The organism is Mediterraneibacter sp. 210702-DFI.5.30 (assembly GCF_020560115.1).
Lineage (GTDB): Bacteria > Bacillota > Clostridia > Lachnospirales > Lachnospiraceae > Mediterraneibacter > Mediterraneibacter faecis.
Genome location: NZ_JAJCME010000010.1, coordinates 1 through 57,671 on the forward strand (window position 1 = coordinate 1; position 57,671 = coordinate 57,671).

Sequence of the window (57,671 nt, forward strand, 5' to 3'; positions counted from 1 at the left end):
CAGCTCAATCATTATCATAGAAGATTTTTATTTACAGACTTTTCTTCATAGTCTCATTGCTTCTGCTGTGATAAACCTGCCCATCGGGAATGTAACATTTCCTGATGGGCAGGTTTTTTAATCTTCTTTCTCTTTTCTTTCATCTGATAATTTAACTTTTTTGCCGGCAATGAGTTTCTGTTTCTCTTTTCTCCCTAACTGCTTAATTGCATATTCCCGTTTCATTGCCTGTTCTTTTGTCTCAAATTCCTCATAATAAGCCAATTCAACTGGCCTCCGTGCCTTCGTATATTTTGCGCCTTTCCCTGAATTGTGCGCCTCCACACGTTTTTCCAGATCATTTGTCCAGCCCGTGTATAACGTTCCGTCACTACATTTTAGCATATATGTATAATTCAAAAACTCACCTCTGCTATCTCCCGCATTACTCTTTCGATGCATGTTATTTACTATATCATGAATCCCTTATCCAAGACCAATACTATATTATCAGGAAAACTTTTCTTAAACTTTTTCCTGTATCCGATACAATATAGTATTGATCCTGCACCCGTAATCAAACTTTTGATTCCTTCATTTTATCCAAACAAATACAACTTTACTCCATAAAATTCATTGGGTCAACCGGCGCCCCGTCTTTCATAATTTCAAAATATAAATTTGGTCCTTCGACACTATAATATTTCGTCGGTGAATTCAGTGTTCCCACTTCCTCTCCGGCTGCAATATAATCTCCAACTGCTGCCGCCACTTCATCCAGCTGGCCATAAACCGCAGTATACCCATTTCCCATATCAAGTGTCACGGTAGTTCCTGTCTGGGCAGTCTGTTCAATACTCTCTACAACTCCTGCTGCCGCTGCGTGGATCACTTCTCCCTGCGTTCCACCAATAATCAGTGCAGGATTATATTTATACTGCTCCAATGTTGGAAAATATACTGTATGATCCATACTAAAACTCAAAAGTGTTGCTCCGCTTGCCGGCCAGGCAAGTGTGCTTTCCTGAGTAAACCACACATTCTGTGTATTTGAAGATGCCGTGCTTTGAATTTCCTCTGTGGATGTATTTCCATTCTCCATACTGTTTTCATTCTCTTGCTGAACATCCTTTTGGGATTCCTGGTTTTCTGCATTATCCTCTTCTGAATCTGTGTCTGTAGGAAGAATATCATCTGTATTCGCCAATGTACTATCATCTTCTGTAAGCTGTTCTGCTGTTGTTTGCACATCTTTGATCTCCTGCTCCATATCTTTTTTGTAATGATTGTATGTGTAGCTCCCAACCATTGTAATTACCGCAACAAAACAAAGTACTGCGCCAACTGCAGCTCCCTTTCCTTTCAAAAAGGCCGGTCTTTCATTTTTATTCATAATCATCACCTCTGGCTATAGCATTGCCTGAAATGATCGATCTTATTCATCTATGTGGTGTAGTTCTGTTCCTTCATAAAAATATTGCAGGATCTCTTCATAATTTTTCCCATCCTTTGCCATTTCCTGTGCAGTCCACTGACTCATTCCGAATCCGTGCCCTTTTCCAACAGTTGCAATCTTCAACCCGTGTGGACTTTCATAAAAAGAAAATGAACTCGAAGGAAGTTTCAGTGCATCACGGAACTGATCTCCTGTACATATCGTCTCTCCAATCCTCATTTTTCTGACATAACCGGAAGAATCCCATTCCTGAATTTCAAAATCTTCGTATCCATACCCATTTTCTGCTTTTTTCTGTTCCTCTGCCACAAGGAATTCTCTGCATCTCTTTTGTATCTCTTTATATTCTATCAAATGTACCTGAATTTCATCTTCTGCCGCCTTGTCAAGCGGACATTCTTTTGCTGTGATGTACGGATAATCTGCATTCCCAAGTACCTCCTGCACGTCTCTGATCTTTCCATTACTGGATTGATGAAACGGTGCCCATGCAAAGGTCTCATGATACCACAGTACAATTCCTTTTGTTTCCTGTGCTGCCTGTTGACATTTTTTCAAATTCTCTTCGTATTTTGTCCCCCACTTTTTCTTCATCTGAGTCTGCGTCAGACATTTATCGAAAAGAGTCTGCTTTTCTTTCTCTGTTCTGTACAACTCTGTACGTAGAACAACCGCCTGTGCCTTCAATGCTTCTATTTCATATCCACCATCTGTTTCTCCTGCGAGCATTTCTGCGAGATACACAGATGCATTATCGCTGTCAGCTCCCTGCACCGCATTTTTTCCGTTTATAAAAACAGAAATGATATAAGGAAGTAAAAACAGTATGATAAGAAATGCAAAAAATGACTTTATTTTATTTCTAATTGTATCATGCATAAAAACAGCCCTCCATACTCTATTGTATGGAAGGCTGTCCTATTTTAGAACTTATCTGGTTCATTCTCCGTGTAATTGCTTATTCGAAAAGGTCCTGTCCTGATGGAACTTCAACCTTCTCTAGATGCCAGATATCACGCACATACTCCTCGATTGTTCTGTCAGATGTGAACTTACCGCTGCATGCTGTGTTCATCATTGCCATCTTAGACCATCTCTGCTGATCTCTGTAAGCTTCTTCTACTCTCTTCTGTGCATCTGCATAAGAACGGAAGTCTTTCAGAATGAAGTAAGTATCCGCTTTGTCTGTACACTGTGTATTCAGCAGTGAGTTATACAGATTGATATACATGTTGTGATCACCGTTAGAATATGTTCCATCCATCAGCTGATCTACGACACGTTTGATCTCCCAATCATTAAAGTAAACATCTGTTGGGTTGTAACCGCCATTGTTCTCGTAATTGATTACTTCCTGTGAACTCAGACCGAAGATAAATGCATTCTCTTCTCCAACTTCATGAACGATCTCTACATTTGCTCCGTCCATTGTTCCGAGTGTCGGTGCACCGTTCAACATGAACTTCATGTTACCTGTACCGGATGCCTCTTTGGAAGCTGTTGAGATCTGTTCGCTGACATCTGCTGCTGCGAAAAGAATCTCTGCATTGGATACTCTGTAGTCTTCGATAAATACAACTTTCAGCTTTCCGTTGATGCTTCTGTCGTTATTTACAACATCTGCTACGGAGTTGATCAGTTTGATTGTCTCTTTCGCACGAAGGTATCCTGCTGCCGCCTTTGCTCCGAAGATAAATGTTCTTGGGTAGAAGGACATCTCCGGATGCTCTTTGATCTGATTGTACAGATACATGATATGCAGGATATTTAACAGCTGACGTTTGTACTCATGCAGACGTTTTACCTGAATGTCAAAGATAGAGCGAGGATCTACATCGATTCCGTTATGCTCTTTGATATATTTCGCAAGGCGAACTTTATTCTGGTATTTAATTTCCATAAATTCACGTCTTGCGTCTTCGTCTTCAACAAGTGGTTTCAGCTTTGCAATCTGAGACAGATCTGTGATCCATCCGTCACCGATCTTATCTGTGATCCAATCAGCAAGAAGTGGGTTTCCATGTGCGAGGAAACGTCTCTGTGTGATTCCGTTTGTCTTATTGTTGAATTTCTCAGGCATCATCTGATAGAAATCTTTCAGTTCCTGTTTCTCAAGGATCTCTGTATGAAGCTGTGCAACACCATTTACAGAGAATCCTGCAACGATTGCCATGTTAGCCATACGAACCTGTCCGTTCATAAGGATTGCCATTTTGCGGACTTTCTCTTCATTTCCCGGATACATTTCGCGAACTTTGATCAGGAAACGACGATCGATCTCCTGGACAATCTGGTAAATACGTGGAAGCAATTTAGAGAACAGGTCGATTGGCCATTTCTCAAGTGCCTCTGCCATGATTGTATGGTTTGTATAAGCACAGGTCTTGCTTGTAACTTCCCATGCATCTTCCCAGCTTAATCCTTCTACGTCGATCAAAAGACGCATCAGTTCCGGAACTGCAACTGTCGGATGTGTATCGTTCATCTGAATAACAACTTTCTCGTACAGTTTTCTAATGTCTCCATGTTTTTTCTTATATTTCTCAATCAGAGCCTGAAGACTTGCAGAAATAAAGAAATACTGCTGTTTCAAACGAAGCTCTTTTCCTGAATAATGGTTATCGTTTGGATAAAGGACATCAACGATCAATTTCGCAAGGTTCTCCTGCTCTACTGCTTTGTGATAATTACCTCTGTCAAACTCATCAAGTTTGAAGTCTGTAATCGGTTTTGCATCCCATACACGCAGTGTATTTACTACATGATTACCATATCCTACGATTGGCATATCATACGGAACAGCCATAACAGACTCATAATTTTCCTGGATAAATTTATCTTTTCCTGTTACAGGATCTTTCTCGAAACGGATATTTCCGCCAAAGCGTACTTCTTTTGCGTATTCTTCACGGCGAATTTCAAATGGATTTCCTTCTTTCAGCCAGTTGTCCGGAACCTCCACCTGATATCCATCTTTGATTTTCTGTTTGAACATTCCATAACGGTAACGGATTCCACATCCATATGCAGGATAGTTCAATGTTGCAAGAGAATCAAGGAAACATGCTGCAAGACGTCCAAGACCACCATTTCCAAGAGCCGCATCCGGCTCCTGGTCTTCAATCACGTTCAGATCAATATTCATCTCTTCCAGTGCTTCTTTTACATCTTTATATGCTGTCATATTGATGAGGTTGTTACCAAGTGCACGTCCCATAAGGAACTCCATTGACATGTAGTATACTGTCTTGGCGTCTGTCTCATCATATCTTTTCTGTGTCTCAATCCAATCATCGATAATAACATCTTTGACTGCATAGGATACTGCCTGGAATAGCTGCTGCGGTGTAGCTTCATCGATTGTTTTTCTATAAAGTGTCTTAACGTTATCCTTTACTGCCGCTTTAAAAGCCTTTTTCTCGAATCTTTTACTGAACATGTTTATTACTCTCCTTTTTTCTCAACACCCATTGTAACTGCTTCGCCGTTGATCTTCCATTCTTTCACGTAACCAGCCGGCTGTGCTTTTACAACTTCATCCGCAAGTACCTCACCTGCGATCAGTGTATTGTTCTTTTCGAAGACAGCTTCTGCCTTTTCACTACCCTCGTATGTAACTTTGATTCTGTCCATAACTTCGAAATCAGCTTCTTTTCTCATTGTCTGGATCTTGCTGATGATCTCACGTACAAATCCCTCTTCCAGCAGCTCTGGTGACAGGTTTGTATCGAGAACAACTGTAATTCCGTTGTCATTTACAGATTCATATCCTTCAATCTGTGCTGTATCGATCAGAAGATCTTCCTTGAAAAGTTCAATTTCCTGTCCGTTTACATCCAGTTTGAGTGCACCTGTAGCGTTGAGCTCATCCATTGCTGCATTTCCATCGATGTCGTTAAGCGCCGCTTTGATACCACCTAACATCTTACCATATTTCGGTCCGACTGTCTTTAATTGTGGTTTAAAACTATAAGAAGTAAAGTCTCTTACATCATCTGTAAATTTAACATTTTTAACATTCAGCTCGTCTGCAACGATCTCCTGATAGAATTCCGGAAGATCAAAGTCTGCTTTCACAAACATCTTTCCGATCGGCTGACGGTTCTTGATGTTGGATGCATTACGGCATGCACGTCCCATAACAACAAGGTCAAGAACATGTTCCATGTTATTTTCAAGTTCTTTGTCAATCTGATCTTCATGAACTTCTGGGAAGTCACAAAGGTGAATACTTTCCGGAGCATCCTTATCAATGCTGCGAACCAGGTTCTGATAAATCTCTTCTGTCATGAACGGGATCATCGGAGCTGCTGCCTTAGATACTGTAACAAGAGCTGTGTACAGAGTCATGTAAGCATTGATCTTATCCTGCTCCATTCCCTTTGCCCAGAAACGCTCACGGCTTCTTCTTACATACCAGTTACTCAGATCATCTACGAAATCCTGAAGCACACGTGCTGCCTCTGGGATTCTGTAATTGCCAAGATTATAATCTACATCTTTTACCATTGTGTTCATCTTGGAGAGGATCCACTTATCCATAACCGGAAGTTTATCATATTCCAGAGTATATTTTGTTGCATCAAAATTATCAATGTTCGCATAAAGCACGAAGAATGCATAAGTATTCCAAAGTGTTCCCATGAACTTACGCTGTCCTTCCTGAACGGCTTTTCCGTGGAAACGGTTCGGAAGCCACGGAGCACTGTTGATGTAGAAATACCAGCGGATTGCATCTGCTCCGTATTTCTCAAGTGCATCAAACGGATCGACCGCATTTCCTTTAGACTTACTCATCTTCTGTCCATTTTCATCCTGAACATGTCCAAGAACGATAACATTCTTATATGGAGCCTTGTTGAACAGCAGTGTTGAAATAGCAAGCAGTGAGTAGAACCATCCTCTTGTCTGGTCTACAGCCTCAGAAATAAAGTCTGCCGGGAACTGTCTCTCAAACAGATCCTGATTTTCAAATGGATAATGATGCTGTGCAAATGGCATGGATCCACTGTCGAACCAGCAGTCGATAACTTCCGGTACTCTGTGCATCTCTTTACCACACTCCGGACACTTGATTGTTACAGCATCGATGTATGGGCGGTGAAGCTCAATATCATCCGGGCAGTTATCAGACATTGATTTCAGTTCTTCAATGCTTCCGATAGAGTGCATATGTCCACACTCACACTGCCAGATATTCAGTGGTGTTCCCCAGTAACGGTTACGGCTGATTCCCCAGTCCTGAACGTTCTCGATCCAGTCACCGAAACGTCCTTTACCGATACTTTCCGGAATCCAGTTAATTGTGTTATTATTTCTGATCAGATCTTCGCGAACTGCTGTCATCTTGATGAACCAGGACTCACGAGCGTAGTAGATCAGCGGAGTATCACATCTCCAGCAGTGAGGATAGCTATGCTCGAACTTCGGTGCATCATAGAGAAGTCCTCTTGCATCCAGATCTTTTAATACTTCCGGATCAGCCTTCTTCACAAACAGACCGGCGAACGGTGTAGATTCTGCCATATCACCCTTCTCATCTACAAGCTGTACGAATGGAAGATCATATTTTCTTCCTACATTCGCATCATCTTCACCAAATGCTGGTGCGATATGAACGACTCCTGTACCATCTGTCAGAGTTACATATTCATCACATACAACATAGAATGCTTTCTTGTGCTGTTTTGCAGCCTCGTCTGCTGCACACTGATACAACGGCTCATACTCTTTTCCTTCCAGATCAGTTCCCTTGTAAGTCTCAAGAATTTCATAAGCATCTTTGCCTTCTTCTGCAAGTCTTCCAAGAACTGTATCAAGCAGTGCGCAAGCCATATAATATACATGTCCGTCTGCTGCCTTAACCTTTGCGTAATCTTCTTTCGGATTTACACAAAGTGCAAGGTTGGATGGAAGTGTCCAAGGTGTTGTTGTCCATGCAAGAATATATGCATCTTCATCTTTTACTTTAAAACGAACGATTGCTGAACGCTCCTTAACATCCTTGTATCCCTGTGCAACTTCCTGTGCGGAAAGCGGTGTTCCACAACGCGGGCAGTAAGGAACGATCTTAAATCCTTTGTAAAGGAGTCCCTTATCCCAGATCTGCTTCAGAGCCCACCATTCAGACTCAATAAAGTTGTTATCATAAGTTACATATGGGTGCTCCATGTCAGCCCAGAATCCAACTGTACCGGAGAAATTCTCCCACATTCCTTTGTATTTCCATACACTCTCTTTACATTTCTTGATAAATGGTTCAAGACCATATTTCTCAATCTGATCTTTTCCATCAAGACCAAGAAGCTTCTCAACTTCAAGCTCTACCGGAAGACCATGTGTATCCCATCCGGCCTTTCTTGGAACCATATATCCTTTCATTGTACGGTATCTCGGGATCATATCCTTAATAACACGAGTTAAAACGTGTCCGATATGCGGTTTACCATTTGCTGTCGGAGGTCCGTCATAGAAAATATAATCCGGACATCCTTCTTTTTCATCCATACTTTTCTGGAAGATTTCATTATCATCCCAGAACTTTTCAACTTCTTTTTCACGGCTGACAAAATTCATGTCAGTTGAAACTTTCTTATACATGTTCTTATCCTTTCCTGAGTTTATTTTATGATTCTTAAAAAAAGAAAGGCTTCCGTCCTGTAATAGGACGAAAGCCTGAACTTCTCTCGTTAAACCACCTGTTACATCATACTTAGGTCTGATTTCTGACCTGCATATGGTATCCTTTAACGCCGGACACGCGTCAGTCCTTACTCTCTCTTTCTGCAGAAACCTCTTTTCTGCATCTGTTTCAGGAACTGCTGCTCTGGAGTGATCTTCAAAAATCTCTTACTTGCACCGGACTCCCACCATCTCCGGCTCGCTGTAACGTTCGGATAAATCCTACTGTCTCCGTCATCGCTTTACCTGTGAACTTCTACACACGGCTTATTATAAAGAGATTCTTGGCTCTAGTCAAGGTTTATTATGATAAAAAAAGTGCGAAAAAACGTTGTTTTCAGCGTTCTTTCGCAAATTTCTGTTTTCTTATCTGCGGCGTTTCTTCTTTCTTTTCACATTACCACTCTTTGCATTTCTTCTTTTTCCTTTTTTTCTTCTGCGACGTCTTATCTGCTTCCGGTAATTCGCAAGTACAACAATGATGATCAATAAAATCACAACTGCAATTACAACTCCGATCACAATTTTCATAAACTTTGAAATCCCGGTTACGACAGTTGAAGTTGTCTTATCTTTCTTTTTTTCCAAAACAGCTGCACTGCTTTCCTCTGTTTTTTCTATCGCAGCTTTCACACTGCCTACTTCCTGCCCTTTATAAGTAAATGTTACTATTCCGGATCCATCCTTGTTGCTGTCTTCCTTCACTTCTGCTTTCACATCAGAAAATTGTGCACTCTTCGGAAGTACAATATAAGCATCTTCGTCTTCATAAGACTTCACACCTTCCGGAAGCTTCTGATCCTTCAAAGATATTTTTGAAAAATTACTGTAAGCATAATCAAACATGGCACGAGTATCTATATAAGCATCATTTCCAAAATCATAAAGTACCACCGCAACAAGCTGCATATCTCCGTTATCTGCCATTGTCACAAGCGTTGTTCTTGCCTGATCTGTGTAGCCGGTCTTACCGCCCTTGCAGTATTCATAATAATTATCATTCTGTGGCCAGAGCATCTTGTGCTTCTGCTGAAAAGTACGTTCTTCATTCACCAGATTCGTTGCCGGAATCGTATGGCTTAACGATTGGGAAATTGTCCGGAACGCTTCCTTCTGATAAACTGCTGCACCAATTCTTGCCATATCATGCGCCGTTGTATAATGTTGTTCATCATGAAGTCCGTTCGCATTCGTCCAGTGTGAACCTGTACATCCAAGTTTTTCTGACTCATCATTCATCGCCTGAATAAATGTGTCATAACCCCCACCCATCTTCTTGCCAACACTCTCAGCTACTGCATAAGAGACCTCATTTGCCGATGCCAGAAGAACGGCATAGAGCGCATCTTCCATACTGATCTGCTCCCCCGGCGTCATGCCGATATGGGCATCGCCATATTCCAGAAAGGAGATGCTGTCCTGGGAAAATTCTACCGTATCTGTAAGCTCTGCATTGTCCAACGCAACCAATGTTGTCAGAAGTTTTGTAATACTCGCCGGATAATGCTTCTTTTCAATCTGCTTGCTATATAAAACCGCCCCACTATTCATATCCATAACGATTGCGGAATCCGCATAAGTTGCCGGTCCCTGTGGCCAGTTCTCCACACTGTTTGAATCTGGTGCGATCGCATAACATTTCTGACGCTGTGTCTCCCTGTCTTCTTCCTCTGTCTGAGTTGAATCTGTTGTGGCTGCCGCCGTTTCTTCCTCAGCAAATGTCTGTACTGCCGGCATTAATATCATAGATGCCGCCAGAAAAAGAGACAGACAGCGCTTTCCGTATTTCTTAAAATTTATCATAAAGGAAATCCTCCGGTTGTTTGAATTCATAACGCAAAAATCCCCACAGACCTTTCATCTGTGGGGAATCTGTGACTATTATTATAATTCTACTAAAAGTTTTTTTCAATAGTCCGGAGGCTATTTTCTTTCAACTATCGAATCTCTTCCATCATGATTTCTGCTCCCGCAGCCTCTACCGCAAGACTGTCTTTCTGTGGATAGAACCGTGTGGTGAATACATACTCTCCATTATTTACAAATACTTCCACAGAGGATTTATCCACAAGAATTTCAACACTTGAAATTTTATCTACATCAACATAACGCATTCCTCTTCCTGCAGATACAGAATTTTTTTCCTGACTTGTGAAATGCATCTCAAATCTTCCATTTTTGTACTCAAGAATCAATTCTTCATCAATCACTGTCCTGAATTCATTGTTCTGAATGCCCAAGATATTCACATCATAGACTTTATATCCATCTTTTTTCAACATTCCGGCTGACTTATCCACAAAAGTTTTCCTCTTCTGTAATTCTCTGACAGGTCTCTGACGAACTTTACCGTCTTCTACAAACACTTCTCTCGGGAAAGTGAAACAATGCTGCCACCCTTCTGCGATCGTCAGATTAGTATATTCTTCACAATCCGGCATTCCCATCCAGCTGATGTGAACCCTTCTTCCATCTTCATTCTCAAAACTCTGCGGTGCATAGAAATCAAATCCGTAATCCCAAAGCATGTATTCTGAAAGTTTATAATCATCTAAAATATTTCCATCAACCATGAAATATCCTGACTGATAAACATTTCTGTCATCCCATACTCCGCCTTCAAGTCCCTGCACAGAAGCAGAAAGAATTTTTGTTCCATCTACCTCAAAGTAATCCGGGCATTCCCACATATAACCAAACGGTTTCTTTGATTCCACACGGCTTCTGAACTTCCAGTTAATCTTATCTTTTGACTCGAAGATCAATGCCTGTCCGACATCTTCTTTTGTACGTGCACCCTGAATCATGTAGTAAGTATCTCCGTCTTTCCACACCTTCGGATCGCGCACATGGCAAGTCAGATCTGACGGGTAATCCACATTTCTCATCAGTTCTTTTTTTGATCCAAATGTCTTTCCATCCTCACTGACAACAAGAACCGTATTTGACTCGCGTCCTGTGTTGATATAGTCAAAATCTCCGTCTTCCAGCTTTACATTGCCTGTATAGTAAACATACATTTTGTCATCTTCGATAAATGCTGATCCGGAGTATACACCATGACAGTCAAATGGCTGATCCGGATATAACTTTACTCCCTGGTATTCCCAGTCGATCATATCTTTGCTTGTATAGTGCCCCCACATCTTCACGCCGCCTTCGGCATTAAATGGAGAATACTGAAAAAATGCATGATAGATCCCATTCAACTGGCACAATCCGTTCGGATCATTGAGCCAGCCAACAGGAGGCATCAGATGCAACTTCTCACGATAATCCGCTCCTTCTTTCTGCTCTTTTTCTTTCATCATCTCTTCCGTCATATCTACCAGTTTGATCAGATCCCTTGTTAATGCATTCATGCTCTTGTCTCCCTTTTTCCATTTACAGCCGTTCTATTCTGCAAGAATTCTTCTTTGAATAAAACGGCTGTATCTTTTTAATCACTGTTCAATTTATTTCTCAATCTTCATTGCGAGATCAGCTGTTGTAACTGTTCCCGCTGCTGTCTTCTCTACTTTGCTGAAGTCATCTGCATTCGTCAGTATCATCATCGTAGTTGTCGGATGTCCTGCTGCTTTGATAGCATCCAGATCTGCTTCGATCAGCACATCGCCCTTACGAACCTTTGCTCCGTCTGCTACCTTCTTTACAAATCCTTTTCCATCCATGGAAACTGTATCAATTCCAATGTGGATCAGAAGCTCTGCTCCTGCTTCCGTTGCGATGCATACTGCATGCCCTGTATCGAAGATATTCATTACTTCACCGTCACATGGTGCCACAATCTTTCCATCTGTTGGCTCAACTGCAACAGTTGTTCCAAGCATCTCTGATGCAAATGTCTCATCTGCTACTTCTGCTGTCGCAACAACATTTCCGTTTACCGGGCTTGTAATTTCTTCTGCTGAAACATTTTCTGCTTCTACTACATTCTCTGTCTCTTCTGTTTTCTCAACTGTTGTCTCTGTTGCAGCTGTCTTAACTACCGGCTCTTTATCTTTGTAAATCATGAAGGAGATCACAAATGCTACTCCTACTGAAATTGCCATCTCGATAATGTACTGAAGCGGCTGATTCAGGCAAAGCAGGATACCGAAGATACCTGTTACTCCAGTTCCTTTTGCTCCAAGATGTACAAGTGATGCATACAATGCTCCGCATCCTCCACCAATACATCCCGCGATAAATGGTTTGAAGAATCTTAAGTTTACACCAAAGATTGCCGGCTCTGTGATTCCCATGAATGCACTCAGTGATGACGGAAGTGCAAGGGATTTAATCTTCTGATCTTTTGACTTAACGCCAACTGCCAATGCTGCTGCACCCTGTGCTACATTCGCTGCACTTGCAAGTGGAAGCCAATAAGTTACTCCATATTTTGCCAACTGACCAATATCAATGGCTGTGTACATCTGATGAATACCTGTTACTACTGTCGGTGCATACAAACCTCCCATGATCAGACTTCCAAGTCCGAGCGGAAGTGTCAGCATCCACTGGATTGCTCCGAGGATCGCATTCTCACCCCATACAAAGATCGGTCCTACAATGGAAAGTGTAAGATATCCTGTCACGAATACGCTGACAAGTGGTGTTACAAACAGGTCAAGTGCTGCCGGAACTACCTTGTGCAGCTTCTTCTCTAATACAGAAAGGATCCATACTGCAATAATGATCGGGATTACATGTCCCTGGTATCCAACCATATCGATGTGATACAGTCCGAAGAATACGCTCTGTGTCTGCTGTACACCTTCCGTTGCAACCGTATAAGCGTTCTGCAATGACGGATGAATCATAATCATACCGATAACGGCTCCAAGATACTGGTTTGCACCAAATGCTTTCGCAGCTGAAAATGCAATCAGAATCTGCAGAAATGTATAAGCGATATTACTGAACAGATTCGCAAACACATAAATAGAACTGCTTGTATCAATTGCTAAAAATCCATTTGCATTCATGAAATCTAGCGCATTCATGATTCCCATCAGGAAACCACTTGCTACGATGGCCGGAATGATCGGTACAAAAATATCACCTAACAGCTTGATGGCCTTCATAAACCAGTTCTGCTTCTCTGCCGCTGCTTCCTTTGCCTCAGCTTTTGTGCTTGCTGTAATACCTGCGATCGCGATAAATTCATCAAACACCTTATTCACTGTTCCTGTTCCAAGAATAATCTGAAGCTGTCCAGATGCCTCAAATACTCCCTTTACTCCATCCACATTCTCTATTGCCTCTTTATCTGCCTTACTATTATCTGCGATAACAAGACGAAGACGCGTTGCGCAGTGCGCTGCGGATACAATATTCTTACTTCCACCTACATATCCCAGAATCTCCTGGGCTGTTTTCCTGTAATCCATGATTACTCTCCCTTCCTTCTATGTTTTATGTGTAATCGTTTTCACATCTTATGATTTTATATTAAATAAAAAAATGCCATTTGTAAAGATGGCATTTTTACTAATTCTGATTCTTCTGTTTTGTTTAACTTGCACTATACTCTTAGTTACATTCATTCAAATCTATTCACGATCTGGAATCCCAGCTTCATATGCACCGGCACCGGATTTTTCTCTTCAATCTGTTCAAGTAAGAGCTCTGCCCCCTTGATTCCACTCGTTTTATACCCAAAATGAACCGTTGGAATACCGCCTGTCACAGCCCTTAACATCTGATTATCACCAAATCCTGTGACACAGATACCAGACTGTTCCAAAATGTGTAGCATCCTTGCACCAGAATTCTGAACCGATTCCGGAACCGCCTTTTTACTCTGTGCGATCAATGCCTCAATTGCTCCTGCTGCAATCGTATCTGTTGCGCACGATATGATATCGATTCCATTTTCTTTACTCAACAAATCCACTGCTGCTTCATATCCGCCGCTCATTGTAAATTCTGATTCGCGTCTGTACCGATGGTCATCGAAAGTAATCCCTGCTTCCTGAAGTCCTTTGCGGAACCCGTCTTCTCTGGCAGCACCTGCTGCCTTATCTTCACGAGTAACACCAATATATGCAATCTTGCAATCTTCAGGTCTTCCACCATTCCGCTTCAGTGCTTTCACCGCAACTTCTTGTCCCATTGCTCTTCCCGCACCAAAATCATCATGATAGATACAGCTTGCCATTTCTGTCTCCTGTCCCACAATCACAACCGGAACCTTTGATTCTTTTAAAAATCTCCGATGCTCATCTGTAAGCACTGTACCGATCAGTACAATTCCATCTACCGGATAACTTTCAAAGATTCTCAGATAAGTCAGCTCATTCTTTGGCTGATTATCCGTGCTTGCAAGAAGCATCTGGTACCCTCTTGCCGAAAGAACCTGTTCAATTCCCGCTGTGATCCGGCTGATTGATTCTGAATTGATCTTCGGAGCCACCACACCAACCAGATGTGCGCGTCCGGTTCTTAGGATTCTTGCCTGAGTAGACGGCTGATATCCCGTCTTCTCAATCACTTTACGGATCTGCTCCTTTTTCTGTTCACTCACATATCCGCCATTCAAATATCTTGATACTGCTGCGCTGGACACCCCGGCCATCTGCGCAATCTCTTTTATCGTCATTGTATACTGCCTGCCTTTATTTCCCTGATTTTCGAAATTATCCAGATCCATTTTCGCTCTTTTTCTAGCTTTGACCTGAACCTGAATGACATTCACATTTTAACATTCAACAGACAAATATGCAACGACGTTGCGCTACATCATTCTTTATCTACCTGTTACTGTTCACACGATGTGCGACCAGCAACGCATCTCGCCATTTTAAATCGCCTTTGGCGATGGGGCGAGATGCATTCAAGTCAAAACACGCATCCTCCGTGTCAATCAGCGGAGTGATTGACACGGGAGTGAACAGTAATATCATATAAAAATCCATAAAGTATTACTCTTCCATTCGTCTGATCGTTAGAACAAGTAGATAAGCCAATGATCCTGTTCCACCCCTCTTTTCCTTTTTTCTCAGGAAGACGATACTGCACGGCATGTGCCTTTATATATTCCATCAGTTCTTCCAGATTCTCTTTCTTATAATCTTGTGGATTATAAATAACTTCATCATACGCATCCGTCTCCACACAGGCGAACCACTGGATTTTTTCTGACTGTTCATTCAAATATAGCGTACCTGTTTTGTGCGATTCAAAATACTCCTTTTCTTTATAATTCATCACATCCCCAAACATTGCGCCATTATCCATATGGTGACCATATAATAAACTGTAACTGTCAATAAATTTTCTGTCATTTCTGCTATCCAGAAAAATACTTCCTGAAAGAGCAAACTCTCCATAAATATCCTGATTGATATATTCCAGATTTGTTTCTCCCTGCACAACCGGGTAATCAATCTTTGTTCCGTCTACCGTCAGCCAGGCACACACATCCGGATTGATTTTCTGAAGTTCCTGCAGGGACGGACTTTCATCCGTTTTCCCTGCAGGTTTATATTTCATCAATTCTCCACTGATAAACGCACGTCGGTTGATCTGGCAGGTATCCCATAATGAATATGCACCATAAAGAAGCATAAGAATAATAAAGAGCGCTGCCAGAATTTCCAATATCTTATTTCCCGCTTCTATAACTTTAAAAAACAGCTCTTCCCTCTGCTCCCCTGCCTCCTGACCTTCTGTCGTTTCGTTTATCATGCTCTTTTTCTACGAAAGAAAACTGATCCAAATGCGCCTGCCGCACCCACAAGTAGTACGTATGGTGTGTATTTCTTTGCAACGCCTGTTACTACAGCCGCATCTTTCTCATTCACATACTGAACTACTGTACCTTCTTCTTTTGTAGTTCCTGTCTTTGTTCCGGTCGCAGTTGTTTCTCCATCAATCGTAGTAGTATATCCATCTTTATTCGCATCGGTCTCTGTTACCGTGTATTTATCAGATTCTGTCAATCCATAAATTGTAATTGAACCTGTATCAGAAATCTGATAAGAAGTTTCTGCTTCATTGCTTGTGATGTATTCTGTAAGTGCCTGTGCATTTGCATTTTTCTTCACTACAACTTTGTAGAGTTCTCCCTGTCCACCATTCACCGCAACCTTGAATTCGAAGGATTTATTTTTAACTCCCTGATTACCTGTGATCGTTTTTTTGATCGTCACATCATGCGTTGTATCATTTTCTGCACCATAATCATTGATAAATTCAAGATCACCTTTTTCACCATTATTTTCTGTAATTACATTTCCAACATAAAGTGCTCCATCTGCTCCGTTATATACAAAAAGATAAACATCTCTGCCTGCTGTATCATAATCGATTCCTTCATAAGAGCCTGCATCTTCAGTCACAACATAATGATAAACACCAGCATGTTCAAATACCCCTGCATTAATTTCCAATGTTGCATTCTTGCTGTAAGCTGCTGCCAGTGTATCTTCTCCTGATGGCTGGAATCCGATTGTCTGAGAGGCCGTGATTCCACCTGTCACTCCGGCATATACTACATTATCTCTCCAATTTTCTGCTGCTTCACCATTCTCCACATGAAACGAAAATGAAGTGTTTGGCTGGTATGTATTTCCATCCGTTGTCACCGTTTTCTTCAAATTCAGCTGTGTGATCGGTTCATTTTCCTCGGCTGACGCATTTACCACACAAACTGACATCATCATCATACTCGCCATTGCCATTGCTGAAATACGTCCTGCTGTTTTCTTATTCATAATCTCTACCTCACTTTTTACTCTGATTTCCGGGTTTCAGATATCTGACCGGCGGAGCACCGTAATTACTCTGCCTTTTATCTCCTTGTCCTTCACAGCTCCAAAATACCGACTGTCTTTTGCATTTCCCCGTTGATCTCCCAGAATAAAATATTCTCCGCTATTCAGCGTCAGTGGATAGACCGTGTCACTTTCGTATTGCGGTGTATTATAGAAAATATCATTTTCCACAATCTTACTTCCATTGATCTTTACCTTTTCGTCCTCTGTAATCTCTACTGTATCGCCGCCGGCTGCGATCACTCTGCCCACATATTTCTCTCCTGCTTTCTGAAGAACCACCACATCCCCGCTTTTCGGTTTTTCCAGTCGATAATAAAAGAGCAGATCTCCCGCACTGATGCGTGGCGACATGTCATTGTTTTTCATGGTTGTAATCCCAAACAACAGCCCGAATAAAACCCACAGAAACACCAGAAGAAATGCAAGACGAATCAGAAAAAGATGAATCTCTCCTTTTAATTTCATGAATCTGTTTCTTTCCTCTTTCTTCGAAGAAACAGAAAAACTGCTCCTCCTGTTATGCCTATTGTTTCTATCAGGATTGTAGGAAGCACCCTGTTCTCTACTCCTGTCGGAACAACCATAAGCGGTTGATACTGATTCGTATAAGTTACTGTTGCCGTCTGCTCCTTCGTTATATCAATTCGTGCTGTCATCCCCTCTGCCTGACTTTCCTGTCCCACGAGATAAAAGGTATGCTCCAGCCTATAGTTATTCTGTTCCTGAGCAATCTCCGTCACTGTATATTCCCCAGGTTCAACCGCCTGGAGCGATGCACTCCACTGACCATTTTGCGGAAGCTTCACTTCTTCGATCACTTCTTCTCCCCGTTTTATCTGAAATGTAAAGGACTCGTCCGGAATCTGACTTGCTGCAATTCCTTCCACCTGCTTTGTGATTATCAGATTACCTGTTTTGGCCGGTGGGTTTGGGAGATCCTTTCCAAAAGAAATGTTATCGAGCAGGTTTCCATTTGACAGATTTCCATTTGCTGCCGCTACTGCCACAAAATAAAATCGAGTAACATATTGCCCTGCCGGAACTGTATAATCTCCATAGTGATAAGTCCATTTCCCAGTTTTATCTGACAATACCGCCTGCACATCAGGATTACTCTGATCAAATCCAGATCCTGCCGGATTCCAATCAGAACTCATTGATTTCGTATCACTGATGATAACCGCCATCGTGTCTGTTCCCCAGCGTCCGGCATGTTCCAATCCCCAGTGAAGAACTGTCCCCGGTTCTGTCAAAACATCCTGATAAAGAGCCCCTGGTTCCTCACAGTTTAATTCTGCGAACTGATTTCCCTGTGCCGCACTGCTGATGTTATAAACCGGTTTTGGATCATTAACCGTATTTCCATAATAACTTCGGCTTCCATCTGCAATCTCGATATAATAATCTCTCTGAGTTCCAGAGCCAAAATATGCACCTTTCGCTGTTGTTTTCCAATATAAATCATTCGTTCCATTTGCTACCTGGATAAAATGTGCATTCTTATAAGTCAGTGTTCCTGTATCAGATACTTTTGGCGTCTCAAAACTTCCATTCTGAAGCTTGTCATAATAATTCACCTTGTATTCGGAAGAATAAACTGTCACCGCCTCATTTACTGTCACTTTCACACGAAATGTCTTCTGTGCACCATCTCTTGCAACTTCATAGGATTGCTTTCTACTATCCACAGTCGCTGTATCCTCAATGTCTTTCCATTGACCGTTTTCACTTACCTGCCACTGATAAGCAATCTGATCTGATTCTGTTGTTCCACTAACATCTGCTGTCAGAGAACCTTTTGTAAGAATCTCATCTTTAAGAGCAACTGAAATTTTCTCTGAATCGGTACTTTTCCCTTCCTCTGTTACTACTCCAGACTCAGGGGGAGATTCTTTTGCGTCTGGTTTCTGCATTTCTGATCGGGAAGTCTCTTCCGCATCTGTTTCTTCCGGGAGCACGGTACAATCTGTTCCCTCTGTAGTTTGTACAGCCTCAACTTGTACACCTTCTGCCAGTACCTGAACCCCCATCAACGACAGCATCATCAGTACCGCCATCAGAAATGCAAAATGTCTTCTCAGCTTTCTTCGCATTTTGCCCTCTCCTGTCTTAAATTGAATTGTTACCTTTCAGGAAGTACTGTCGATATATTTTATATCTGCCCTCCTGTCTAATATATGTATGACGCTGGATTTCTGATTATGACTTGAAAGAGATAAAATTAGATTTCTTTAAGATTTTTTACATTTTTTAAAATTTTCTCTTGCAAAGACCATTTAAATATGATAATATATTTTTCGTCGATAAGACAAGGAAATATTCCTCCTTAGCTCAGTCGGTAGAGCATTCGGCTGTTAACCGAAGTGTCGTTGGTTCAAGTCCAACAGGGGGAGCTATGAAGAACATCTCACAGATTTCGCGCTGTGGGATGTTTTTTTGTTGCGTATCCGCCACATAATTAAAGACAGACTGTAGTACTTTCGTGCAAGCACGAGGTAGCACAGTTTGTCTTTAATTGCCTGGCTCTGTACGTATAACAAAGAATGTGCCTTGCACATTCTTGCGCCTGCGGCGGTCGCTTGCGACATCTACATTGTACGCCGCAGTGCGCATCCTTAGCGGAGCGTTTTTAATATATTAGGAAAGTACTTTCCTAATATATTAAAAAACGGACTGTGCAACGCACAATCCGTAATCCTAGTGGAGAATACGAGAGTCGAACTCGTGACCTCCTGCTTGCAAGGCAGGCGCTCTCCCAACTGAGCTAATCCCCCATATGTATGTCCTCAACAGAACTTCTATATGATATCATGGCTTATTGAGAGTGTCAACCCTATTTTTAATATTTTTCTTTTATTTTTCCTACCGGAATCCAAGTAACCAGATCAACAGCGGATTATGGTTGTACAAAAACGTCAAGATCGCGCTCTGCTCAACCATCGCATAACATGTTGTTCCAATCTCTGTCGTATAAATCAGAGTCAGCACAAGGAATGCGATCCATACGATAATAAATCCCAGACCAATTCCAAGCACTCCTCCCGCCAGATGATTAATCGCACCAAGTAACGGAAGTTCACCAATAATATTCACCGCATACATCAATGCGCTTACAAGAATGATCGCAATCAAAAATGTCACAAGAAATGACACAACATTGAGGAGCATTCGTGAAATATAGGCCGCAACATATTCTGGGAAAGTTGTAACATCCAGTTCTTCATAAATCGCAGTATTATTATTTTCCAGCAATGCATCTTTCAAAAACTGTGGCAGCATTGAATTCTCAATCTCACGGATCTGTGTATCCTTTGGAAGATCTCCGACCACTTTCAGGATATCCTGTGCAGTTATCCCCAGTTTGTCCCATCCAGATTCGCTTAATGATTTAATCTGGTCTACCGTTAAATTCTCCAGAGGTGTTCCACTGAGATTCGCTTTCAACAGATCATCTGCTGAAATCTCTGGCATAAATGCTTCCACTATCTTCTTCTCCAGTACGTCCTGCGCCGGTGTATGCTTCATCAGCGCATCCGACACGTATGGGGAAAGGAATGACACCAGTACCAGTGTCAATATTGTTGACAGAAGGGATAAACCAATTCTGAGAAATCCCTTCACAAAGCCGGCAATCATGCAGACTAAAAACACAATCCCGACTGCAAGTAACAACCAATTCTCCATATATCTCTCCTATTTTGTCAAATAAACAATTCGCAGTTCATTATCACTCATCACATAGTATCTGTTCAGGCCAAATGCATCAAAGATTTCCTGCGCATCTGCTCCCAGGTCTCCCTTAAACTTCAGGATTCCTGTCGTTGTATAAATACAGCACTTACTTCCATCATACAGAATGATATTGTCTCCATCCATCTTTACATGACTATAATCTCCCTGTATCTCTTTACTGAACACAGTATCTCCTGATTGATTATACATTCTCAACTCATACCCTGACTTCTCCTGATTAAGCAGGACAAATCCAAAATAAGAATCCGAATGGAAAACACTTTTTATCTCTTGATTCACTTTCACTTCTTTTGTCTGCTTTGGAGTATCTTTTCCTGTATAAATCTCAAATCCATTATCTCCAACTGCAACAGATCTGTCATTTCCCATAAAGAAAATCTCGCCGATCAGCATATCTTCATAAGTATCTGCTGTCACTTTGTTATCTGCCTTCTCTTTGCCGGCAGTATCAAAATTATAATATCCGATCCTGCTCTGCACCTGTGTTCCTTTGGTATAAAGATAAGAAACTGCCAGAACCTTTCCATCATCAGACAAATCCAATGCGATCGGATATCCTGTATTTCCAATCGTAATCTGCTGCTCTACCAGAATATTTCCTGCCGCATCATAGGATATGATTTTCGGTGAAGTCTCATCTTTTAAAATTGCACTGACAATTCCCTGATTCGATACTGCGATTCTCTCGATCGGTAATGTCGTCTGAATCTCACCTTTCAACCCATTTTTTGTAAATACAAGAATACTGTTGCCTCCGCTGTCAGCAACCGCAAACACATCGTCTTTCACAACTATCACCGGTGTCTGAAGCTGTGTTGGCTGAATCCACTTTTCCTCATTCTTCTTATTTAGAAATACCACACCGTCATGATTATAACGCACAATTCCATCTGCAAACTGAACGTAATTATTCGTGTCCGAAAGGTCTTTCGCGTAACTGTCTGCCTTGCGGACTGTGCCATAAGTCTTACTATCTAAAAGGAGGTATGTTCCGCAGATTGCCATCGCAATCAGGATGATATAGGTAAGAAGTTCTTTTCTTCTCCGACGTTTGATCCTTCTTTCCCTTTGTCTCAGCGCTTTTCTATCATCCTGCGTTTTTACCACCTGTAAATTCGACATTTTCTTTCGCGCCATATTGCTCCCCTTATCGTTTGTCCAGTGCACCTTTTTCTGTTGATACACTTTTAGCTTTCACTTGTCTTTCACAGTATAACACGGATTTATGGCAATATCAATTTTTGTCCAATATAGATCAGGTTCCCATTCTGCAATCCATTCATCCGGCTGATCGCATCTACATGATTAACATCTCCATACATTTTTTTACTGATAATTGCAAGGGTATCTCCTTTTTCCACCACATAAATACCATCATTTTCATCTGCTGCAACGGCAGTCCCGGAAACCGGAACACTTTCTGTATTCTTATCTTCCGTCTGTTCTTCCCCTTCATTTTCTTCCGTTATCTCTGCGGATTCCTTTTCTGTATCTGCTGCTTCCTGATTTTTCTCCACAGTAGCTGCTGCTCCACTCGTTTCTTTCACATCAGGTGAGGATGTTTGCTTTTCCCCCTCGGCAACCACATTTATCTTATTCTGGAGGGATTTCATTTTGCTGAAATTATTCATCATAGAAACACCCATCACGATCAGGACCAGTACAAGGCATGTACTGATTCCATACATCAGACTGCCTGTCCTTCGTTCTCTTTTCTGACCGCCCCGTTCACGTACCAGAGAACGAAAGCTTTGTGCAGCCGTATCTTCCACATTTTCTGTCTGAACTGCCCCATTTTTTTTTCGACTTGCAATCATATAATTCTGCATGCACGGATTCTTCTCGTAATAAGTATAATGTCCTCCAATTTCCATCAGATCTCCCAGCTTATGTACAAAAAATACATCTTCCTGGTTTGTCGAATCTTTCATAACAAGAACGGTATTTTTCTTTGGAAATAATTTTTTATGCAGCTTTACGTTGATAGAACCCGGAGCCAGCTGTAAATCATGCTCTGTCACAAACCAGCCTATGATTTCTCCTTCTTCAAAATACTGGCTGCATTCTTCACAACCACATTTCCATATCTTGTCATTGATCAGGTATTCACCGCCCTCCTTTTTTAACTCTTTTATTTTTATCGCACCATAAATATAAATATATTCTTCATTGTCCTGCTTCTGCATTTCACCAATCAGAAAGGCTCCTTCTGGTTGTTTTTCTTTCTCGCTTTTTTCACTTAACTGAAGAAAAAAAGTATCTACATAATCTTCCACATAGATTTTTGGACTATCACTCACATTTCCTATCTGACGCACATTTTTTGGAATCTGTCTCTCCATTTTATACTCACCTTTCTATCACTTTTATTTAATTTCCCGGGGATTGCCCTTAACATAGCACAAGGAAATCGGGAGATTTTATCAATTAGTGTCAGGTAAGTTCGACAAATATTACTTTTCGTGCACGGCATTTTCTTAATATCTCCAAACATCAAAAAACGCTCCGGTACTCTCTGATTGCAGATATTCTGTAAACAGAAAGCGCGAAGCGTTCTTTTTATTTTAAATTATAATTTTACTTTCGAAAATCCGATTATTTTGCAAATGCTTTGATTTTCTCGTAGATGCTGTCTGTATCAAGACCATACTTCTTCAGAAGCTCAAGTGCCGGACCAGACTCACCGAATGTATCATTCACACCGATCTTCATAACCTGTGTCGGAGCTTTCTCTGAAAGTACATCACATACAGCACTTCCAAGTCCGCCGATAACGGAATGCTCTTCAACTGTAACAACTTTTCCTGTCTCTTTTGCAGCTGCTACAACAAGTTCCTCATCGAGAGGTTTGATCGTATGAATGTTGATCACTTTCGCATCAATTCCGTCTGCAGCAAGCTTCTCAGCTGCTTCCAGACAGTTACTTACAGGAAGTCCTGTTGCGATGATCGTCAGGTCTTTTCCTTCTCTTAACACAACACCTTTTCCAAGCTCAAACTTGTAGTCCGGTCTGTCATTGATCACCGGCACTGCGAGACGTCCAAATCTCAGATATACCGGTCCCTGATGCTCGTAAGCAGCACGTACAGCTGCTCTTGCTTCTACATCATCAGCTGGGTTAATTACAACCATTCCCGGAATTGTACGCATCAAAGCGATATCCTCATTACACTGATGTGTTGCTCCATCTTCTCCTACAGAGATTCCGGCATGTGTTGCACCAATCTTTACATTCAGGTGTGGATATCCAACAGAGTTTCTTACCTGCTCAAATGCACGTCCTGCTGCGAACATTGCGAAAGAACTTGCAAATGGCACTTTTCCTGTTGTTGCAAGACCTGCTGCAACACCGATCATATTAGACTCAGCAATACCACAATCGATAAAACGATCCGGATGTGCTTTCTTGAATACACCTGTCTTTGTAGCTGCTGCCAGATCGGCATCAAGTACTACAACGTTATCATGTTCTGTTCCGAGTTCAGCCAAAGCATTACCGTAGCTGTCTCTTGTTGCGATCTTCTTTACTTCTGACATAATGCTTCACCTGCTTTCTCTAATTCTTCCATTGCAATCTTGTACTCTTCATCGTTCGGAGCTTTTCCGTGCCATCCTACCTGGTTCTCCATGAAGGATACACCTTTTCCTTTTACTGTCTTAGCAATAATAGCTGTCGGCTGTCCTTTGACTGTCTTTGCTTCTTTGAATGCAGCATCGATCTGATCAAAGTCATTTCCATCAATATTGATTACATGGAAATTAAATGCCTCAAACTTCTTATCGATCGGGTACGGAGAGTTGACTTCTGTAATTGCTCCGTCAATCTGAAGATTGTTATTATCAACGATAACAACGAGATTATCCAGTTTTCTATGCGCTGCCAGCATGGAAGCCTCCCATACCTGACCTTCCTGGATCTCACCGTCTCCGAGCAGTGTGTATACTCTGTAGTCTGCATTGTCAAGCTTTCCTGCGATTGCCATACCTACAGCTGCTGAAATTCCCTGTCCCAGAGATCCTGAAGACATATCAACACCTGGAATGTGTTTCATGTCCGGATGTCCCTGCAGATAAGATCCTGTATGACGAAGTGTCACGAGATCTTCCTTCGGGAAGAATCCTTTCTGCGCAAGTGTAGAATATAATCCCGGAGCTGTGTGTCCTTTAGAAAGAACGAAACGGTCGCGATCCGCTTTCTTTGGATCTTTCGGGTCTACGTTCATCTCTTCAAAATAAAGGTATGTAAAAATCTCTGTTGCTGAGAGAGATCCACCTGGATGTCCGGCCTTTGCGCTATGCAGTGCTGTTACAATCCCTTTCCGGATCTCATTCGCAGTTTTCATAAGCTCTAACTTGTTCATGATATCTCCTTTTTAATTTCCATTCTGATTCCATTTTCAGTCTTAACGTTATTTCCCGGATTACTCACCAAAAACAGCAATATAATCCTTTTTAAACTTCTCGATACCTGCATCTGTCAGTGGGTGATGTGTCATCTGCTCGATTACCTTATAAGGTACTGTTGCAATATCTGCTCCTGCCAGTGCACATTCTGTTACATGGATTGGATTACGTACACTTGCTGCGATAATCTCTGTCTCAATTCCTGCTACTTCGAACATCTCTACGATCTCTGCAATGAGGTCAACTCCCTTTGTAGAAATGTCATCCAGACGTCCAAGGAACGGAGAAACATAAGTAGCTCCTGCTCTTGCTGCAAGAAGTGCCTGGTTTGCTGTGAAGATCAGAGTTACATTTGTCTTGATTCCCTCTGCTGTAAGAACTTTAACAGCCTTCAGGCCTTCTACTGTCATAGGAATCTTAACTACCATGTTCGGATGGATCTTTGCAATCTCACGTCCTTCTGCGATCATGCCTTCTGCATCTGTTGTTGTAGCCTTAACCTCTCCACTGATTGGTCCGTCTACGATAGATGCGATCTCAGCGATAACTTCTTCAAAAACACGTCCTTCTTTTGCAATCAGAGACGGGTTTGTTGTAACTCCGCAGATCACTCCCATGTCATTTGCTTTCTTGATATCCTCTACATTAGCCGTGTCGATAAAAAATTTCATTTTTAAGTCCTCCTATACATGAATCTTCCTCTTACCACTGATACAACTCACTGTTTTTCCAGCAGTAATTCGTTTGTTTATGAGCTGATTATATAGCTTCCAAAACCTGAGGTCAACTGTCTGAAAAATTATTAATAGTCATTTTTCACTTAATAATCCGACATATTAACCGTTTTTATTAATATTAGTTAATATCAATCGTTTTTATTCTGTATAAAAATCTTTATTTTAAAGGCTTTATCAACATTTTCTAAAATCAGAATCGTTTGTTTTTGTTGTTTTTATTAGTAATAATTTTATTATTTTTTATTAATTTTAAATAATATAACGTCTATACATCAACTATTTTGTCTTCGCATAAGACGTTGTTCCACGAACCACGATCTGTGGCTCATATTCCACATGATAAATACTGACCGGTTCAAATTCCGTATACTTCCAGTCCCTTGAACTGATCTTTTTCATGATGATATCACAGGCATCCATTCCTTTGTGAACTACAAAATGCTCGATCGTTGTAAGTGACACTTTCTTAACTTTGGAAAATAAAGTATTATCACATCCCATAACCGAGACATCTCCGGGAACTTTATACTTCATATCCTGGAGTGCATCCATAATCCCAAATGCGATCATATCATTCAGCCCCACGATTGCAGTGAGATCTTTTTCTGTCCGGAGCAGTTCTTTTGTCAGATCATATCCGATGCGGTACTCTGAATCGATTCCCGGAACATTCCGGTCAAATTCTTCATCTGCTTCTTTTACAATCACCTGATCGCCATATCCGGCTTTTCTGAATTCATCCAGAAAACCTTCTACCCGGCGGAATCTCTGCTTCTGTCTTGCAGTTAATGGCGGTGTAATGTATGCCACATGCTGATGCCCCAGCTCCAGAAGATGTCTGCCCATTAATCTTCCAAGCTTTGTATTATCCAACTCCACTGCATCTACATCCAAATGCTTCTCCTGATTATTGATCACAACAACCGGAATCCTTTCAGACATTTCTTTGAGCTGTCCGAGAAAGCATTTCCCCGGATTGCACATATAGATAATTCCCTGTGCATTCAGAGTCGAGATCATTTTCAGATAACGCTCTTCCAGTTTTAAATCTCTCTGTGTATTACAGACAAAGATTCCGAACCCCTGCTCTGTTGCCCTTGATTCAATTCCTTGCAAAAGCATTACATAGTATGGGTTTGTCAGGTTCGGGCTGATGACAACGAGCAGTTTTTCTCGTCGCTCTCCACGCTGTGTTCTACGTTTCGGAAGTTCATACCCCAGTTCTTCCGCCGCTGCCTCCACTTTCTGGATTACTTCTTTTGAAAAAGAGACGTTATACTTCTTATTGAGTACCATCGAGACCGTTGCCTGTGAAACTCCCGCGCGCTTTGCCACATCTGAAGATGTAACTTTTTTCTTCGCCATAGCCAGTCCCTCCTGCCGGTGTCTCAAATGCTTTTACAATTCTGTTCTTCCTTCCAATGCCCGAAGCAGTGTTACCTCATCAATATATTCCAGATCACCACCAACCGGAACACCACTGGCAATCCTACTCACCTTGATTCCGACCGGTTTGATAAGTTTACTGATATACATTGCTGTTGTCTCGCCTTCCAGACTGGAATTCGTCGCAATAATCACTTCATCCACATCTCCCTGCAGACGCTCCATCAATTCTTTCAGACGGATATCCCCGGGACCGATTCCAAGCATTGGAGAAATTGCTCCATGAAGTACATGATAGACTCCGTTGTACTTTCCAGTCTTCTCATACGCTGCCAGATCACGCGGTGTCTCCACTACCATGATTGTCTTATGATCTCTGTCCGGATTGCTGCAGATTGGGCAGATATCCTTATCCGTCAACGTACAGCACTCCTTACAGTAACGGACATTCTTGCGGGCATCTACGATCGCATTCGCAAGTCCTTCTACCTGCTCTACCGGCATATTGATCACATGAAATGCAAGTCTTTGTGCTGATTTATTCCCGATTCCCGGAAGTCTCGAGAACTCCTCGATCAGACGGCTGATCTGATTACTGTAGTAATCCATTAGAACATTCCGCCTCCAAGACCGCCAAATCCGCCTGTCATCTTAGATACTGCTGCATTTGTCTCCTGCTCAACCTGACGCAGTGCTTCATTTGTCGCTGCTACGATCAGGTCTTCCAGCATCTCAATGTCGTCCGGATCTACAACTTCTTCTGCAAGTTTTACTTTTGTTACTTCTCTTTTGCCGGATACAGTTACTTCTACTGCTCCGCCGCCTGCAGCTGCTGTGAACTCTTTTGTCTCAAGTTCTTTCTGCTGCTCTTCCATCTGACGCTGCATCTTCTGTGCCTGCTTCATCAGATTCGCCATATTTCCCGGCATTCCGCCGCCTGGAAATCCTCCACGCTTTGCCATGTCTAATCCTCCACTGTTATTTCCATATTTATTTTCTGTTCTATGTCCACAAATGTATCCTCAAAGTGTCTGCCCTCTTCTACATGACGGACATCTACCTCGACTTTCTTTCCAATCTTCTCTTCAATGAGCTGTTCAAGTTCCTGCACATGATCTTCTCTGCCAACCATATCTGCCGACATAGCATCTGGCAGTACAATCAGCAAACGATTGTCACCACCAAGACTCAGTCTTGCTTTTTTAAGAAAGCCTCTGATCATACCTGACGCTTCATCTGCGATAGAACGGAAATTCTTCACCACTTCCTGCACATCCTCCGGAATTGCATTCGGCAGCTCCGGTTTCGCCTTCCTGCTTCCCGCAACGCCTGATCCGGATAATGACGCATCATCTCCATTCACGTAAACAACTCGCTGCGGCATATCTGCGGCTGCAGCAAGTCCTTTCTCTACTTTGTCTTCTACCGCACGGATTCTGTCCAGAAGTGCATCCTGACCAGTCTCCATCGCCGGAGTACAAAGCTTGATCAGTGCAACTTCCAGAAGTACTCTCTTCTGCGTCGCATACTTCAGCTGACCGGAAAGTTCTGAGAATATACGGATATAACGCAACAGCATATCAAGTTCGATCATCTTTGATTCTTCCTTGAGCTGCAGCATATTTTCCGTAGACACATCCAGCACGTCCTCTATATTATCAGAAGTTTTAACCAAAAGCAAATTTCTCAGATACCATGTAAAATCTGCGGCCAGCTGGGTCAGTTCACGTCCCTGCATAACCAGATCTTCCACGATATCAAGAACTCCGGCAACATCTCTTTCCAATACTTTCCGAAGCAGGCGGCTGAACACATCCGTATCCACCGCACCAAGTACTTCAAGCACATGATCATACGTCAGCTTCTGCCCCAGATAAAATGCAATACACTGATCCAGCAGACTGAGTGCATCACGCATAGATCCGTCTGCCGCCTTTGCGATATAGCGAAGTGCTTTTTCTTCCACTTCTACCTGTTCTGTCTGCATCAGATCACGCATACGGTCTGTAATTGTCTCAATGCTGATTCTCTTGAAATCATAGTGCTGACATCTGGAAAGAATCGTAATTGGGATTTTATGCACTTCTGTCGTCGCCAGAATAAAAATAACATACTCCGGCGGCTCCTCAAGTGTCTTAAGCAATGCGTTAAATGCTCCGATGGAAAGCATATGCACCTCGTCAATAATGTATACTTTATACTTACCTTCTGTCGGTCGATATGTCACTTCCTCCCGGATCTCACGGATATTATCAACACCATTGTTCGATGCAGCATCGATCTCGATCACATTCATTGAAGTGCCGGCAGCGATAGATTTACACATCTCACACTCTCCGCATGGACTTCCATTTACCGGGTGCTCACAGTTTACTGCCTTCGCAAATATTTTCGCAACCGTTGTCTTTCCGGTTCCTCGCGTTCCACAAAACAGATACGCATGTCCGATCCTATTCGCCTTAATCTGGTTCTGAAGCGTTGTAACAATATGATCCTGTCCTTTTACATCTTCGAATTCAGAAGGACGGAACTTTCTGTATAGCGCCGTATATGACATGAATTACACCTCGTCTCCGAAGCTGATACCGATTGTTCTCGCTTCTTTGATCAGACCACAGTTCGGATCAACATATTTCAGCTTTCCTGCAACCTCTTCCAACGGAACTTTCACTGTCTCACCATTTCTCATGGCTACCATATATCCGTATTCTTCATTCAGGATCAATTCTGCTGCCTTCGCTCCGACTCTTGTTGCAAATACACGGTCATAAGCACAAGGTGTGCCACCTCTCTGTGTATGTCCAGGAACTGTGATACGAACTTCCTTGTCTGTCTCTTTTTCAATCTGTTCTGCCAGTTCGTAAGCGATAGAAGGATATTTTCTGTTTGCCAGCTTCTCTTTGTATTCTTTCTTTTTCAGTTTTGCATCTTCTTTGGAAATCGCACCCTCTGCAACAGCAAGGATTGTAAATCTCTTACCTGCCTGTGTACGTTTGTCGATCACATTCTTGATTGCTTTAATATCATATGGGATCTCCGGAAGAAGAATTATGTCTGCTCCGCCTGCAATTCCGGCATGCAGAGTTACATGACCTACTTTGTGACCCATAACCTCGATAATAAATACACGGCTGTGGGAAGTTGCTGTCGTATGGATTCTGTCAATCGTATCTGTTGCGATATCAACTGCACTCTGGAATCCAAATGTCATGTCTGTTCCCCACAGATCGTTATCGATCGTCTTCGGCAGTGTCACTACATTGAGTCCTTCCTCACGAAGAAGATTTGCTGTCTTATGAGTTCCATTTCCTCCAAGAATAACGAGACAATCCAGATGAAGCTTATGATATGTGTGCTTCATTGCCTCCACCTTGTCTATTCCATCCTTATCCGGCACACGCATCAGTTTGAACGGCTGACGGGATGTACCAAGAATTGTTCCACCCTGTGTCAGAATTCCCGAGAAATCCTTTGATGTCAACATATTGAAATCCGAATAGATCAGACCTTTGTATCCATCTTTAAATCCATAGATTTCTACATCTTTGCGCTTGTTGCAAATTCCTTTTACAACACCGCGCATTGCTGCGTTAAGTGCCTGGCAGTCTCCACCGCTGGTCAACATTCCTATTCTTAACATAGCAACTCCTCCTATTACTCTTTGCACCTGTCTTAATCAGTTACTTTCTTTTCTTGTTTATAAGCCCTAAAAAAGCAGTTGGTTCTTCTTTCCCTGCCGCCATTCCTGATATTCCATGACCGGCGGCTACCAACTGCTTTTTATTATACCTTATTTACAAATGCTGCTCAAGAAATTTTAGTTTTCGTTATGTTAAAAATTCTTCCAGAATCTGACGAATCGCCGCTTCTCTTTCTGCATTTCTTCCTGAATCTCGCTCCGAATCTCTATCTACGTCTCTCTCTGAATTTCCTTTCGGATTCCTTGCCGGCTCTACCGATCTTGCTTCTCCCTCGATATTGATCGGCAGCTCCGTCCTCTCTGCTTTTGTTTTATTTCCATTCTGTACGTTGTCTTCTCTGTGAATCTCTCTTTCCCCTTTCTTTTCTTCCCACTCCTGCTTTCCGGTATTCTCTGCAGCGATCACATTCAATTCTTCTCTATCCGTAGTCCGCTGTCTCTTTACGTGAAATGCACAATTATTCTCAAGATAATCCACCATATACATCCTGACAGCATTAAGCTTGTACTGTTCGTCCGAAAGATGACTGATAACAAAAAGGAGTACCATCTCCGCTAATCCTGTTTCTATATATTGATACGCCGCATCTGAAAATCCATAAGTAATATAACATTCGAATGCACCAAGAGCTGCAAGAATTCCAACAAACCACACCGTCAGCAATTCCATCTGTCTCCAGGTATGAATCCCAAACAAAAATCCTCTATATTCATAAATATATTTCTCCACAAATGCATTCGTATTCTCTACACTGTCATGCACCATACATGCATGTTCGTATTTTGCTCTTACGAGTTTTATCAGTCGGTGTGTACTCTTGGACATATTCCCCGCCGCCTTTAGCATCTGATTCAATGTCTGCTGATTCACTGCTTTTGCCAGCACTCCGATCATGCCCAGAAGCGCCATCAGGTAATAGATGACTCTTGTGTTCACTGCCAGTTCTCTTAACATAGCAACCCCTCCTGGTTTTAAAAATATTGCGCGTAACTGTTCGGGCCTTCCCTTCGTTACGTTTGTAGATATTATAAACCTGATTTTATATTCTGTCCGCATAAATCGTTCTACAGATTTCTACAGCAAAAATCAAAATTGTCGTATTGAGGAAAATTATGCTGAAAGATGTGAAAAGAAAAATTGTTTTTTTATATTCGATTTGCTATAATTCAAAAGGTAACTAAAAGATCTAAAAATTTAAAAGAAAGGATATCTAGATATGGATTATAGAACAAAAGGTGTCTGTTCTCAGAGCATTCACTTTGATATCGAAAATAACAAGATTCATAATGTTTCCTTCGTTGGTGGATGTAACGGTAACCTGCAGGGAATTTCCCATCTGGTTGAAGGAATGGATGTAGATGAGGCCATCTCACGCCTGGAAGGAATCCAGTGTGGATTCAAGAAAACTTCCTGCCCGGACCAGCTTGCTCAGGCACTGAAAGAAGCAACAGGAAAATAATTTAAAAAATGGCAAACTAATAGGGAAGGATCGCTACTCTTGATTCAATCCTTCCCTTCTGCCCTACTAGTCCATGGACTGATTAACAGCCGCTTATGGTGATTATATGCTCATTTATTCAATTGTGGTGTATCAAGGAACAAGGCTCTCACTTTTATCTATTAGAATCTAATTTGTGAGTATCCGAGCGAACCACCGCGCAGCGGCTGTTAGGCCAGCCCACGGACTGCATCTTCTGCCGTTGGTGTGGGAGAAAGATGCCTATGGGACTAAGATTCCGTCGGTGTAGGAAAATGTTTCTTCATCTGGTGATCCTGCCATACGTACAATGTGAGAAGCATGAACTCGATAGTAATATCCTCTGTCAACTTGAATCGACTTAGATGTTGCTACATAATAATCATTCTCCACTTTCTTGGAAAATGCATCTATTTGATCCCATTTACCATCTTTCTCATTATATTGATCTACATAAACAATAACTGCCAACGCATCTACTGTATGATCCGCTGTTGTCGCACCATATGTATAAATACGTTTTGTTCCGCTTTTCGTTATTGAACACTGACCATCCATCAAATGCTTTCCACGTTCATTATTAGGTGTATAACCTGTAGATGAGTCTGCTGATATCAAATATGATCCATCTACTGACTTTGGAGCACTGTCATCTGCCTTAACATTTGTCAAAGATACTCCTGCTACACAGCAGAAAACCATAACACTTGTTATAACTGATACAATTTTTTTACTTATCATAAGACTATCTTCCCCCTCTTTTTATTATCGTCTTCTGATAAGTAAACAACTGAGAGTTAAAAAACTTACGCGTTTTTTACATAAAAAATAAATTTTTTATGATTTCATCTAATTCTTCTCTTTTTAATTTTCCTTTAATTTGATATTGAATACCCTTGTATTCAAAATCTGCTGTATATCTTCTTTGTTCCGAACCTTTAATCGAATACTCTTTCACCGAAATATTATGCCCATTCGTTGTAATCTCATATTCATCTATTAAATCATCTACTGATTTTTCACCAAAAGAAGAATCTTTTGAATTAGTATACATCGAATATCTTATTACTTCTTTTCCATACTCATAAAATAAAACCACTTTTCTTTGGTCTTTATCTACTGTATATCTAATAAATCTCATTCCTTTTGGTTTATATTCAATTTTTACCAAAGCTGTACCAATTACCTTAGTAATTTCTTTATCAGCTTCCAACTCATCAACATCCTCTGATTCTTTTGTTTCCATATTCTCCACATTGATGATATTAGAATTCTCATCCCCATTATCTCGTTCCCACAGAACTTTCCAATACGACTTACTCCCCACACTGGTCATCACACTTCCGCACACCAGAATCAGCACTGCTGCCAGTGCTCCTATTACAAGCTTGCTTTTCTTCTTTTTGCGGACGACTTTTTTATGCCTCTTGTCGTATTCGTAATCCTGAATCTTATTGAAAAGCTCTTTTTCCATCTCATCAGACACTTTAATGTCATCCAGAGATCTGTCCTTACGGACTTTCTTTTCAATCTGTTCAGCTTCTTTTTTCATTTCATTTTCCAATGATAATTTTTTCAGTTTTTTCATTTTCTTCACCTTATTCTCTCCAGTTTGTGTGTCCCGTTTTTCTTGACATTTTTTCAAATAAGGGTAATATGATGCTATAAGGCTAGTGTTCCCAATTTACTTCGAACAGTAGCACTCTACACTAAATCTGGAGGTTAATTTATGAAGCGAATTATATTGACCGGCGGCGGTACTGCCGGACATGTCACTCCGAATATAGCCCTGATTCCAAAGCTTAGAGAATTAGGCTATGATATTCAATACATAGGTTCTTACAATGGAATTGAAAAGGAACTGATTGAACCTTTTGGAATTCCATATCATGGAATTTCTTCTGGAAAGCTGCGCCGTTATTTCAGTCTGCAGAATTTCACAGATCCATTCCGTGTGATCAAAGGCTTTGGTGAAGCCCGTAAGTTAATCAAAGGCTTAAAGCCTGATGTTATTTTTTCTAAAGGCGGATTTGTTTCGGTTCCAGTTGTTCTTGCTGGAAAGCGATGCAAAGTTCCGGTCATTATTCATGAGTCTGATATGACACCTGGCCTGGCAAATAAACTGGCAATTCCATCTGCTGTTAAAGTCTGCTGTAACTTCCCGGAGACGTTAGATGCTCTTCCGGAGGGAAAAGCAGTTCTTACCGGTTCTCCGATTCGTCAGGAACTTCTTACTGGTGATAAGGATGCTGCCAGAAAGATGTGTGGCTTTACAGATGAAAAACCTGTCATTCTCGTAATCGGCGGAAGTCTTGGTGCTGTAGCTGTCAACGAGGCGGTACGTGCTGCCCTTCCTGAACTGCTGAAACAGTTCCAGATCATCCATCTCTGCGGAAAAGGAAAGGTTGATCATTCTCTGAAAGAAATCAAAGGCTACTGTCAGTTTGAATATATCAAAAACGAACTGCGTGATCTCTTTGCTCTTGCAGATGTTGTTATCTCACGTGCCGGTGCGAATGCAATCTGTGAACTGCTTGCTCTTAGAAAACCGAATCTTCTGATTCCGCTTTCTGCCCGTGCAAGTCGTGGCGATCAGATTCTTAACGCACATTCTTTCGAACGTCAAGGATTCAGTCTTGTAATCGAGGAAGAACAGCTTACGAATACAACGCTTTTGGATGCAGTTCATAACCTGTACGAAAACCGTGAGCAGTTCATAAATGCAATGCACAATTCTGGGCAGCAGGATCCGATTGCTACTATTATCGGCCTCATTGAAGAAGCTGCCACAAAATAATGTAGTTCATCTACCGGCAACACTCTTCATAAAACTACAGTATTCAAAAAGATACCGGGAAACTATCGGCACCACTGTTCCTTATATACTTTTCTTTGTACATTGAACAGTAAACATTTGGTTTTGCTCTTAGTCTTCCCGGTTCATTTCTTCGTACTCCGTTCCGTACTTTTTCTTAATCCATTTCTTTGCTCTGTGCAGAAGACTATGAAGCACTTCGAGTCGAATGCCCATTAATTCTGCTGCTTTTGCCTGAGGCATCTCCATGTAATATACAAGAACAATAGCATCGTACCATCTTTCATTCTTTTCCATCAAATTGGTGAAAATCTTTTCATGAAGCTCTAACCTTTGTTTCTGAAGCTCATCTTCCAGAAACTGTTCCTCAGCACTGTTTACCTGTGCTTCATTTTTCTCGGTATCCTCTTCACTGTCCCAATTCTCATCAATCTCGAAGATCTCCCTGCTATGCTTTTTCCTGTAATTTAATGCCGCATTTTTTGCCGTTGTAAACAGCCATGAAGAAATATTTTTCTTCTTCATGCTGTCATATCCCATATACAGTTTCAGAAAAGTGTCTTGAGTAATATCTTCCGCTGCATTATAACTGCCTGAATAAGTATATGCCGCTTTTAGAATGAGATTTTTATATTGTTCATAAATCTCATTGAATTCGCGATTTTCTGTTAACATATCTTCTCCAGTACTATTTTAATTTTTCAAGTATCTCTTTCTTATCTTCTTCTGTAAGTTCTCCCATATGCCATCCGAGACCTACATTGTCATTCTTATATCTTGGGATTAAATGCATATGGAAATGAAATACCGTCTGTCCAGCTGCCTCTTCGTTGTTCTGAACGATATTATAACCATCACATCCAAGTACATCTGTCATCTTTGTAATCATCTTTTTTGCCAGACAGATTGCTTTTGAAGCTGTTGCCTCGTCAATATCATACAGATTGCGGTAATGATTCTTCGGAAGGATCAGCGCATGTCCTTTTGATGCCGGTCCAAGATCCAGAATTACTCTGAACTCCTCATCCTCATACAATGTTGCTGATGGAATCTCTCCATTTGCTATTTTACAGAAAATACAATTATCATCTCTCATGATCTTTCCTCTTTCCATTTTATTTTATCTGTAGTATAGACCATTTTTCAGAAAAAGAGAATACATTTTTCAGACAACAGGTCGAAAAAGGTCGAAAATAGTCGAATGATTTTTATTGAATGCTGTTTTCGGTGGTGCTACACTCTTACCAAACTCAAGAAAATCTAACTATTAGGAGTAAGTATTATGTTAACAAATATCGATCTTGAAAAAATGAACCACCTGATGGAAACAAACAAAGATGCAAAAGAGATTATCACACAGCTTCTGAAGAACCATGACGCTGCTGTTGCTACAATTGCACATGAGATTCGCAATCCTATGACTGTTCTTTATTCTTCTATGCAATTAATGAGCTCTCTTTATGCTGAAACTGCTAAAGGTTCCTGTGTCTGGGAAGAATGCATGGATGGCGCCAGACATATGTGTGATTTGCTGGATGATCTGACAGAACTCAACAACGGAAACCAATTAAACCGTGCTTCCTTTCCTCTTGGACATGTTCTTCGCAACTCTGCTGTTCTGTTCGCCATGTCTCTCAACTTTGAAAAATCAAAGATTGAGATGACTTCCAGTATTGATAAGAATATAAAAAGGTTCAATGGTGATCGCACCAAATTAGAGGAAGTCTTCTTAAACATACTTACAAATGCCAAAGACGCTCTTGCCGATTGTAAGTATGCCCCACGTCTGCAGTTTCGCGCAAAGAAGCTTGACAACAAAATTCTGATTCAATGTCAGGATAACGGCTGTGGTATTCCGACTGAAATTGTTGATAAGCTTTATGAACCATTCTTTACGACCAAAGAAAACGGTACCGGTCTTGGTCTCGCAGTTTCCAAAAGAATCATTGAAGCACATAATGGAACGATCGACATTACATCTGACCATACCAATGGAACAATCGTATCGATCACACTTCCTGCGTAAAATATCAGATATCGTTAATATCAGATACCGTTAGGATCTTTTGATTTTTTCTTCGATAGGTTAGCAGCGCTGTCAGGAAACCGCAAATCAATCCGCCTACGTGAGCCAGATTATCTACGCCTGTACTGGTAAATCCAAAATAGAGACTCAGTACAACCATAATCAGCATGCCTCTTCCTGACAGTGTTCCCAGCCTTCCCCTGTTCGCAAATACAATCCAAAGCAACCCTCCCATTAGTCCGAAAATTGCTCCCGATGCCCCGGCAGATACAATCTGTCTGTCGTGCATGGTATTCCAGTACAAAGACAGCAGATTACCACCTATTCCACTGATAAAATAACAGAGCAGAAACCGAATTTTACCGGCCTCTTTTTCAAAAATCGATCCAAGTGCCCACAAAAGCACCATGTTATTTAATAAATGTGAGATTCCAAAATGCAGAAAAAGACTGGTAAACAGCCGATAGTATTCCTGATTTTCTATAATATACGGTTCATACATTGCTCCATGCTGCAACATAAAATAACCATCCTCAGTCCGTCCGATCATAGTAAGAACAATAAACACCAGAATATTGATTCCTATCAACGTGATCGTCATTATTTCTTTTGGTCTCTCTTTCATTCTTTCTGACTCCCTTTTGACTTCTATGATATGTTTTTGAATCTGCGTATACTATACCACATCCCATATATCATTCATAGTCATCGGCTTCTGTTATCAGATCTTCCCATTCTCCCCATTTTCCAGACTTAAAGCGTTTTGCAAATTTCTTGATCGGACCATATCTCTTTTCTTCCATCACTGCATAATTCTCTCTCGCCTTGTTATAATAGCTGTTTTCCTGTACCTCAATGTTTTGATTTTCTTCCATTTCTCTTCTGTCTTTTTCTCTCTTACTTTCTTCTCTGATCTTCTCTTCTTTGGACTTTTCTTCCCTGTTTTTTGCTTCTTCCTCATACTGCTGCAGTATGCTTTCCAGATCATACGTTTCTTTTAGCGTTTCTTTGTGAAGCATGCAGGCAAGTTGAATACTCTCCAAATCCTGATAATCAACTTTCCTTACAAAATACTCCGTCAGCTCATGATAAGACACCTGCCAGGTCTTCTCATTCTCTGGAAAAAAACAGAAAAAATAGTTTTCATTCTTTTCAAAAATATATTTTTCTGAAAGCATCAGATAATTTGGTTCTAACATATAATCTTTCATTTTTTCCATAACACTGAGAAATTGTCTTGTCAGTTTTAATATCTCTTCTGCTCTGATATCTTTATTTTTATAATACGTTTTCAACGACTGTGAATGTCCTGTATGATAATAATATCTACTTGCACCTTCCATTCCACACCCACTTACTCTCAATAATCCGGGAATCCGATTATTCTTAAGCATCCGCATCTGATAATTCTCCCGATACGGTTGTACGCTGTCTATTATGATTTCAGATTCTGCCACTCTGCTCTGCTGATTTGTCTTTTTTTCTTCCATCTGATTTTCTTCTCCCTTCACTTTTTCAGCTTTACAGAAATCTATTTTTTCCATCTGACTTTTTCTTCTGGTTTCACCTTCGTTGCACGTTGTATCAGATGAATCTTCATTCGTCCTTTTGATGCAAAAACTTCTACCTCTATTTTCTTCCCTGATAGATCAACTCTGGTTGTTATATTTTCCAGAAAAATCAATTTTCCACTCGTCCTTTCTCGGAAAAAAGCATCCAGATCTGCGTCTTCTATCTTTTTCCTGTCCATTTCAACTCCTGTCACAGCCGTTTCCGCTGCCGCTGCGTTTAAAATTGCCTTATCATGAAAGTAAAAAATGATCGTGATGAGCAGAAAAAATAGAATTAAGCAAAAAGGAATAAGGTAAGACATCTCTACCACTGTACTTCCTTTCACGTATTTTTTCGTATATTTTTCAGTAAACTCCACCAATCATGCCTCCCAGATAAGCAACTGTCAGAAATGGAATAAATGGAAATGAATTTTTTCTTGTATACTTCTTTCGTGCAATCATAATTCCTCCGTAAACAGATGCGATCAGAAATGCAGCAAACAGAATCCAAAGAAGATTCCATCCCCCAGATAAAATTCCAAGGATCAAAATTAATATGCTATCTCCGTAACCAAATGACTCTTGTGTGAACCAACTAAAAAAAAGAAATACACCTCCACACAATCCACCGGCTACCATCATCCTGAGTTCTCCTTTGCTGCATAGTACCTGACATAAAACTGCAATCGCAAGCAAAATCAAAAGACTTCTTACACTTACTTTCTTCCAACGAATATCTATCACAGACAAAATCAACAGATACACTGCTATAACAGCTTGAAAAAACATCCATAGATTTTCCCTTCCATTTTGCCCGAATACATTCATTATTTTGCACATTTAGAACATCCTCCTCTTCCTGCTACTTCGCTTTTATGAACTGCACGTATTGTTCTCTTCAGAGAACTGCAATTCAATGAGTTGTGATACCGGTTTCCATAACTGGTAATATATACACCATTCATTGCCTGTCCATAAACACATTGCTCACATTTATGGTATTTTCCTCCACCTTCATTTCTCATATTTTTTAATTCTGAATATTGAACATATTGAATAGATAATTGAAGATAGCTGCACTGATAATCTGAATGCCATACTGTTCCTTTTTCTGTGATATAGACAATCTGTCCGTCTTCATTTCCCTTTCTATCTTTTTGATAACCATTCCATGCACTGACTTTAAACTCATCTTTCAACTTCACCGAAGGACTTTTCATTAATGGAACCGGAATCTTTATCTTGTACTCGATAACAACATTTATCTCTTCTGTTCCCGGAATCCAATAAGACTTCCAGCAACTGATAGCTGATGTACCACCATTCAGAATACTTCTCTCAATTCTTTCTTCTCCAATCAGATTCACCAAATCTGATTTTAATTGAATTGTATTCAATACAGGAAGGACAGCCGTTGACTCTGCTGCCTGTTTGGCTGCATCACTTCCTGCTGCATGGATGCAGCCTCGTATACTCTGGATTTCAATTAAAAAAATCAAACTTAATACTGCAAACATAAAGAGGGGAACTGCAAATGCAGCTTCTATTGTTACACTTGCTCTTACCCCCGGTGCAGATGCCCTTTCTCTTGTTGGACTGGTATTTTTTACCTGTTTATTTGACATCGCAGCTTTTCCTTTCTAAAGTGTGTGGGTTTCCTGCAAGAGGGATTGCAGGATTCTGAGTGTACGTTTTGGGGTGTACAAAAGAAGGTCTGAAAGGGCATCTGCACCGGGGGTAATTCTGGCTTCATTCATATCCGAAATAAACCGGATATTGGTAATTTAGATTTTTATAAACGATTATCTTATTCTGTATTTCTAATTTAGTCACACATTGATCTGCCTGAAACAAAATATGTTTGGAATGGAGTGCCTCTTCTACACAATCTAAAGTCCGCATTGTAATTTCCGGCACCGATTTCAAAAAGAGAAACATCCTGATATAATCGGAATATCCGACTCCTTCTCCTGAATCATTTCCCCTTACACTTCCACCATCTGTCAGAAGAAGTGGCAGCTGTGACAGAGAAACAACCCATTTATCTGCACTTTTTACCAGTGGAACTTTTTTTCCATCCAAAAGACAACGAAGATCCATAACACTTTCTCCTCCTGCCCACGCAACAAGTATCATCTGTTTCAAAGCTTCTACCGCTTCTGGCATCAGTAGTAGTGCAGATATTGTCACAGCCAGTGCTTCTGCCTCTGCCATTCGTCCCATATCCTTTGACAGACAGCCATAATTTCCTGATATTCTCAGAAGAAAAAGACGAAATAACACGGATTCCAGATTTTCTTTATCTGATCCTTTTCCTTGTAGAATATATTCCAGTTCGTATGCTAAAGCATCCGACCGATCAGACTGCCATTCCTTCTCTCCACTCTCATCCGTTCCTTCTGATTGTTCTGAATCCTGCCGAAATGCATAGCCGAATGTTTTGAGAAGATATTCGTTGTACAGAAGTTTCTCCGTTGTCTGATCAAGTCCTTTTCTTGTTGGGAATGTCCCATATCCTTTTTTCAAAGTTCTCTTTGATGCCTGCCCCGACAAATCAACACTCTTTTCAGATACTTTTTTTCCTTTCGGAATCACAACAGAAAGAATTCCTTCTTTTTTTATCTTTTGCATAATACGAAACGGATTCTCCTCATCTGGCAGACTTGGACCTTCTTCCACGTCTTCTCCTTCCGTTTGACTGCCGGATGCGTCAAGACTGTCATTCACCCGTTCCATTGCATCTGTCATTTCATCTGTTTTCTTTTCCATATCAGATTCTTCTGTCTCTGTCTGTTCCCATTTCTCTGTTGTTCCGGTAAACTTTTTAACCAGATCCATTCCATACCTTTGTTCCATATAAGCCAGCACTTGTTCTCGAAATGCCTGTCCGGATTGATCTGTCAAATACTGAATTCCCTTGATTTGATGATCTGTAGAACCAGAATTGTAATAATGCAAACGCTGGATCAGATTTTCTTCTTCATAATTTCCTGTCCTGTAACCAAGATCAATTCCCAAAACATGATATTGTTCCATAAGTTCCTGATGATATTCTCCGAAAACGGAGTAGATTGCCCGATCTGTGTCAATTCTGCTGAGATTTTTTGATCCTTGAATCACAGCAGACTCTAGAATTCCAAAGATAAATGAAAGTAACAAAGTAAATGATAAACTTAAAAATACAGTAATTTCGCCTTTTACGGACCGCATGCTATATGCCGGAGCTTTCTGATGTCACTTTCTCAAAAATCGTAGTGATCAGACTAATCAACTGTTCTTTAAAAATCAACAGAAGCGCAATTAATATAACCAAAATTAAAACCAGTTCAATTGTTGTGATCGCGGCAACATATTTCTTATCTTTATTTTTTCTTATCAATAATTTTCTCATCTTGTATCTCTCCTTCTTTTCTCTCTTTTTCTCAAATCTGAATCGTCAAAAACGCTGGAACAGTCACGATCACGAACACGACTGCCAACATAAGAAACAACGGTATCATCAACTTTGTTCCTGCCTCTTCACCAAGTTTCTTTGCCATATTTTTCCGTTCCTCAAAAGCTTCCTGCACCTCTCTTTGTAACAGATTCGTCAATCCCTTGGTTCCTTTTCTTAAATTCTGACTTAAAAGCATTCCGAACTTTCGGTAAACCGGACTTTCGCACCTCCTTCCAAATGCCTCGTAGCATTCACTTTCCGGTCTTCCATTCTTCAGTTCATTCATTGTATATCTCATCTCTTCATACACTGTTCTTTCTCCAAGATAGTGTTTCTCTTTGTCATATTCTTTTACAATTTGGATCCAGGCTCTTCTCACTGTCATTCCTGCCCCTATATACAGACTGAATTTATTGATCAGCTGCGGATAATCAAACTGCATCTGTCTGATTTCTTTCTTTCGTTGTTCTTTCTGCTTTTGTTTCTCTGCTGTAAACTGGAATACAATCATCACTCCGCCAAGCAAAAGAATTCCAAATGCTCTCATTTCCTTCACAGGCTTCCAGGATAATTTTCTTCCATCTACCTGATCTGGCAATATCAGGTAATCCTTTTCCCGCTGTTCCTGATCTGCTTTTTCTACTTCCTGGGATATCTTTTTCAGAACACCTTCCTTCTTTGACAACGGTGTGGAAAACAGGTGTGCATAAAATTCACAGGACATTTTTTCCTCATCATATCGAAGGACAGCGGTTAATTTGACGAGTGTTCCTTCTTCCGTCAGCTTCTCCTGCTTTAAAACACCTCTGCTGTTCATAACCTCGTAGTTATCAAGTTCCCATGACACGCTGATTCCCGTATGTGGAATTTCCATAATAAGATTCAGGTCTGACCTGACCTCATCCAGACTTTTGTTTTCACCAAGGATCTGAGCCGGAAGTTCTTCTGCCGCCTTAGAAAGCTGTTCTCCAATCTCTTCTTTTGCATACTTCTTTTCCGAAATCTGAACCTTCATCTTCTCTTTCCACTCGCCTGTCTCCATCTGGATTTTTTCTGTCTTTTTTCCTTCTCCCTGTCCTTTTCTTTCCAAAATCCGGTTTCCATTTTCATCCTGTGCTAATTGACGATGATTATCTGTGACATACACTGCACTAAACATTACGATTGACAATAAAAGAACGATTCCGGCCTTTTTATAGATTTCATATTTTCCTTTTTCAGGCTGAAGTACTTTTTTCCACTTCTTGTTAAATCTCAATCTGTAGAATCCTCCTTCCAAACCTGTATGCTCCAAGATAAAGTACAAGACAAATGCTCATTACGATACATCCGGTCCATGTACCATACAGGACACTTAAGAATTCACCAAATGTCATCTTCATGTAGAGAATCATTATAAATGGGATTACGCTCATGATTTCAAATTCCAGCTTTTTCGCAGCCAACATGGTCTGTATCTCACGTTCTGTATCGATCTTCTCTCCGATTGTTCTGGCCGCATCTCTGATAATCGCAATTGAATCCCCACCACTGACCTTAGCTGCTGCATAAACTGTAATAAAATTTGTCACATCCTCCTGCTTTACTTCAGCCGCAAATTCATTCAATACGGTTACAACTGACAGATTCAGATCCAACTTCCTTACCATCTGACCATATTCTTTTCGAATCCTTGTATTCGCATCATACATTCCAATCAGATCACGATTTGTTTCCCTGATTGCATTCTCTACAGAATATCCTGCCTTAAGTGCCCCTGCCATTGTCTGGATACTATCTCTGAACTGCCTCCTGAATTCCTGTTCTTTTCCGATTGCTTTCTCTTCCATCCACTCCTTCATGTATAAGAACCATAACGGGAACAGGAGAATTGCCGGAAGTATCGATTCATAAAACAAATACAAAATCAGAAGAAATCTCACCGTACATTTTATGATTCCGACAGTATATTCAGATGGTGTGATATCCTGCAGCCAGGAGTTTTTCTTTATTCGTGATTTCATTTTTCTTCATAAGGCATCCCTGTATCTTTCCATTCTTCATCCCCTCCTCCTTAAATTCATAAAGAACCTTTGTCTGGATCCTTCCATCTTCATAACCTTCCACTTCTACAATCTGCAAAACCTTTCTTGTCTTATCTCGAAGTCTTCCAAGATGAATGATAATATCAAGTGCCGATGCAACTTGTCTTTGAATTGCCTGTAACGGAAGATCAATCCCCATCAGCATCATTGTTTCCAGTCTGTGTAACATATCTGTTGGATTATTGGCATGTCCTGTTGACATTGAACCACTGTGACCATTCAACATTGCTGAAGATATCATATCTACTGTCTCTTCTCCTCTGACTTCTCCTACAACAATTCGATCCGGTCTCATACGAAGTGCTGACTTAATCAAATCTCTGATGGTTACAGCCCCTTCTCCTTCTGCATTCGGTCCGCGTGCTTCTAAGCGCACCAGATTCTGAACTCCCTGAATCTGTAACTCTGCATTATCCTCGATCGTGATCAGGCGTTCTCCTTTTGGTATATAGTTCGACAACGCATTCAGGAAAGTTGTCTTTCCTGCTCCTGTTCCACCACTGACAAAAATATTATATTTTGCTGCTACCAGCTTTTTCAAAAAGTTAGCAGCTTCATCAGTTACGCTGCCTATACGGATCAGCTGTTCCATCGTAATTGCTTCCGATGGAAACTTTCGGATTGTAAGGATTGGTCCATTCACAGCAACCGGATTCAATACAACATTTACTCGAGATCCATCCTTCAGCCTTGCATCCACAATCGGAGAGGCCTCATTTACATAACGGTTCGATTCACCTACAATCTGTTGAATCACATCCAGTAATCTCTCCTGAGACAAAAAACACTTCTTAGACCGGAAAATTCTTCCTTCTTTCTCATAAAAGATATGGTCGATTCCATTTACCATAATCTCTGTAATCGAATCATCTTCAAGAAGCTCCTGCAGAACATCCAGTTTACGAAAAGAGTTGAATAACTCACGCCCGATTCTGATCTTATCACTCAACGAAATATATTCTTCATCTGCTGCCTCATCCAATACTGTGCGGATCAGCTCCTGCAGTTCTTCATCATCCGTCTCCTTCGTAAGATCGATTTGTTCAAGGATCTGTTCATACAGCTGCTCTTTTCTAATCATCCTTACGACTTCCTTTCTCTGTCCGGAAATTCCGTAATTTTACTTGCAGATGCTTCTAAAGCAACAGGATTTCTTGGCTTTCCCATTCTGCGTCTTACCGTCTTCTTAAGAATCTCGCCATATCCTGCTGATCTAAGATTCTCTTCATACTGATTGAGTTTTGCTTTTGCTGCACCTTCCTCAATGTAAGGCGTATAAACTTTACTGCATCTTCCTAACAGATCATACAGACCGTCTACCGTATCTCCAAGATCAAGAATGATCACTTTGTAAATACTCTTCTCCAGAATCAGATCCAAAAGTTGATTCCATTCTTCTTTTGTCACTTCTCTGAAATCTTGTTCTGCCCGGATCGGTGCGATATAATCCAACCCATTCATATGGCTGATCAAAGTACTGATCTTCCATACCGGATTGATACTTTCCTGCTTCATGTAATACAGCAGATCTCCAAGATTCATTCCGGATTCTTCCGGCAGGTAATAATTTAATCCTGAATATCCTTCCAGATTCAGATACAACGTAGGAATCGATTCTGAAAGAACTCGTCCCATACGCATGGCAAACCTTGTCTTCCCGATTCGATGAACCGGTGAATAGATCCCGATCAGACCATTTACATTTGCTTTCACTGTCTGCGATCTGTCTGAGACAAGTTGGATTTGATGCGTCTGTACTTCTGAATTTTCCTGATCTTTTTCCTGAAGTAAAAGTTCCAGCATACTGCTGACACTTTGATACCGGAAGAATGGAATCTCTGTGGGACTTCTCTCGTTCGGAATCTTCTCGCCGATCAGAAGATACTTCTGTCTTGCCGGAATCTCATCCCGGTCTTCTTTTCCATACTCTTCTCCGATCAGCAGAATATTTACCTGCATACTCTTGGCTGCTATTTTCAGATTCTCAATATCATGAAATACATGAAACTGAAAATAACCGGATAATTTCTCAGATAATCTTCTGAACAGATTTTCTGAATAACTCTTTTGTGTATCACAAATCACAAAATTCTCAGCAGTTCCTCTTACTGCTCTTTGCTCAATTGTCATAATTCGAAACTTTGCTGCGATCATACAGCCTGAATAAAGAAATTGTACCGAAGGTCCAACGCTTCGATGCAAAAGATTCATCAGTAATTCCCCAATTCACTGATGCTACAACAGATGATTTTCTGTTGGTAAGTGAGATTATATACGGGCACTTCTGTTTTGTCCATACCAAAATTAAAAATATAATGTTTTTGTAAAAAACTTACAAAAATTGATACCATGTAATGCTATAAAGAAGACAAACCCCAGGAATTCCAAGGGTTCCGGATGTCAAAAAGGTCATCGGATTCAAACCGACATTAATTGAAGAATCTGCTGGAAGAACATATTTGTTTATTATAAAAATCAACGCCATTCCTATGGTTGCACGTATAAAAAACTTGAGAAAAAAGTATCCTGTTTTCTTTTTCATTTCACTCTTCCAATCTGTTTTTTCTTGATTTGTAACTGTTCAGAGCCAAGCAAAATTTCAAAAAACAGGTATAAAATGCTTGCATTTTTAAGACTGTTTTTGAAATTTTATTTGGCGGATACGCCACACCGATGAAATGCGTAGCATTTTGGAGGTTGGCTCTGAACAGTTACCTTGATTTATTTTATTTTTTTCGTCTCTTTTTTATTCCTTTTGATTCCATTTTCAATTCTTTATACTCAAAAAAGAAAGCGGATAAAGTTCACTGTAATCAAGTAAACTCCATCCACTTTCTCTTATCTTTTTATTTTTCAGAACAGCTTACAATCTTCTGTAAAACATAACAACTTTATTCCTCTGTTGTTTCCTGCTCAGTTGTCTCAGAAACTGATCCTTCCTCTGATTTTTCAGACTCATCTTCATCAGAAATCTCAACTTCTTCACCGTCGATCTCGGCAGAAGCCTTTCTCACCTTCGCAACGCTCGCTACAGTGTCATTTTCCTTCAGGTTGATCAGTTTTACACCTGATGTGATTCTGCCGTAAACAGAGATATCAGAACACTTCATACGGATAATAATTCCCTCTGTGTTGATGATCATGATCTCACTGTCTTCATCTACAGCTTTCATTCCGACAACATTTCCTGTCTTCTCTGTGATCTTATAACATTTCACACCTTTACCGCCACGATTCTGACGAGTAAATTCATCCATGTCTGTACGTTTACCCATACCACGCTCAGATACGATCAGCATATCTTTGCCCTGGCTTTCGATCTGCATACCGATCACAACGTCATTATCTGTCAGGTTCATACCACGTACGCCCATAGAAACACGGCCTGTAGAACGTACATCTGTCTCATTGAAACGGATACACATACCGTATTTTGTAACGAGGAAAATATCCTCTGTATTATCTGTGATCTTAACTTCGATCAGCTTATCATCCTCACGCAGTACGATTGCCGCAAGTCCTGTCTTTCTGACATTTGCATAGTCCTGAATCGGAGTCTTCTTCACAAGACCTTTCTCCGTTGCCATGAACAAATACTTACCTTCCTCATACTCACGAAGCGGAATGATCGCAGTAATCTTCTCTTCCGGCATCAGCTGGAGTAAGTTAATGATTGCTGTTCCACGCGCAGTTCTTCCTGCCTCCGGAATCTCGTAAGCTTTCAGTCTGTAGACACGGCCTGTGTTTGTAAAGAACATAATGTAATGGTGACTGGTTGTAATAAACAGTTCTCGGATGTAATCATCCTCCAGAGTCTGCATTCCCTTAATACCTTTACCACCACGATTCTGACTCTTGAATGTGTCCATAGACATTCTCTTGATATATCCAAGTTTTGTCATTGTAATTACGACATTCTCGCGCGGAATCAGATCTTCCATGGAGATGTCAAATTCATCAAATCCAATCTTAGTTCTTCTGTCATCACCGTATTTCTCAGCAATTACAAGAATCTCTTTTTTGATCACACCAAGAAGAAGTTTTTTATCAGCAAGAATTGCTTTATACTCTTCAATCTTCTTCATAAGCTCTGCATATTCAGCTTCAATCTTCTCACGTTCCAAACCTGTGAGTGCACGCAGACGCATGTCTACGATTGCCTGTGCCTGGGCATCACTGAGTCCAAAGCGTTTGATCAATTCTGCTTTTGCTTCCTGAACATTCTTAGAACCACGGATGATGCGGATGACTTCGTCAATGTTATCCAGAGCGATCAGTAATCCTTTCAGAATATGAGCTCTCTCCTGTGCTTTATTCAGGTCATACTGTGTTCTTCTTGTCACAACATCTTCCTGATGACGCAGGTAGTACTGCAACATCTCAAGAAGATTCATAACCTTCGGCTGATTATCAACGAGCGCCAGCATGATCACACCAAATGTATCCTGAAGCTGTGTATGTTTATATAACTGATTCAGAACTACATTCGGATTCACATCACGACGAAGCTCAATACAGATTCTCATACCTTCACGGTTAGACTGGTCACTTAAATCAGTGATTCCATCAATCTTTTTATCTCTTACAAGTTCAGCGATCTTTTCGATCAGACGTGCTTTATTTACCATATACGGAAGCTCAGTAACAATAATTCTGTTCTTTCCGTTCTGCATTGGCTCAATGTTTGTCACCGCACGCACTCTGATCTTACCGCGTCCTGTTCTGTATGCCTCTTCAATTCCTCTTGTTCCAAGGATCTCCGCACCTGTAGGGAAATCTGGTCCCTTCACGATTTCAAGGATTTCCTCGATTGTCGTCTCTTCTTTATCTGCAATCTGATCATCTATGATCTGAACAACTGCTGAAATAACCTCACGCAGATTATGCGGCGGGATATTCGTTGCCATACCTACTGCAATACCTGATGTTCCATTTACCAGAAGATTCGGAAATCTGGACGGAAGTACAGTAGGCTCCTTCTCTGTTTCATCAAAGTTCGGGATAAAATCTACGGTATTTTTGTTAATGTCCGCTGTCATCTCCATGGAGATCCTACTCAGACGTGCCTCTGTATAACGCATTGCAGCAGCGCCATCACCGTCCACTGAACCAAAGTTTCCGTGTCCATCTACAAGAGGATAACGGGTAGACCACTCCTGTGCAAGATTAACGAGAGCTCCATAAATCGAGCTGTCTCCATGAGGATGGTATTTTCCCATCGTATCACCGACAATACGCGCACATTTACGATGCGGTTTGTCCGGTCCATTATTTAATTCTATCATTGAGTACAGAATTCGTCTCTGTACCGGCTTAAGTCCGTCTCTAACATCCGGAAGAGCACGGGCAGCGATTACGCTCATGGCATAGTCGATGTATGAAGTCTCCATCGTCTTTTTCAGATCGACTTCATGGACTTTGTCAAAAATATTGTCTTCCATCACTTGTCTCCTTTTTTCTAGGGTCAGTCTATCATATTCAAAACCTGACTGGGTTTCGCGTTTTTACGCTCTACACCAGCTCAAAAATCTGACGATTTTTTCGCTGGGTTGGCATTTCTAATGCCAACCCAGACAACTACGTCCAGGTCTGCTTTCGAGTAAACTCGAATCAGCCCTGCCCGAAGTTGCCTGTTGTGTCGCTATAACTACTATATATCCAAGTTTTGTACATACTTTGCGTTTTCTTCGATGAATTCTCTTCTTGGTTCTACTTTGTCTCCCATAAGGGTGGTGAAAGTAAGATCGAGCTCGGAAGAGGTCTCATCATCCATTGTTACGCGCAGAAGGATTCTGTGCTCCGGATCCATAGTTGTCTCCCAAAGCTGCTCTGCATCCATCTCTCCAAGACCTTTGTAACGCTGGATCTTATTGTTGCTGTCACGACCAACTTCTGTAAGAATCTGGTTCAGTTCGTCATCGCTGTATGCATACCATACCTTCTTGTTCTTCTCCAGCTTATACAGCGGCGGCTGCGCAAGATATACATATCCCTCTTTGATCAGATCCGGCATGAAACGATACAGGAATGTCAAAAGAAGTGTACTGATGTGCGCTCCATCAACATCGGCATCGGTCATGATAATGATCTTGTGATATCTCAGCTTACTGATATCAAAATCTTCGTGGATTCCCGTTCCAAATGCTGTGATCATTGCCTTAATCTCAGCATTTCCGTAAATCTTATCAAGACGTGCTTTCTCTACGTTCAGAATCTTACCACGAAGTGGCAGGATTGCCTGAGTTGCACGGTCTCTGGCTGTCTTCGCAGAACCGCCGGCGGAATCTCCCTCGACAATATAGATCTCACACTTGGACGGATCTTTATCTGAACAGTCTGCCAGTTTTCCCGGAAGGGACATTCCCTCAAGAGCTGACTTTCTTCTTGTAAGATCTCTTGCTTTTCTGGCTGCTTCACGGGCACGCTGTGCCATAACAGACTTTTCGATGATCATCTTTGCAACACTTGGATTCTGCTCCAGGAAGATCTCCAGCTGTGTTCTGACGATATTATCAACAGCTCCACGTGCTTCACTGTTTCCAAGTTTCTGCTTTGTCTGTCCTTCAAACTGAGGATCCTCAATCTTGACACTGACAATCGCAGTCAGTCCCTCACGGATATCCTCTCCTGAAAGCTGCTCATTCTCTTTCAGCAGCTTATTTTTCTTGCCATAATCGTTGAATACCTTGGTCAATGCACTTCTGAATCCCGCAATATGAGTACCACCCTCCGGTGTTGTAATATTATTTACAAAACCGTAAGTAGTCTCATTGTAAGAGTCATTATGCTGCATAGCAACCTCAACTGCAACATTATCTTTCATACCTTCACAGTAAATAATCTGCTCATAGAGCGCAGTTTTACTCTTGTTCAGATATGTTACAAATTCTTTAATACCACCTTCATAGTGGAATATATGCTCATGGATCTCTTCCTCACGAAGATCTCTTAAGTGAATCTTCAATCCCTTTGTCAGGAATGCCATCTCACGGAAACGCTGTTTCAGTGTATTATAATCAAATACTGTTTCCTCAAAGATTTCCTTATCCGGAAGGAAAGTAACCTTTGTTCCTCTCATCTCCGGCTCACAATCTCTGTCAACTCTGAGTTTATAGCATACTTTACCACGCTCATAACGCTGTTTATAAATCTTTCCTTCGTTGGCAATCTCTACTTCCAGCCACTCAGAAAGAGCATTAACAACAGATGCACCTACTCCGTGCAATCCTCCGGATACCTTGTACCCTCCACCGCCGAATTTACCACCGGCATGCAGGATTGTAAATACAACCTCAACTGCAGGAAGTCCTGCCTTATGGTTGATTCCTACAGGAATTCCACGCCCATTGTCTGTGACCGTTATCGAATTGTCTTTGTTAATGTCTACCTGAATTTTATCACAGTATCCGGCCAGAGCCTCATCCACCGCATTATCTACAATCTCATAAACCAGGTGATGAAGTCCTCTGACGGAAGTGCTGCCAATGTACATACCCGGTCTTTTTCTTACGGCTTCCAATCCTTCCAAAATCTGAATCTGGTCCGCTCCGTATTCAGCGTCAAATTCTGTACCTGATGCACCCATTCTTAAACCTCCTAGTTTTCTTTTGCTACATGTCCACTTTTCACATGGAATATCTTGTTGATAGAAAATCTATGATTTACAAACTCATCCAGTCCCGTACAAGTAATCACCGTCTGTATATCATGAATACTATCCAGTAAATAGTTTTGCCTGTTTTTATCTAATTCAGACAAAACATCGTCTAATAACAGGATCGGCGTATCCCCAATGATCCGCTTCACCAGTTCAATCTCAGCTAATTTCAGCGACAGCGCAGCTGTTCTTTGCTGTCCCTGAGAACCAAATTTTCTAATATCCAAATCTCCTGACAGGAAACACAGGTCATCTCTATGAGGACCTACAGACGTACTTTTCATCCGCAGATCCCTCTCCCTGTTTTTCTTCAGAGCCTGCTCCATCGACATCTCACCAATACTTGATTCATAAGTCAATGACAGCCGTTCTTTCCCGCCTGTCAGACGGAAATGAATCTCTGAAATAATCTCATTCACCTGTCGTACAAATTCTTTTCTTCTGTCCAAAACCTTTGTTCCATAAGCAGCCAGCTGCATATCCCAGATATCCAGTGTCTCCAGCAAATGCTGCTGGTTCGAGCCATAGATATCCTTCAAAAGTGAATTACGCTGGTTAATAATACGGTTATAGTTCGAAAGATTGTTCAGATAGATCTTATCAAGCTGGGAAAGCTCAAGATCAATAAATCTTCTTCTTCCTGCCGGACCCTCTTTGATAATATTAAGATCCTCCGGAGAAAAGAAAACAAAATGGACAATACCGAATAACTCACTTGCACGGCGAATCGGTACCTTATCGATTGCAATTCCCTTCGGACTGTTTTTCTTCAGGTGCATATCGATCTGGAAAATGATTCCCTTTTTCTCAACTACTGTCTCCAGATGGGATTCATCATACCCAAACTGTATCATATCCCGATCCTTCGTTCCTCTGTGAGATTTCGTCGTTCCAGACAAATACAATGCTTCCAGTATGTTTGTCTTTCCTTGAGCATTGTCACCGTACAAAATATTTGTTTTCGGATCAAAGGTCAAATCTAATAAATCATAATTTCTGTAATTTTTCAGCTTTAAAGACTTGATTATCATAATTTCCCCGCCATCACGTTATAACACGAGCGAGAAAACCTCTCACATGTTATTCTACACGTTTTTTAATTATTTTTCAATTTTTATTTCATTTCCGTCAAAAGAAGCTATATCGCCCGGATAAAGCTTTCTTCCGCGTCTCGTATCAATTTCTCCGTTTACAAGAACAAGCCCGTTCTGAATTACGTCCTTAGCCTCAACACCACTTTCAACTAACCCGGCTGCCTTGAGCGCCTGACCGAGTTTAATGAATTCATCCTGAGGGCGCAGTTTGATTATTTCCATTTCTTATCACTCCTTAATTAATTTTTATCAGTGTTTTTGATCTTTATTTTTATTTAAACTTTTTAAACATTTTTAAACTTTTAATTTTCTAGATTTTGAAAAGTCAAAAAATTGCAGAGCAGGGCGTCTGCTCCGCATAATCTATTATTTTCTGAGTTTAGACAGAAGCATTAAAATTGACTGGAAGAATCAGATAAATGTAAGACTGATTCTCATCTTTGATAAAGCAAGGTGCTTTTGCATTCATAAAATACAAGTCTACTTCTTCATCTTCAATCACGCGAAGTGCATCGATCAAAAACTTTGGATTAAATCCGATCATCAGATCTTTTCCGTCTTTTGTACAGAAAATCAGTTCATCCATAGATCCAATCTGTGATTTGATCTTCAACTCCATTGATTCATTCTTGATATCAATGATAATCGGCTTTTTGTCTCCCTCTTTGATAAGCAGAGTTGCACGATCAATACAATCTAACAGTTCTTTTTTATTCACATGTACTCTTGTCTCATAATCACTGGACAGCATCTGATCAATTCGGAAATATTCACCTTCAATCAGTCTGGAAACAACCAATGTTCTGTCAAATTCAAAGACAATATGATTTTTTGTAAACGAAATCTCAACTTCAGCATCCGCTTCACCGCCAATAATCTTGCTGATTTCCTGAAGAGTTTTTCCAGGAACAATTACTTTTCTCGGCTGATAAGCATCTTTCAGTTCGATTTTCCGGATTGAAATTCTGTGACCATCAAGAGAAACCACTCTGAGAACATCATTGTCAATCTCAAAAAGTTCTCCGGTCATCATCTTATTCGTATCATTGTCAGCAATTGAAAAAATAGTCTGGCGAACAACTTCTTTCAAAGTAAACTCGGAAATAGTAATAAAATCTTCACGCTCAATCGCCGGAAGATAAGAAAAATCATCTCCTGACTGGGCTGCGATATTAAATTTCGCTTTTTCACAAGTAATAATCGCCTGATTGTCAGATTCTGTTTCAATAACAACATCATTGTCTGGAAGTTTACGGACAATTTCTGAAAAAATCTTTGCATTTAATGCAATAATACCTCTGGAATCAATAATTCCATCAATTGTAGTTTCAATTCCAAGTTCCATATCATTGGCAGTCAGTTTGATTACATCCGTTGTTGCATCAATCAGAATACATTCAAGAATAGGCATTGTTGTTTTAGAGGGTACTGCCTTGGAAACAATACTGACTCCTTTTACGAGATTCGATTTTTTGCATATGATTCTCATGTTGATGATTACTCCTTTCAGATTTCAAGGTTACGGTTGGTATGTGGATAACGTTTTTTTCTCGCGTAATTTATGTATATTTATATAAATCGATTCCGCCTTCTCCGCCTTAGGGGGTGTGGATAAGTGGATAAGTACCTGCAGCCCTTTAAAATCAAGGGTTTGCGGATTTGGATAACTATGTAGATTACAGAAAAATAACGTGTTGAAACTGTGGGGAAAAAAATTCGGCAAAAAATCCACATTTTTGTTATCCCAACGTTATTCACATAGAAATCTACAGGTTTTCTACAAAGTTATCCACAATTAACGCGAAAAACTGACAAGTTATTCACATTTTATAGAGTTATCTTCCTTATACAGGATTGATTTTCTTCTTAATTATATTCACAGTGTTGTTTAAAGCTTCATCTGTCTTCAGATCATTCTCAATTTTGCGTACACCATGGCTAATGGAAGCATGATCTTTACCACCGAGCAGGGCACCAATGGATTTTAGTGGTGTATCGGTCATATTTCTGCACAGATACATGACAATCTGGCGTGGAAGAACAATCTCAGCGTTTCGTTTTTTACCTTTTAGTTCAGCTACCGGTACATTAAAGTGTTCAGAAACCACATCCATGATCAGTTCTGGTGAAACTGCACGGGTATCATCCGGTGAGATCATATCCTTCAAGGCCTCAGCAGCCAAAGGAATGTCGATCGGTTTATTCTCCAGATTAGAAAGAGCGATCAGTTTATTCAAAGATCCTTCAAGCTCACGGATATTGGATTTAATATTATTGGCAATGTACTGCATAACTTCATCTGGAATATGATATTTCTCAAGTCCGTCGAGTTCTTCTTTCTTACGAAGAATCGCCATTCTTGTCTCATAGTCAGGAGAGGAGATGTCAGCAATCAGACCCCACTCAAAACGTGTGCGAAGTCTGGCTTCCAGTGTCTCAATGTCCTTCGGAGGCTTATCACTGGAGATGATAATCTGTTTTCCTGATACATGAAGGTGGTTAAATGTATGGAAAAATTCTTCCTGTGTACTTTCTTTTCCTATAATAAACTGAATATCGTCGATCAGAAGAACGTCATTATTACGATATTTCTCGCGGAATGTGGTCATTGCCAGTTCATTTCCGTTCTTACCTACTTTAAGAGCATCGATCAGTTCATTCGTAAAAGTTTCACTTGTGACATACAGTACTTTTTTGGAGGGATCATGTTCCAAAATGTAATGTGCCACGGAGTGCATCAAATGGGTCTTTCCAAGTCCAACACCTCCATATAAGAAGAGAGGGTTGTAGATCTCTCCCGGAGATTCGGCAACTGCGAGGGAAGCAGCGTGGGCGAAATTGTTGTTGCTTCCAACGACAAATGTGTCGAAAGTATACTTTGGATTTAAGTTTGCCTTTTCATAAATCGCATTTACACGGGTCTTCTGGACGGAAGACTCTTTCTTTTCCTTAATCACTTTCGGGCTGTCGGTTACAAATTCCACTTCATATTCTGTACCGGTTACTTCGGCGATGCAGACCTTAAAAGGAAGCAGATATTTATCTTGAATATGTTCAAGACTCGCCTTCAGTTTGACGAGAATATATACGGTATTGTCTTTGACTTCATAAACAGTAAGTGGTGCAATCCATGTAGTATAAGAAATATTGGATGAGCAATATTCCAGCTTCATCTTGTTTAGTACCTGATCCCAGTTTTGTTCTACAATGTTCATCGATAGTAACTCCTAATTTTTTAAAATTATAATGGAAAGGTTGAAAATCCAGCGCAAATAATTCAGGACTTATTCACATTCAACTCCTGATTATGGCTTTTAGGGCAGACTTTCCCCTACCCAAATACAATGTTTTCAGCAACTGTTTGTTAAAAAAGTGAAAAACAGCCACTTTTTATTAACTTCGTACTAAAATAATGTGGATAACTCTAAAAATGGTAGAGTCTCTCCATTACATTTTACATCAAAAAAGCTGTAGAATCAATGAAAAAACAGTGTGTATAACTTTATCAACATCTTAAAACGTTGATAAATATGGTTTTTTATGAATAAAAAAAATTTTATCAACACGATATTTAGTGGTTTTCCACAGGTTATACAGAAGTTATCCACATATGTTGATAACTTTGTGGATAACTTCTGTATAACTATTGTATAATTATGTGAAAAAATAGTTATACTCCTTGATATATAAGGGTTTCGAGGAACTGTGAAATTATTCACAGAAAATGTGAAAAACTCTTTAAAATGAAAAAAGGCCAGAAATTAAGGGAAAGATTGTTGATAAAGCTTGACTTTATGCGGTTTTCCATCTATAATTAAGAGCAGTGTCTTTTAATATTGAGGCGCAGTAACGAAGTTAATTTTGTGAATACTTTTATTATAAGGTATATCAGGCATAAGGGAGGTGTAAGAATATGAAGATGACATTTCAGCCGAAGAAGAGATCAAGATCTAAAGTTCACGGATTCAGAGCAAGAATGAGCACACCAGGCGGAAGAAAAGTTCTGGCAGCAAGAAGAGCAAAAGGAAGAAAACAGTTATCAGCATAGGCCGCATATATGTGGCCTTTTCTTCTATTTAATATTAAATGATAACAGGATTTTTGTTATCTGGAATGAAGAGGATATTGATGAAATTTTCTGAGTCTTTAAAAAAGAATAAAGATTTTCAGTCAGTCTACAGGAATGGAAAATCTTTCGCTAATAAATGTCTTGTAATGTATATAATCCCGAACGAACTGAATAAGAACCGACTGGGAATATCAGTTAGTAAGAAGGTTGGAAACAGTGTGGTAAGACATCATCTTACCCGATTGATCAGAGAAAGTTATAGATTATCAGAAGAACATTTCCGATGTGGGTATGATATAGTAGTAATCGCGAGAACAAGTGCAAAGGATAAGAATTATCATGATGTGGAAAGTGCACTGATCCATCTCGGAAAGCTTCATCACATATATGTCTGATAAGACAATGATAAGGAAGTGGCGCAGATGAAGTATGTCTTGTTATGGATGATTCGTTTTTACAGGAAATATCTGTCCGGAATGAAGGGCGGATGCACTTGTAAGTATTATCCAACCTGCTCACAGTATGGGTTGGAAGCAATCGAGAAGTACGGAGCGCTCAAGGGAGGGGCTCTGGCGGTATGGAGAATCCTGCGCTGTAATCC

Annotated in this window: 53 protein-coding genes and 2 tRNA genes (1 of these 55 running past the window's edge); 7 read left to right on the forward strand and 48 right to left on the reverse strand. The window is 40.7% G+C overall.

The features are described 5' to 3' along the window. Positions 1 to 117: 117 nt before the first annotated feature. From LI126_RS10770 to LI126_RS10830, 13 genes are all read right to left on the reverse strand, one after another. Entirely contained in the window at positions 118 to 399 is a 282-nt protein-coding gene (locus tag LI126_RS10770) for a GIY-YIG nuclease family protein (RefSeq protein WP_055145063.1), read from the reverse strand. A gap of 199 nt (positions 400 to 598) precedes the next feature. Beyond that, positions 599 to 1,372 (reverse strand): M23 family metallopeptidase, encoded by a 774-nt coding sequence (locus tag LI126_RS10775; protein ID WP_227165370.1) that lies wholly within the window; start codon positions 1,370 to 1,372, stop codon positions 599 to 601. A 42-nt stretch (positions 1,373 to 1,414) separates the two neighbouring features. After that, positions 1,415 to 2,314: a SpoIID/LytB domain-containing protein gene (locus LI126_RS10780; RefSeq protein WP_227165371.1), complete on the reverse strand. Its 900-nt coding sequence runs from the start codon at positions 2,312 to 2,314 to the stop codon at positions 1,415 to 1,417. Between the two features lie 79 nt (positions 2,315 to 2,393). Then, the gene (locus tag LI126_RS10785; protein WP_155203402.1) at positions 2,394 to 4,874 is read right to left on the reverse strand and encodes a glycogen/starch/alpha-glucan phosphorylase; all 2,481 of its coding nucleotides are present in this window, start codon (positions 4,872 to 4,874) and stop codon (positions 2,394 to 2,396) included. A 5-nt stretch (positions 4,875 to 4,879) separates the two neighbouring features. Next, on the reverse strand, positions 4,880 to 8,035 hold the full coding sequence (gene ileS, locus LI126_RS10790; protein WP_227165372.1) for an isoleucine--tRNA ligase: 3,156 nt from the start codon (positions 8,033 to 8,035) through the stop codon (positions 4,880 to 4,882). A gap of 447 nt (positions 8,036 to 8,482) precedes the next feature. Further along, positions 8,483 to 9,919 carry a D-alanyl-D-alanine carboxypeptidase family protein gene (locus LI126_RS10795; protein ID WP_227165373.1) on the reverse strand — a complete coding sequence of 479 codons (1,437 nt, stop codon included), beginning with the start codon at positions 9,917 to 9,919 and terminating at the stop codon, positions 8,483 to 8,485. Between the two features lie 134 nt (positions 9,920 to 10,053). Then, positions 10,054 to 11,478 (reverse strand): glycoside hydrolase family 32 protein, encoded by a 1,425-nt coding sequence (locus LI126_RS10800; protein ID WP_227165374.1) that lies wholly within the window; start codon positions 11,476 to 11,478, stop codon positions 10,054 to 10,056. A gap of 93 nt (positions 11,479 to 11,571) precedes the next feature. After that, complete coding sequence (locus LI126_RS10805) at positions 11,572 to 13,488, reverse strand: PTS beta-glucoside transporter subunit IIBCA (protein ID WP_227165375.1); 1,917 nt, start codon at positions 13,486 to 13,488, stop codon at positions 11,572 to 11,574. 152 nt (positions 13,489 to 13,640) lie between these two features. After that, positions 13,641 to 14,750, reverse strand: a complete 1,110-nt coding sequence (locus LI126_RS10810; protein ID WP_227165376.1) for a LacI family DNA-binding transcriptional regulator — start codon at positions 14,748 to 14,750, stop codon at positions 13,641 to 13,643. A gap of 209 nt (positions 14,751 to 14,959) precedes the next feature. Further along, a complete protein-coding gene (gene srtB, locus LI126_RS10815; protein ID WP_055165965.1) occupies positions 14,960 to 15,787 on the reverse strand; it encodes a class B sortase in 828 nt (275 codons plus the stop codon). Next, complete coding sequence (locus LI126_RS10820) at positions 15,784 to 16,815, reverse strand: DUF7601 domain-containing protein (RefSeq protein ID WP_227165377.1); 1,032 nt, start codon at positions 16,813 to 16,815, stop codon at positions 15,784 to 15,786. Before LI126_RS10820 ends, srtB begins: the two co-directional genes overlap by 4 nt. A 36-nt stretch (positions 16,816 to 16,851) precedes the next feature. Next, positions 16,852 to 17,343: a signal peptidase I gene (lepB, locus tag LI126_RS10825; RefSeq protein ID WP_055171249.1), complete on the reverse strand. Its 492-nt coding sequence runs from the start codon at positions 17,341 to 17,343 to the stop codon at positions 16,852 to 16,854. Further along, complete coding sequence (locus LI126_RS10830; RefSeq protein ID WP_227165378.1) at positions 17,340 to 18,971, reverse strand: DUF5979 domain-containing protein; 1,632 nt, start codon at positions 18,969 to 18,971, stop codon at positions 17,340 to 17,342. Before LI126_RS10830 ends, lepB begins: the two co-directional genes overlap by 4 nt. A 227-nt stretch (positions 18,972 to 19,198) precedes the next feature. Here LI126_RS10830 and LI126_RS10835 point away from each other — a divergent pair. Further along, positions 19,199 to 19,271 (forward strand) — tRNA-Asn (locus tag LI126_RS10835). 308 nt (positions 19,272 to 19,579) lie between these two features. On the opposite strand, the gene LI126_RS10840 is transcribed toward LI126_RS10835, so the two are convergent. From LI126_RS10840 to LI126_RS10900, 13 genes are all read right to left on the reverse strand, one after another. Next, a tRNA-Ala gene (locus LI126_RS10840) sits at positions 19,580 to 19,652 on the reverse strand. Positions 19,653 to 19,740: 88 nt separating this feature from the next. Next, on the reverse strand, positions 19,741 to 20,562 hold the full coding sequence (locus LI126_RS10845; RefSeq protein WP_055171253.1) for a CvpA family protein: 822 nt from the start codon (positions 20,560 to 20,562) through the stop codon (positions 19,741 to 19,743). Positions 20,563 to 20,571: 9 nt separating this feature from the next. Next, the gene (locus LI126_RS10850) at positions 20,572 to 21,768 is read right to left on the reverse strand and encodes a DUF5711 family protein (RefSeq protein WP_055171255.1); all 1,197 of its coding nucleotides are present in this window, start codon (positions 21,766 to 21,768) and stop codon (positions 20,572 to 20,574) included. 86 nt (positions 21,769 to 21,854) lie between these two features. Next, the gene (locus tag LI126_RS10855) at positions 21,855 to 22,973 is read right to left on the reverse strand and encodes a LysM peptidoglycan-binding domain-containing protein (protein ID WP_055165956.1); all 1,119 of its coding nucleotides are present in this window, start codon (positions 22,971 to 22,973) and stop codon (positions 21,855 to 21,857) included. Positions 22,974 to 23,226: 253 nt separating this feature from the next. After that, positions 23,227 to 24,168 (reverse strand): transketolase family protein, encoded by a 942-nt coding sequence (locus tag LI126_RS10860; protein WP_020436972.1) that lies wholly within the window; start codon positions 24,166 to 24,168, stop codon positions 23,227 to 23,229. Continuing rightward, positions 24,156 to 24,992: a transketolase gene (locus LI126_RS10865; protein ID WP_015527643.1), complete on the reverse strand. Its 837-nt coding sequence runs from the start codon at positions 24,990 to 24,992 to the stop codon at positions 24,156 to 24,158. Before LI126_RS10865 ends, LI126_RS10860 begins: the two co-directional genes overlap by 13 nt. Before the next feature lie 60 nt (positions 24,993 to 25,052). Next, on the reverse strand, positions 25,053 to 25,706 hold the full coding sequence (fsa, locus tag LI126_RS10870; protein ID WP_015527644.1) for a fructose-6-phosphate aldolase: 654 nt from the start codon (positions 25,704 to 25,706) through the stop codon (positions 25,053 to 25,055). A 342-nt stretch (positions 25,707 to 26,048) separates the two neighbouring features. Continuing rightward, a complete protein-coding gene (locus tag LI126_RS10875) occupies positions 26,049 to 27,137 on the reverse strand; it encodes a LacI family DNA-binding transcriptional regulator (RefSeq protein WP_155203428.1) in 1,089 nt (362 codons plus the stop codon). 33 nt (positions 27,138 to 27,170) lie between these two features. Continuing rightward, entirely contained in the window at positions 27,171 to 27,767 is a 597-nt protein-coding gene (gene recR / locus LI126_RS10880; protein ID WP_015527645.1) for a recombination mediator RecR, read from the reverse strand. Beyond that, positions 27,767 to 28,120 (reverse strand): YbaB/EbfC family nucleoid-associated protein, encoded by a 354-nt coding sequence (locus LI126_RS10885; protein ID WP_015527646.1) that lies wholly within the window; start codon positions 28,118 to 28,120, stop codon positions 27,767 to 27,769. The genes recR and LI126_RS10885 overlap by 1 nt, the downstream gene beginning before the upstream one ends. Positions 28,121 to 28,122: 2 nt before the next feature. Then, on the reverse strand, positions 28,123 to 29,715 hold the full coding sequence (gene dnaX / locus LI126_RS10890; protein WP_054753662.1) for a DNA polymerase III subunit gamma/tau: 1,593 nt from the start codon (positions 29,713 to 29,715) through the stop codon (positions 28,123 to 28,125). A 3-nt stretch (positions 29,716 to 29,718) separates the two neighbouring features. Continuing rightward, positions 29,719 to 30,798 carry a 6-phosphofructokinase gene (locus LI126_RS10895; RefSeq protein WP_015527648.1) on the reverse strand — a complete coding sequence of 360 codons (1,080 nt, stop codon included), beginning with the start codon at positions 30,796 to 30,798 and terminating at the stop codon, positions 29,719 to 29,721. Between the two features lie 187 nt (positions 30,799 to 30,985). Continuing rightward, positions 30,986 to 31,813, reverse strand: a complete 828-nt coding sequence (locus LI126_RS10900) for a hypothetical protein (RefSeq protein ID WP_055165945.1) — start codon at positions 31,811 to 31,813, stop codon at positions 30,986 to 30,988. A gap of 262 nt (positions 31,814 to 32,075) precedes the next feature. On the opposite strand from LI126_RS10900, the gene LI126_RS10905 reads away from it, so the two are divergent. Beyond that, the gene (locus LI126_RS10905; RefSeq protein ID WP_227165379.1) at positions 32,076 to 32,318 is read left to right on the forward strand and encodes a TIGR03905 family TSCPD domain-containing protein; all 243 of its coding nucleotides are present in this window, start codon (positions 32,076 to 32,078) and stop codon (positions 32,316 to 32,318) included. 261 nt (positions 32,319 to 32,579) lie between these two features. On the opposite strand, the gene LI126_RS10910 is transcribed toward LI126_RS10905, so the two are convergent. Together LI126_RS10910 and LI126_RS10915 are read right to left on the reverse strand one after the other, a co-directional pair. Then, entirely contained in the window at positions 32,580 to 33,077 is a 498-nt protein-coding gene (locus LI126_RS10910; protein WP_227165380.1) for a DUF6147 family protein, read from the reverse strand. Positions 33,078 to 33,153: 76 nt separating this feature from the next. Next, on the reverse strand, positions 33,154 to 33,924 hold the full coding sequence (locus tag LI126_RS10915; RefSeq protein WP_227165405.1) for a DUF4367 domain-containing protein: 771 nt from the start codon (positions 33,922 to 33,924) through the stop codon (positions 33,154 to 33,156). Positions 33,925 to 34,065: 141 nt separating this feature from the next. Here LI126_RS10915 and LI126_RS10920 point away from each other — a divergent pair, with 141 nt between their 5' ends. Continuing rightward, positions 34,066 to 35,133, forward strand: a complete 1,068-nt coding sequence (locus LI126_RS10920; protein WP_227165381.1) for an undecaprenyldiphospho-muramoylpentapeptide beta-N-acetylglucosaminyltransferase — start codon at positions 34,066 to 34,068, stop codon at positions 35,131 to 35,133. A gap of 129 nt (positions 35,134 to 35,262) precedes the next feature. On the opposite strand, the gene LI126_RS10925 is transcribed toward LI126_RS10920, so the two are convergent. Together LI126_RS10925 and LI126_RS10930 are read right to left on the reverse strand one after the other, a co-directional pair. Continuing rightward, complete coding sequence (locus LI126_RS10925) at positions 35,263 to 35,826, reverse strand: RNA polymerase sigma factor (RefSeq protein ID WP_055171266.1); 564 nt, start codon at positions 35,824 to 35,826, stop codon at positions 35,263 to 35,265. Between the two features lie 13 nt (positions 35,827 to 35,839). Then, a complete protein-coding gene (locus LI126_RS10930; RefSeq protein ID WP_020437067.1) occupies positions 35,840 to 36,247 on the reverse strand; it encodes an HIT family protein in 408 nt (135 codons plus the stop codon). A gap of 186 nt (positions 36,248 to 36,433) precedes the next feature. On the opposite strand from LI126_RS10930, the gene LI126_RS10935 reads away from it, so the two are divergent. Further along, positions 36,434 to 37,177, forward strand: a complete 744-nt coding sequence (locus tag LI126_RS10935) for a sensor histidine kinase (protein ID WP_227165382.1) — start codon at positions 36,434 to 36,436, stop codon at positions 37,175 to 37,177. Between the two features lie 4 nt (positions 37,178 to 37,181). Here the strand turns inward: LI126_RS10935 and LI126_RS10940 are convergent, their stop codons facing one another. From LI126_RS10940 to dnaA, 18 genes are all read right to left on the reverse strand, one after another. Then, positions 37,182 to 37,802: a rhomboid family intramembrane serine protease gene (locus LI126_RS10940; protein ID WP_055145135.1), complete on the reverse strand. Its 621-nt coding sequence runs from the start codon at positions 37,800 to 37,802 to the stop codon at positions 37,182 to 37,184. Between the two features lie 70 nt (positions 37,803 to 37,872). After that, the gene (locus LI126_RS10945; RefSeq protein ID WP_227165383.1) at positions 37,873 to 38,721 is read right to left on the reverse strand and encodes a DUF6382 domain-containing protein; all 849 of its coding nucleotides are present in this window, start codon (positions 38,719 to 38,721) and stop codon (positions 37,873 to 37,875) included. Further along, positions 38,709 to 39,107, reverse strand: a complete 399-nt coding sequence (locus LI126_RS10950) for a TadE family protein (RefSeq protein WP_020437070.1) — start codon at positions 39,105 to 39,107, stop codon at positions 38,709 to 38,711. The genes LI126_RS10945 and LI126_RS10950 overlap by 13 nt, the downstream gene beginning before the upstream one ends. Further along, a complete protein-coding gene (locus LI126_RS10955) occupies positions 39,094 to 39,570 on the reverse strand; it encodes a prepilin peptidase (RefSeq protein WP_055165931.1) in 477 nt (158 codons plus the stop codon). The genes LI126_RS10950 and LI126_RS10955 overlap by 14 nt, the downstream gene beginning before the upstream one ends. Next, positions 39,558 to 40,355 carry a pilus assembly protein gene (locus LI126_RS10960; protein WP_227165384.1) on the reverse strand — a complete coding sequence of 266 codons (798 nt, stop codon included), beginning with the start codon at positions 40,353 to 40,355 and terminating at the stop codon, positions 39,558 to 39,560. The genes LI126_RS10955 and LI126_RS10960 overlap by 13 nt, the downstream gene beginning before the upstream one ends. A 124-nt stretch (positions 40,356 to 40,479) precedes the next feature. Beyond that, positions 40,480 to 41,850 carry a DUF5702 domain-containing protein gene (locus LI126_RS10965; RefSeq protein WP_227165385.1) on the reverse strand — a complete coding sequence of 457 codons (1,371 nt, stop codon included), beginning with the start codon at positions 41,848 to 41,850 and terminating at the stop codon, positions 40,480 to 40,482. 91 nt (positions 41,851 to 41,941) lie between these two features. After that, complete coding sequence (locus LI126_RS10970; RefSeq protein ID WP_020437074.1) at positions 41,942 to 42,121, reverse strand: Flp1 family type IVb pilin; 180 nt, start codon at positions 42,119 to 42,121, stop codon at positions 41,942 to 41,944. Between the two features lie 31 nt (positions 42,122 to 42,152). Continuing rightward, positions 42,153 to 43,424, reverse strand: a complete 1,272-nt coding sequence (locus tag LI126_RS10975; RefSeq protein WP_227165386.1) for a type II secretion system F family protein — start codon at positions 43,422 to 43,424, stop codon at positions 42,153 to 42,155. Next, positions 43,414 to 44,169 carry a type II secretion system F family protein gene (locus tag LI126_RS10980; protein ID WP_195937470.1) on the reverse strand — a complete coding sequence of 252 codons (756 nt, stop codon included), beginning with the start codon at positions 44,167 to 44,169 and terminating at the stop codon, positions 43,414 to 43,416. Before LI126_RS10980 ends, LI126_RS10975 begins: the two co-directional genes overlap by 11 nt. Further along, complete coding sequence (locus tag LI126_RS10985) at positions 44,117 to 45,331, reverse strand: CpaF family protein (protein WP_155203447.1); 1,215 nt, start codon at positions 45,329 to 45,331, stop codon at positions 44,117 to 44,119. Before LI126_RS10985 ends, LI126_RS10980 begins: the two co-directional genes overlap by 53 nt. Before the next feature lie 2 nt (positions 45,332 to 45,333). After that, the gene (locus LI126_RS10990) at positions 45,334 to 46,461 is read right to left on the reverse strand and encodes a hypothetical protein (RefSeq protein ID WP_227165387.1); all 1,128 of its coding nucleotides are present in this window, start codon (positions 46,459 to 46,461) and stop codon (positions 45,334 to 45,336) included. A gap of 121 nt (positions 46,462 to 46,582) precedes the next feature. After that, positions 46,583 to 46,792 carry a pro-sigmaK processing inhibitor BofA family protein gene (locus LI126_RS10995; protein ID WP_015527665.1) on the reverse strand — a complete coding sequence of 70 codons (210 nt, stop codon included), beginning with the start codon at positions 46,790 to 46,792 and terminating at the stop codon, positions 46,583 to 46,585. Between the two features lie 349 nt (positions 46,793 to 47,141). Continuing rightward, the gene (gyrA, locus tag LI126_RS11000) at positions 47,142 to 49,691 is read right to left on the reverse strand and encodes a DNA gyrase subunit A (RefSeq protein ID WP_227165388.1); all 2,550 of its coding nucleotides are present in this window, start codon (positions 49,689 to 49,691) and stop codon (positions 47,142 to 47,144) included. A 209-nt stretch (positions 49,692 to 49,900) separates the two neighbouring features. Next, a complete protein-coding gene (gene gyrB, locus LI126_RS11005) occupies positions 49,901 to 51,835 on the reverse strand; it encodes a DNA topoisomerase (ATP-hydrolyzing) subunit B (protein ID WP_015527667.1) in 1,935 nt (644 codons plus the stop codon). A gap of 11 nt (positions 51,836 to 51,846) precedes the next feature. Beyond that, positions 51,847 to 52,938, reverse strand: a complete 1,092-nt coding sequence (recF, locus tag LI126_RS11010; RefSeq protein ID WP_015527668.1) for a DNA replication/repair protein RecF — start codon at positions 52,936 to 52,938, stop codon at positions 51,847 to 51,849. A 69-nt stretch (positions 52,939 to 53,007) separates the two neighbouring features. Beyond that, positions 53,008 to 53,223: an RNA-binding S4 domain-containing protein gene (locus LI126_RS11015; protein ID WP_055165916.1), complete on the reverse strand. Its 216-nt coding sequence runs from the start codon at positions 53,221 to 53,223 to the stop codon at positions 53,008 to 53,010. A 157-nt stretch (positions 53,224 to 53,380) separates the two neighbouring features. Next, positions 53,381 to 54,490: a DNA polymerase III subunit beta gene (gene dnaN, locus LI126_RS11020; protein WP_055145222.1), complete on the reverse strand. Its 1,110-nt coding sequence runs from the start codon at positions 54,488 to 54,490 to the stop codon at positions 53,381 to 53,383. A gap of 355 nt (positions 54,491 to 54,845) precedes the next feature. Further along, positions 54,846 to 56,216 (reverse strand): chromosomal replication initiator protein DnaA, encoded by a 1,371-nt coding sequence (dnaA, locus tag LI126_RS11025; RefSeq protein WP_020436913.1) that lies wholly within the window; start codon positions 56,214 to 56,216, stop codon positions 54,846 to 54,848. A 698-nt stretch (positions 56,217 to 56,914) separates the two neighbouring features. On the opposite strand from dnaA, the gene rpmH reads away from it, so the two are divergent. The 3 genes from rpmH to yidD form a co-directional block, all read left to right on the forward strand. Next, a complete protein-coding gene (gene rpmH, locus LI126_RS11030) occupies positions 56,915 to 57,049 on the forward strand; it encodes a 50S ribosomal protein L34 (RefSeq protein ID WP_004847680.1) in 135 nt (44 codons plus the stop codon). An 80-nt stretch (positions 57,050 to 57,129) separates the two neighbouring features. Continuing rightward, on the forward strand, positions 57,130 to 57,465 hold the full coding sequence (rnpA, locus tag LI126_RS11035; RefSeq protein ID WP_015527672.1) for a ribonuclease P protein component: 336 nt from the start codon (positions 57,130 to 57,132) through the stop codon (positions 57,463 to 57,465). 27 nt (positions 57,466 to 57,492) lie between these two features. Continuing rightward, positions 57,493 to 57,671, forward strand: partial view of a membrane protein insertion efficiency factor YidD gene (gene yidD / locus LI126_RS11040; protein ID WP_015527673.1) — the 5' portion only. The gene runs 34 nt beyond the window's last position; only the first 179 of its 213 coding nucleotides appear in the window; its start codon is at positions 57,493 to 57,495; its stop codon lies off the right edge, out of view.

Bases quoted from the DNA above. Each gene is read 5' to 3' on its own strand.
- LI126_RS10900 (WP_055165945.1), bottom strand. From the start codon at position 31,813: ATGTTAAGAGAACTGGCAGTGAACACAAGAGTCATCTATTACCTGATG.
- LI126_RS10855 (WP_055165956.1), bottom strand. From the start codon at position 22,973: ATGGAGAGACAGATTCCAAAAAATGTGCGTCAGATAGGAAATGTGAGT.
- gyrB (WP_015527667.1), bottom strand. From the start codon at position 51,835: ATGGGTGCATCAGGTACAGAATTTGACGCTGAATACGGAGCGGACCAG.
- LI126_RS10925 (WP_055171266.1), bottom strand. From the start codon at position 35,826: ATGTTAACAGAAAATCGCGAATTCAATGAGATTTATGAACAATATAAA.
- LI126_RS10960 (WP_227165384.1), bottom strand. From the start codon at position 40,355: ATGTCAAATAAACAGGTAAAAAATACCAGTCCAACAAGAGAAAGGGCA.
- LI126_RS10850 (WP_055171255.1), bottom strand. From the start codon at position 21,768: ATGGCGCGAAAGAAAATGTCGAATTTACAGGTGGTAAAAACGCAGGAT.
- rpmH (WP_004847680.1), top strand. From the start codon at position 56,915: ATGAAGATGACATTTCAGCCGAAGAAGAGATCAAGATCTAAAGTTCAC.
- fsa (WP_015527644.1), bottom strand. From the start codon at position 25,706: ATGAAATTTTTTATCGACACGGCTAATGTAGAGGATATCAAGAAAGCA.
- dnaN (WP_055145222.1), bottom strand. From the start codon at position 54,490: ATGAGAATCATATGCAAAAAATCGAATCTCGTAAAAGGAGTCAGTATT.
- LI126_RS10940 (WP_055145135.1), bottom strand. From the start codon at position 37,802: ATGAAAGAGAGACCAAAAGAAATAATGACGATCACGTTGATAGGAATC.
- LI126_RS10800 (WP_227165374.1), bottom strand. From the start codon at position 11,478: ATGAATGCATTAACAAGGGATCTGATCAAACTGGTAGATATGACGGAA.
- LI126_RS10820 (WP_227165377.1), bottom strand. From the start codon at position 16,815: ATGAATAAGAAAACAGCAGGACGTATTTCAGCAATGGCAATGGCGAGT.
- LI126_RS10895 (WP_015527648.1), bottom strand. From the start codon at position 30,798: ATGTTAAGAATAGGAATGTTGACCAGCGGTGGAGACTGCCAGGCACTT.
- srtB (WP_055165965.1), bottom strand. From the start codon at position 15,787: ATGATAAACGAAACGACAGAAGGTCAGGAGGCAGGGGAGCAGAGGGAA.
- LI126_RS10930 (WP_020437067.1), bottom strand. From the start codon at position 36,247: ATGAGAGATGATAATTGTATTTTCTGTAAAATAGCAAATGGAGAGATT.
- rnpA (WP_015527672.1), top strand. From the start codon at position 57,130: ATGAAATTTTCTGAGTCTTTAAAAAAGAATAAAGATTTTCAGTCAGTC.
- dnaX (WP_054753662.1), bottom strand. From the start codon at position 29,715: ATGTCATATACGGCGCTATACAGAAAGTTCCGTCCTTCTGAATTCGAA.
- LI126_RS10920 (WP_227165381.1), top strand. From the start codon at position 34,066: ATGAAGCGAATTATATTGACCGGCGGCGGTACTGCCGGACATGTCACT.
- LI126_RS10905 (WP_227165379.1), top strand. From the start codon at position 32,076: ATGGATTATAGAACAAAAGGTGTCTGTTCTCAGAGCATTCACTTTGAT.
- LI126_RS10810 (WP_227165376.1), bottom strand. From the start codon at position 14,750: ATGGATCTGGATAATTTCGAAAATCAGGGAAATAAAGGCAGGCAGTAT.
- LI126_RS10775 (WP_227165370.1), bottom strand. From the start codon at position 1,372: ATGAATAAAAATGAAAGACCGGCCTTTTTGAAAGGAAAGGGAGCTGCA.
- LI126_RS10830 (WP_227165378.1), bottom strand. From the start codon at position 18,971: ATGCGAAGAAAGCTGAGAAGACATTTTGCATTTCTGATGGCGGTACTG.
- LI126_RS10785 (WP_155203402.1), bottom strand. From the start codon at position 4,874: ATGTTCAGTAAAAGATTCGAGAAAAAGGCTTTTAAAGCGGCAGTAAAG.
- LI126_RS10845 (WP_055171253.1), bottom strand. From the start codon at position 20,562: ATGGAGAATTGGTTGTTACTTGCAGTCGGGATTGTGTTTTTAGTCTGC.
- ileS (WP_227165372.1), bottom strand. From the start codon at position 8,035: ATGTATAAGAAAGTTTCAACTGACATGAATTTTGTCAGCCGTGAAAAA.
- LI126_RS10805 (WP_227165375.1), bottom strand. From the start codon at position 13,488: ATGGATTACAGGAAAACAGCCCAGGAGATTCTGGGATATGTAGGTGGA.
- LI126_RS10915 (WP_227165405.1), bottom strand. From the start codon at position 33,924: ATGAAAAAACTGAAAAAATTATCATTGGAAAATGAAATGAAAAAAGAA.
- lepB (WP_055171249.1), bottom strand. From the start codon at position 17,343: ATGAAATTAAAAGGAGAGATTCATCTTTTTCTGATTCGTCTTGCATTT.
- LI126_RS10860 (WP_020436972.1), bottom strand. From the start codon at position 24,168: ATGTCAGAAGTAAAGAAGATCGCAACAAGAGACAGCTACGGTAATGCT.
- LI126_RS10885 (WP_015527646.1), bottom strand. From the start codon at position 28,120: ATGGCAAAGCGTGGAGGATTTCCAGGCGGCGGAATGCCGGGAAATATG.
- LI126_RS10945 (WP_227165383.1), bottom strand. From the start codon at position 38,721: ATGGAAAAAATAGATTTCTGTAAAGCTGAAAAAGTGAAGGGAGAAGAA.
- LI126_RS10780 (WP_227165371.1), bottom strand. From the start codon at position 2,314: ATGCATGATACAATTAGAAATAAAATAAAGTCATTTTTTGCATTTCTT.
- LI126_RS11015 (WP_055165916.1), bottom strand. From the start codon at position 53,223: ATGGAAATAATCAAACTGCGCCCTCAGGATGAATTCATTAAACTCGGT.
- recF (WP_015527668.1), bottom strand. From the start codon at position 52,938: ATGATAATCAAGTCTTTAAAGCTGAAAAATTACAGAAATTATGATTTA.
- LI126_RS10910 (WP_227165380.1), bottom strand. From the start codon at position 33,077: ATGATAAGTAAAAAAATTGTATCAGTTATAACAAGTGTTATGGTTTTC.
- LI126_RS10995 (WP_015527665.1), bottom strand. From the start codon at position 46,792: ATGAAAAAGAAAACAGGATACTTTTTTCTCAAGTTTTTTATACGTGCA.
- LI126_RS10980 (WP_195937470.1), bottom strand. From the start codon at position 44,169: ATGAAATCACGAATAAAGAAAAACTCCTGGCTGCAGGATATCACACCA.
- LI126_RS10970 (WP_020437074.1), bottom strand. From the start codon at position 42,121: ATGAGAAAATTATTGATAAGAAAAAATAAAGATAAGAAATATGTTGCC.
- LI126_RS10985 (WP_155203447.1), bottom strand. From the start codon at position 45,331: ATGATTAGAAAAGAGCAGCTGTATGAACAGATCCTTGAACAAATCGAT.
- LI126_RS10875 (WP_155203428.1), bottom strand. From the start codon at position 27,137: ATGGCGAAGAAAAAAGTTACATCTTCAGATGTGGCAAAGCGCGCGGGA.
- LI126_RS10935 (WP_227165382.1), top strand. From the start codon at position 36,434: ATGTTAACAAATATCGATCTTGAAAAAATGAACCACCTGATGGAAACA.
- gyrA (WP_227165388.1), bottom strand. From the start codon at position 49,691: ATGGAAGACAATATTTTTGACAAAGTCCATGAAGTCGATCTGAAAAAG.
- LI126_RS10955 (WP_055165931.1), bottom strand. From the start codon at position 39,570: ATGTGCAAAATAATGAATGTATTCGGGCAAAATGGAAGGGAAAATCTA.
- LI126_RS10795 (WP_227165373.1), bottom strand. From the start codon at position 9,919: ATGATAAATTTTAAGAAATACGGAAAGCGCTGTCTGTCTCTTTTTCTG.
- LI126_RS10990 (WP_227165387.1), bottom strand. From the start codon at position 46,461: ATGAATCTTTTGCATCGAAGCGTTGGACCTTCGGTACAATTTCTTTAT.
- dnaA (WP_020436913.1), bottom strand. From the start codon at position 56,216: ATGAACATTGTAGAACAAAACTGGGATCAGGTACTAAACAAGATGAAG.
- recR (WP_015527645.1), bottom strand. From the start codon at position 27,767: ATGGATTACTACAGTAATCAGATCAGCCGTCTGATCGAGGAGTTCTCG.
- LI126_RS10865 (WP_015527643.1), bottom strand. From the start codon at position 24,992: ATGAACAAGTTAGAGCTTATGAAAACTGCGAATGAGATCCGGAAAGGG.